Source organism: Brumimicrobium mesophilum, assembly GCF_003025005.1.
GTDB lineage: Bacteria > Bacteroidota > Bacteroidia > Flavobacteriales_D > Crocinitomicaceae > Brumimicrobium > Brumimicrobium mesophilum.
In genome coordinates this window covers 57,672-115,342 of record NZ_PVSS01000013.1, presented here as the reverse complement: position 1 = coordinate 115,342, position 57,671 = coordinate 57,672, and the positions used below count along the sequence as shown (strand labels likewise).

At 32.5% G+C, this 57,671-nt stretch carries 48 protein-coding genes (2 of these 48 cut by a window edge); 18 read left to right on the top strand and 30 right to left on the bottom strand.

Going from position 1 to position 57,671, the window contains the following annotated elements; all coding sequences use genetic code 11:
- From C6368_RS13695 to C6368_RS13680, 5 genes are all read left to right on the top strand, one after another.
- Window positions 1-1,562, top strand: the 3' portion of a protein-coding gene (locus C6368_RS13695) for a hypothetical protein (RefSeq protein ID WP_107039786.1). Its footprint begins 49 nt before the window's first position; 1,562 of the gene's 1,611 nt are visible here — the last part of the coding sequence; its start codon lies beyond the left edge, outside the window; it ends in the stop codon at window positions 1,560-1,562.
- Window positions 1,563-1,579: 17 nt separating this feature from the next.
- Window positions 1,580-2,983, top strand: coding sequence for a DUF5723 family protein (locus C6368_RS13690; RefSeq protein ID WP_107039785.1), 1,404 nt, complete (start codon window positions 1,580-1,582; stop codon window positions 2,981-2,983).
- Window positions 2,984-3,136: 153 nt separating this feature from the next.
- Complete coding sequence (locus tag C6368_RS13685) at window positions 3,137-6,346, top strand: pyruvate carboxylase (protein WP_394336217.1); 3,210 nt, start codon at window positions 3,137-3,139, stop codon at window positions 6,344-6,346.
- Window positions 6,294-6,620 carry a biotin/lipoyl-containing protein gene (locus tag C6368_RS17660; RefSeq protein ID WP_394336216.1) on the top strand — a complete coding sequence of 109 codons (327 nt, stop codon included), beginning with the start codon at window positions 6,294-6,296 and terminating at the stop codon, window positions 6,618-6,620. Before C6368_RS13685 ends, C6368_RS17660 begins: the two co-directional genes overlap by 53 nt.
- A gap of 129 nt (window positions 6,621-6,749) precedes the next feature.
- Complete coding sequence (locus tag C6368_RS13680) at window positions 6,750-7,409, top strand: uracil-DNA glycosylase family protein (RefSeq protein WP_107039784.1); 660 nt, start codon at window positions 6,750-6,752, stop codon at window positions 7,407-7,409.
- A 37-nt stretch (window positions 7,410-7,446) separates the two neighbouring features.
- On the opposite strand, the gene C6368_RS13675 is transcribed toward C6368_RS13680, so the two are convergent.
- From C6368_RS13675 to C6368_RS13655, 5 genes are all read right to left on the bottom strand, one after another.
- Complete coding sequence (locus C6368_RS13675) at window positions 7,447-8,244, bottom strand: M48 family metallopeptidase (RefSeq protein ID WP_107039783.1); 798 nt, start codon at window positions 8,242-8,244, stop codon at window positions 7,447-7,449.
- Entirely contained in the window at window positions 8,241-8,678 is a 438-nt protein-coding gene (locus C6368_RS13670; RefSeq protein WP_107039782.1) for a DUF4870 domain-containing protein, read from the bottom strand. The genes C6368_RS13675 and C6368_RS13670 overlap by 4 nt, the downstream gene beginning before the upstream one ends.
- On the bottom strand, window positions 8,675-9,088 hold the full coding sequence (locus C6368_RS13665; protein ID WP_107039781.1) for a DUF2752 domain-containing protein: 414 nt from the start codon (window positions 9,086-9,088) through the stop codon (window positions 8,675-8,677). Before C6368_RS13665 ends, C6368_RS13670 begins: the two co-directional genes overlap by 4 nt.
- Before the next feature lie 2 nt (window positions 9,089-9,090).
- The gene (locus C6368_RS13660) at window positions 9,091-9,426 is read right to left on the bottom strand and encodes a TM2 domain-containing protein (RefSeq protein ID WP_107039780.1); all 336 of its coding nucleotides are present in this window, start codon (window positions 9,424-9,426) and stop codon (window positions 9,091-9,093) included.
- A gap of 293 nt (window positions 9,427-9,719) precedes the next feature.
- Window positions 9,720-11,786, bottom strand: coding sequence for a M48 family metallopeptidase (locus C6368_RS13655; RefSeq protein ID WP_107039779.1), 2,067 nt, complete (start codon window positions 11,784-11,786; stop codon window positions 9,720-9,722).
- A 278-nt stretch (window positions 11,787-12,064) separates the two neighbouring features.
- Here C6368_RS13655 and C6368_RS17315 point away from each other — a divergent pair, with 278 nt between their 5' ends.
- Entirely contained in the window at window positions 12,065-12,391 is a 327-nt protein-coding gene (locus C6368_RS17315) for a biotin/lipoyl-containing protein (RefSeq protein ID WP_107039778.1), read from the top strand.
- Here C6368_RS17315 and C6368_RS13645 read toward each other — a convergent pair.
- From C6368_RS13645 to C6368_RS13625, 5 genes are all read right to left on the bottom strand, one after another.
- A complete protein-coding gene (locus tag C6368_RS13645; protein ID WP_107039777.1) occupies window positions 12,383-14,380 on the bottom strand; it encodes a carboxypeptidase-like regulatory domain-containing protein in 1,998 nt (665 codons plus the stop codon). The two genes, C6368_RS17315 and C6368_RS13645, sit on opposite strands and share 9 nt — an antisense overlap.
- 184 nt (window positions 14,381-14,564) lie before the next feature.
- A complete protein-coding gene (locus tag C6368_RS13640; RefSeq protein WP_262494882.1) occupies window positions 14,565-14,711 on the bottom strand; it encodes a rhomboid family intramembrane serine protease in 147 nt (48 codons plus the stop codon).
- A gap of 186 nt (window positions 14,712-14,897) precedes the next feature.
- Window positions 14,898-15,542: a hypothetical protein gene (locus tag C6368_RS13635; protein ID WP_107039775.1), complete on the bottom strand. Its 645-nt coding sequence runs from the start codon at window positions 15,540-15,542 to the stop codon at window positions 14,898-14,900.
- Entirely contained in the window at window positions 15,542-18,442 is a 2,901-nt protein-coding gene (locus tag C6368_RS13630; RefSeq protein ID WP_107039774.1) for a hypothetical protein, read from the bottom strand. Before C6368_RS13630 ends, C6368_RS13635 begins: the two co-directional genes overlap by 1 nt.
- Before the next feature lie 648 nt (window positions 18,443-19,090).
- The gene (locus C6368_RS13625) at window positions 19,091-19,687 is read right to left on the bottom strand and encodes a hypothetical protein (protein ID WP_107039773.1); all 597 of its coding nucleotides are present in this window, start codon (window positions 19,685-19,687) and stop codon (window positions 19,091-19,093) included.
- 278 nt (window positions 19,688-19,965) lie between these two features.
- Here C6368_RS13625 and C6368_RS13620 point away from each other — a divergent pair, with 278 nt between their 5' ends.
- The 4 genes from C6368_RS13620 (at window position 19,966) to C6368_RS13605 (ending at window position 23,379) form a co-directional block, all read left to right on the top strand.
- A complete protein-coding gene (locus C6368_RS13620; protein WP_107039772.1) occupies window positions 19,966-20,967 on the top strand; it encodes a bile acid:sodium symporter in 1,002 nt (333 codons plus the stop codon).
- Between the two features lie 271 nt (window positions 20,968-21,238).
- Window positions 21,239-22,072, top strand: a complete 834-nt coding sequence (locus C6368_RS13615; protein WP_159038600.1) for a hypothetical protein — start codon at window positions 21,239-21,241, stop codon at window positions 22,070-22,072.
- Window positions 22,073-22,174: 102 nt separating this feature from the next.
- The gene (locus C6368_RS13610) at window positions 22,175-22,792 is read left to right on the top strand and encodes a hypothetical protein (RefSeq protein WP_107039770.1); all 618 of its coding nucleotides are present in this window, start codon (window positions 22,175-22,177) and stop codon (window positions 22,790-22,792) included.
- A 65-nt stretch (window positions 22,793-22,857) separates the two neighbouring features.
- The gene (locus C6368_RS13605; RefSeq protein WP_107039769.1) at window positions 22,858-23,379 is read left to right on the top strand and encodes a hypothetical protein; all 522 of its coding nucleotides are present in this window, start codon (window positions 22,858-22,860) and stop codon (window positions 23,377-23,379) included.
- Between the two features lie 20 nt (window positions 23,380-23,399).
- Here the strand turns inward: C6368_RS13605 and C6368_RS13600 are convergent, their stop codons facing one another.
- Genes C6368_RS13600 through C6368_RS13590 form a run of 3 tightly spaced genes read right to left on the bottom strand, consistent with a single transcriptional unit; the run spans window position 23,400 to window position 28,869 of the window.
- Window positions 23,400-24,794 (bottom strand): hypothetical protein, encoded by a 1,395-nt coding sequence (locus C6368_RS13600; RefSeq protein WP_107039768.1) that lies wholly within the window; start codon window positions 24,792-24,794, stop codon window positions 23,400-23,402.
- Window positions 24,795-24,809: 15 nt separating this feature from the next.
- A complete protein-coding gene (locus tag C6368_RS13595) occupies window positions 24,810-26,036 on the bottom strand; it encodes a glycosyltransferase family 9 protein (RefSeq protein WP_107039767.1) in 1,227 nt (408 codons plus the stop codon).
- On the bottom strand, window positions 26,026-28,869 hold the full coding sequence (locus C6368_RS13590) for a cupredoxin domain-containing protein (protein WP_107039766.1): 2,844 nt from the start codon (window positions 28,867-28,869) through the stop codon (window positions 26,026-26,028). The genes C6368_RS13595 and C6368_RS13590 overlap by 11 nt, the downstream gene beginning before the upstream one ends.
- Before the next feature lie 263 nt (window positions 28,870-29,132).
- Here C6368_RS13590 and rsmI point away from each other — a divergent pair, with 263 nt between their 5' ends.
- The 3 genes from rsmI to C6368_RS13575 are packed head-to-tail and all read left to right on the top strand — an operon-like array spanning window position 29,133 to window position 31,923.
- Window positions 29,133-29,822 carry a 16S rRNA (cytidine(1402)-2'-O)-methyltransferase gene (rsmI, locus tag C6368_RS13585; RefSeq protein ID WP_107039765.1) on the top strand — a complete coding sequence of 230 codons (690 nt, stop codon included), beginning with the start codon at window positions 29,133-29,135 and terminating at the stop codon, window positions 29,820-29,822.
- Window positions 29,815-30,840 (top strand): quinone oxidoreductase family protein, encoded by a 1,026-nt coding sequence (locus tag C6368_RS13580; RefSeq protein ID WP_107039764.1) that lies wholly within the window; start codon window positions 29,815-29,817, stop codon window positions 30,838-30,840. Before rsmI ends, C6368_RS13580 begins: the two co-directional genes overlap by 8 nt.
- Before the next feature lie 9 nt (window positions 30,841-30,849).
- Window positions 30,850-31,923, top strand: coding sequence for a glycosyltransferase family 4 protein (locus tag C6368_RS13575; RefSeq protein WP_107039763.1), 1,074 nt, complete (start codon window positions 30,850-30,852; stop codon window positions 31,921-31,923).
- Between the two features lie 448 nt (window positions 31,924-32,371).
- On the opposite strand, the gene C6368_RS13565 is transcribed toward C6368_RS13575, so the two are convergent.
- The 4 genes from C6368_RS13565 to C6368_RS13550 all read right to left on the bottom strand — a co-directional run bounded on the left by C6368_RS13565 (window position 32,372) and on the right by C6368_RS13550 (window position 37,095).
- Window positions 32,372-33,403, bottom strand: a complete 1,032-nt coding sequence (locus tag C6368_RS13565; RefSeq protein WP_107039761.1) for a PAS domain-containing protein — start codon at window positions 33,401-33,403, stop codon at window positions 32,372-32,374.
- 156 nt (window positions 33,404-33,559) lie between these two features.
- Entirely contained in the window at window positions 33,560-35,110 is a 1,551-nt protein-coding gene (locus C6368_RS13560) for a nuclear transport factor 2 family protein (protein WP_107039760.1), read from the bottom strand.
- Window positions 35,111-35,567: 457 nt separating this feature from the next.
- A complete protein-coding gene (locus C6368_RS13555) occupies window positions 35,568-36,116 on the bottom strand; it encodes a hypothetical protein (protein ID WP_107039759.1) in 549 nt (182 codons plus the stop codon).
- A 106-nt stretch (window positions 36,117-36,222) separates the two neighbouring features.
- Window positions 36,223-37,095: a helix-turn-helix domain-containing protein gene (locus C6368_RS13550; RefSeq protein ID WP_107039758.1), complete on the bottom strand. Its 873-nt coding sequence runs from the start codon at window positions 37,093-37,095 to the stop codon at window positions 36,223-36,225.
- An 88-nt stretch (window positions 37,096-37,183) separates the two neighbouring features.
- On the opposite strand from C6368_RS13550, the gene C6368_RS13545 reads away from it, so the two are divergent.
- Window positions 37,184-37,549, top strand: a complete 366-nt coding sequence (locus tag C6368_RS13545; RefSeq protein WP_107039757.1) for a DUF983 domain-containing protein — start codon at window positions 37,184-37,186, stop codon at window positions 37,547-37,549.
- A gap of 85 nt (window positions 37,550-37,634) precedes the next feature.
- Here the strand turns inward: C6368_RS13545 and C6368_RS13540 are convergent, their stop codons facing one another.
- The 10 genes from C6368_RS13540 to C6368_RS13495 all read right to left on the bottom strand — a co-directional run bounded on the left by C6368_RS13540 (window position 37,635) and on the right by C6368_RS13495 (window position 47,086).
- Window positions 37,635-38,084, bottom strand: a complete 450-nt coding sequence (locus C6368_RS13540) for a hypothetical protein (protein ID WP_107039756.1) — start codon at window positions 38,082-38,084, stop codon at window positions 37,635-37,637.
- A 38-nt stretch (window positions 38,085-38,122) separates the two neighbouring features.
- On the bottom strand, window positions 38,123-38,551 hold the full coding sequence (locus C6368_RS13535) for a hypothetical protein (RefSeq protein WP_107039755.1): 429 nt from the start codon (window positions 38,549-38,551) through the stop codon (window positions 38,123-38,125).
- 46 nt (window positions 38,552-38,597) lie between these two features.
- Window positions 38,598-39,509 carry an ExbD/TolR family protein gene (locus tag C6368_RS13530; RefSeq protein WP_107039754.1) on the bottom strand — a complete coding sequence of 304 codons (912 nt, stop codon included), beginning with the start codon at window positions 39,507-39,509 and terminating at the stop codon, window positions 38,598-38,600.
- A 538-nt stretch (window positions 39,510-40,047) separates the two neighbouring features.
- Window positions 40,048-40,569, bottom strand: coding sequence for a hypothetical protein (locus C6368_RS13525; RefSeq protein ID WP_107039753.1), 522 nt, complete (start codon window positions 40,567-40,569; stop codon window positions 40,048-40,050).
- A 7-nt stretch (window positions 40,570-40,576) separates the two neighbouring features.
- Complete coding sequence (locus C6368_RS13520; protein ID WP_107039752.1) at window positions 40,577-41,857, bottom strand: AAA family ATPase; 1,281 nt, start codon at window positions 41,855-41,857, stop codon at window positions 40,577-40,579.
- 249 nt (window positions 41,858-42,106) lie between these two features.
- Window positions 42,107-43,159: a M42 family metallopeptidase gene (locus tag C6368_RS13515; protein ID WP_107039751.1), complete on the bottom strand. Its 1,053-nt coding sequence runs from the start codon at window positions 43,157-43,159 to the stop codon at window positions 42,107-42,109.
- A gap of 34 nt (window positions 43,160-43,193) precedes the next feature.
- On the bottom strand, window positions 43,194-44,303 hold the full coding sequence (pdxA, locus tag C6368_RS13510) for a 4-hydroxythreonine-4-phosphate dehydrogenase PdxA (RefSeq protein WP_107039798.1): 1,110 nt from the start codon (window positions 44,301-44,303) through the stop codon (window positions 43,194-43,196).
- 145 nt (window positions 44,304-44,448) lie between these two features.
- Window positions 44,449-44,742: a hypothetical protein gene (locus C6368_RS13505; protein WP_107039750.1), complete on the bottom strand. Its 294-nt coding sequence runs from the start codon at window positions 44,740-44,742 to the stop codon at window positions 44,449-44,451.
- Window positions 44,743-45,423: 681 nt separating this feature from the next.
- Window positions 45,424-46,545, bottom strand: coding sequence for a T9SS type B sorting domain-containing protein (locus tag C6368_RS13500; RefSeq protein ID WP_107039749.1), 1,122 nt, complete (start codon window positions 46,543-46,545; stop codon window positions 45,424-45,426).
- On the bottom strand, window positions 46,535-47,086 hold the full coding sequence (locus C6368_RS13495; protein WP_234369142.1) for an RNA polymerase sigma factor: 552 nt from the start codon (window positions 47,084-47,086) through the stop codon (window positions 46,535-46,537). The genes C6368_RS13500 and C6368_RS13495 overlap by 11 nt, the downstream gene beginning before the upstream one ends.
- 77 nt (window positions 47,087-47,163) lie before the next feature.
- On the opposite strand from C6368_RS13495, the gene C6368_RS13490 reads away from it, so the two are divergent.
- A complete protein-coding gene (locus tag C6368_RS13490) occupies window positions 47,164-48,375 on the top strand; it encodes a TlpA family protein disulfide reductase (RefSeq protein WP_107039748.1) in 1,212 nt (403 codons plus the stop codon).
- Window positions 48,376-48,381: 6 nt separating this feature from the next.
- Here the strand turns inward: C6368_RS13490 and C6368_RS13485 are convergent, their stop codons facing one another.
- The gene (locus C6368_RS13485) at window positions 48,382-49,023 is read right to left on the bottom strand and encodes an outer membrane beta-barrel protein (protein ID WP_107039747.1); all 642 of its coding nucleotides are present in this window, start codon (window positions 49,021-49,023) and stop codon (window positions 48,382-48,384) included.
- A gap of 202 nt (window positions 49,024-49,225) precedes the next feature.
- Window positions 49,226-49,978, bottom strand: coding sequence for a response regulator (locus C6368_RS13480; protein WP_107039746.1), 753 nt, complete (start codon window positions 49,976-49,978; stop codon window positions 49,226-49,228).
- Between the two features lie 712 nt (window positions 49,979-50,690).
- On the opposite strand from C6368_RS13480, the gene rpiB reads away from it, so the two are divergent.
- Complete coding sequence (gene rpiB, locus C6368_RS13475) at window positions 50,691-51,137, top strand: ribose 5-phosphate isomerase B (RefSeq protein ID WP_107039745.1); 447 nt, start codon at window positions 50,691-50,693, stop codon at window positions 51,135-51,137.
- A gap of 53 nt (window positions 51,138-51,190) precedes the next feature.
- Here the strand turns inward: rpiB and rnr are convergent, their stop codons facing one another.
- A complete protein-coding gene (gene rnr / locus C6368_RS13470) occupies window positions 51,191-53,314 on the bottom strand; it encodes a ribonuclease R (protein WP_107039744.1) in 2,124 nt (707 codons plus the stop codon).
- A 160-nt stretch (window positions 53,315-53,474) separates the two neighbouring features.
- On the opposite strand from rnr, the gene C6368_RS13465 reads away from it, so the two are divergent.
- Together C6368_RS13465 and C6368_RS13460 are read left to right on the top strand one after the other, a co-directional pair.
- Entirely contained in the window at window positions 53,475-53,981 is a 507-nt protein-coding gene (locus tag C6368_RS13465) for a ferritin (protein ID WP_107039743.1), read from the top strand.
- 32 nt (window positions 53,982-54,013) lie between these two features.
- Window positions 54,014-57,671 carry the 5' portion of an adenylate/guanylate cyclase domain-containing protein gene (locus C6368_RS13460; RefSeq protein WP_107039742.1) on the top strand. Its footprint extends 242 nt past the window's final position, so only the first 3,658 of its 3,900 coding nucleotides appear in the window; it begins with the start codon at window positions 54,014-54,016; its stop codon lies off the right edge, out of view.

The following is a 57,671-nucleotide window of genomic DNA, read 5'->3' as shown; positions in this document are numbered from 1 at the left end:
TACTGTTTTCAAGCTGTGAGAAGCTAGAATTTGATAAAATAGCTCAAGGTGCTTGGAATCCAAATTTTGCCGTTCCAATAGCCCATTCAAACTTCAGTGCAGCTGATATTCTTGCCCATACTGATAGTACAGATTTAGTTGTTGTTGATGCTAATACCGGAGCAATAGCGCTGGTTTATAAATCAGATATTTTTTCAATTGGTGCTAACTCTATCTTGCAATTACAGGACATGAGTGAAACTGCTGTATTAGATTTCTCTCAATTAAACGTCCCTGCTAGTCCTACATTTATCGGTTCTGTAACTTCAAACAATAATGAAGACATCACTTTTAATGCTGGAACTGCAGAATTACACCAAGTAGACTTCAAGTCTGGAATGATAAGTATAAACATATCAGCAAACATTTCGCATGATATTACATGTAAAATCACCTTTCCTGCGCTCAATTTTAATGGTAGTCCAATTTCAGAAACAATCTCTCTCACTTATTCTGGTTCGGTGCCCCATTCTGGAACAGCCACTTTTGATTTAACGAATGTTTTAGGAGATTTCACATTAGGAAGCGCTCCATTCAATGAAATAAGTGTTAATATGGAAACCACCATTACAGGTACTGGTGAGCCGATTACAGGGAATGAAGACATAACAATCGATTTTTCAATTACCAATTTAGACTTTAACAACGCAATTGGTTATTTTGGTCAAAATGACTTGGGAATTCCGGGAGATAGTGTTCTTTTAAAAATATTTGAAAACTCAAACAATGGTTATTTTGAAATTGTAAATCCAAAAATTAATTTCTATGCAGAAAATTCTTTTGGATTTCCGATTCGTGTAAATTTCGCTGATCTAAAAACAGTTGATGTTGAGAATGGTAATGAATACCCACTTACTGGTTTTCCAAGTTTTTTTGATATCACCCGTCCAGCTTCAATGGGGCAAAGTTCAATTTCAATGTTAGAACTAAACACAAGCAACACTGGAAATTTATCTAATATCATATCATCAGTTCCTAAGTATTTTGTTTACCAAGGTTCTGTATTATCAAACCCAAATGGAAGTACCACTCCATTGAATTTTATAACCGATCAAAGTCAATTAAATATTCGTACAGAAGTTGAAATGCCACTAGAAGGTTCAGCTTATGGTTTTGAATTTAAGGACACCCTAGAGTTTGAATTTGAGGAAGATCTTACACAATTGGAATCGGTAATGTTTAGATTAAATGTTGACAATGGATTCCCTGTTGATTTAAAGTCTCAAATTACGTTTTTGGACGAAAACTATGCTCCTCTTTTTACAGCATTTAATACTCCTGAATCGGTTGTTTTATCGGCATCTGTTGACAATACTGGAAAAGTAAATGAACGCGCTCAAAAAATTACCGACATAAACTTAAATGAGCAAGAAATTCAGCAAATGCAAAATGTTAAATACATTCTTTTCAATGCGGTTTCTCAAACATACAACGGCCTAAGTGGTCAACTAGTGAAATTTTATGATCATTATAACTTAGATTTCAGATTGGGAATTCAAGTTCAAGGAAAAATCGAGTTATAACACCTAAATCAATAACTATGAATACATTAAAAACTTCACAAAGTTCTTTTATTCTAACAATTCTACTCCTATTTTTGGGTGGAAATATGTATGCCCAAAGTAATTACAGTTATTATACTTTAGACAAGACAGCACAATCTCATTATTTGAATCCTGCATTTAAACCCTCTGCACGAGTTTATGTGAGTTTCCCCCTCTTGCCTTCTCAAAATTTTACTGCCTCTAATAGTGGCTTCACACTAAATGATATTTTGGTTGAACGTCCACAAGATGATTCATTGCAAATTTCTCCAGAGAATGCAATTGATAAAATGAAAGATAAAAACTTTTTAACTTTTGAAAGTAACAATGAGATTTTTGCTTTTGGTATTAGACTTAAGAAGAGTTATTTCAGTTTTGGGGTTACCAGCCGTATGAATGCAAATTTCATCTATAACAAAGACTTTTTCAAATTAGCAATAGAAGGAAATGGTAAAACTTTATTAGGTGAAAGGGCTAATTTTGATGGAACTGAAATCAATTTGAACTCCTACATTGAATATGCTGTTGGATTCAATAGAGAGATAAATGAAAAACTTGCTGTTGGAGCTAGAGTGAAACTACTTTCTGGAGTTGTAAATGTGAATACGCGTAAAACTGCTTTGGGCTTGCATACAAACGCAACTACTTTCGATTTAACCATCGATGGATCTGCCACATTAAATACATCTGGTATTAAACCACTATATGATACTTTGTCATCTGATAATTCCCTACCGATAGATAACGCATACAATTTCAAGAATTTCGGACTTGCATTTGACTTGGGGGCTGTTTATAAATTCTCAGATAAGTTTAAAGTATCAGCAAGTGTGATAGACTTAGGTTTTATAGACTGGAAAACCGATAATGCAACCTTCAATATTGACGATTTCAATTACAGATTTGAAGGAATTGATGTAAATAAGTATATCAATGATACAACGGATGCTTTATTCACAGAAATTGAAGATTCATTAACGGATATTTTCTCACAAGAAGAAAGTGATAGCGAATACAGAACAGGCTTAACAACCCGTTTTTATTTATCGGGAGCATATAATTTATCCAAAAGCTTTTCGGTTGGTGTAACACTTTATAATGAAATTTTAAAATCAAATTATAGAGCAACTGCAATTGTTTCAGGAACAGTTAAATTGCGCCATTGGCTGAGTGCAACTGTAAATTATGCTCAATATTCTAAATCTTTTGGTGACGTTGGAGCAGGATTATCATTGCGAGGAGGTCCGGTTCAGTTTTTTGTATCTTCGAATAATATTCTAGGATTCATTAATCCACAAAAATATACTAATTTTCATGCGAATCTAGGAATCAACTTCTTGTTTGGAAACCCAGATAAAGTTGATAAGAAAAAGAGAAAAGAGAAAGAACAGAAAATTTAAAAATTTGAGTCATTTTGTAGAATTTTCATTAGAAAATCTTATATAATTCTCCAAAAAAAGTGAAAAACAAGAACTAAAAGATATTGTCTGCTTTAAAATCACGATATTAAGCAAATCATTCATATTGATCGCTAAATATTAAATTTTTAAGAGATGAAAATTAAAAAAGTACTTGTTGCCAACCGTGGAGAAATTGCTATACGAATATTTCGATCTTGTACGGAAATCGGCCTAAGAACAGTAGGAATTTACACTTTTGAAGACCGTTATTCTTTACACAGATATAAAGCAGATGAAGCATACCAAATAGGAGAAGATGATGACCCTATAAAACCCTATCTTGATATTGACAAAATTATTCAAGTAGCGGTTGATAACAACATAGATGCAATTCATCCAGGTTATGGTTTCTTATCTGAAAATTCCGCCTTCGCTCAAGCTTGTAAAGACAACGGAATCATTTTTATTGGTCCTGATGTGTCTGTGCTAAAATCTTTGGGTGACAAAGTAATGGCAAAAAAAGTGGCCATTGACAATGGAATTCCAATAATAGAAAGCAATAAAAATGATTTAACTACGGTTGAAATCGCGATCGAAGAAGCCGAGAAAATTGGATATCCTGTAATGTTAAAAGCTGCTTCTGGTGGTGGTGGACGTGGAATGCGTGTGATTCAGAACAGGGAAGAATTGAAAAAAGCCTATCCGGATTCAAAACGTGAAGCTAAAACTGCTTTTGGTGATGATACCGTATTCATCGAAAAATATGTTCAAAACCCTAAACACATCGAAGTTCAAATTTTAGGAGATGAACACGGGAATTTAGTACACATGTTTGAGCGTGACTGTTCTGTACAAAGACGATATCAAAAAGTAATTGAAATTGCACCTTCCGTTCATTTGAATGAAGAAGTGAAGCAAAAACTTTATAAATATGCATTAGATATTGGGAAAGCAGTGAATTATAGTAATGCTGGAACAGTCGAATTTTTGGTTGATGAAGACCAAAGCATTTACTTTATTGAGGTGAATCCACGAATTCAAGTGGAGCATACAGTTACCGAAGTTGTAACTGGAATTGACATTGTAAAATCACAAATATTCATAGCAGGAGGTTATAAATTAACCGATGAACAGATTAAAATTTATGATCAGGAATCCATTAAAGTTAACGGTTTTGCTGTTCAATGTAGAATCACAACTGAAGATCCTAAAAACGATTTTAAACCAGATTACGGAACAATTACAACCTATAGAAGTGGTAGCGGATTTGGAATTCGTCTGGATGCAGGAAGTGTTTATCAAGGTGTAACAATTTCACCTTTCTTCGATTCAATGCTAACAAAAATTACGGCCAACAGTAGAACTTTAGATGGTGCTTGTCGTAAAATGAGAAGAGCACTGGCAGAATTTAGAGTGCGTGGTGTAAAAACCAACATGGCATTTTTAGATAATATTTTAAGCGATCCAACCTTCCGAGATGGAAAAGTCACGGTAAACTATATTGCGAATACACCAGAACTTTTCAAAATTAAGGAACCTAGGAATAGAGCAACAAAATTACTTAATTTCTTAGGTGATGTGATTGTAAATGGAAATCCAGATGTAAAACTCATCGATCCAAATAAGAAACTCATTAAACCAACTGTTCCCAAATTTGATGCTAACGCAACTTTCCCGAAAGGAACAAAAGATTTATTGACAGAATTGGGTCCGGAAGGTTTCTCAAAATGGTTGAGTAATGAAAAGAAAATTCACTACACTGACACCACAATGCGTGATGCTCACCAAAGTTTATTGGCGACCAGAATGCGTACTTACGATTTAGAAAAAGTAGCCAAAGGATTCGCAAGGAATCACCCAGAAGTTTTCAGTATGGAAGTTTGGGGTGGAGCAACATTCGATGTTTGTATGCGCTTCTTACATGAAAATCCATGGGAACGTTTACGTGTTTTGAGAGAAGCAATGCCGAATATTCTCTTCCAAATGTTATTGCGTGGTTCAAATGGCGTTGGGTACACAGCCTATCCTGATAATCTAATTGAGCGATTCGTTAAAGAAGCTTGGGAAAACGGAGTAGATATTTTCCGAATTTTCGATTCTCAAAACTGGATGAAATCTATTGGTCCAGCCATCGAACACGTGCGCAAAAACACTCAAGGTTTAGCCGAAGGAGCGATGTGTTACACAGGTGATATTCTGAATCCGAAAGAAACTAAATACAACTTAAAATACTATATAGATTTAGCCAAAGAAATTGAAGACGCTGGTGCACATATTTTGGCGATTAAAGACATGGCTGGTTTATTAAAGCCTTATGCTGCCACGGAGTTAATTACAGCGTTAAAATCCGAAATTAAAATTCCAATTCATTTACATACGCACGACACCTCATCCATTCAATCTGCAACTTACATCAAGGCCATTGAAGCTGGAGTTGACGTTGTAGATGTTGCTTTGGGTGGTTTAAGTGGATTGACTTCACAACCCAACTTTAACTCAGTGGCGGAAGCAATGCGTTTTCAACCACGAGAAAATAAATTGGACATTCCAAAATTGAATGAATACTCTACGTATTGGTCGGATGTTCGCGATTACTATTATCCTTTCGAATCTGGATTAAAATCTGGAACTGGTGAAGTGTTTACACATGAGATTCCAGGTGGTCAATATTCAAACTTAATTCCACAAGCAGAATCTTTGGGATTAAAGGATAGATTTACAGAAATAACGGATATGTACACGAAAGTGAATCATCTCTTTGGGAACATCATTAAAGTAACTCCAAGTTCCAAAGTTGTTGGAGATATGGCACAATATCTTGTAAGTAACAACTTAACGATTGAGGATTTCATGGAAAAAGGAGAGACTTTATCATTCCCAGAATCAGTAAAAAGCTTCTTTAAGGGAGATTTAGGTCAGCCTGTTGGAGGATTCCCAAAGGACATTCAGAAAATCATTTTACGTGATGAAAAACCATACACAGATCGTCCGAATGCTCACCTTGAACCAATTGATTTCGAGAAAGAATTTGCAGAATTCAAAGAACAGTTTGATACCGGAATGGACAGAGATTTAGAAATCACTGATTTCTTGTCTTACAAACTCTATCCGAAAGTATTTACGGATTTATATAACCACTATATCAAGTTTGGAAAAGTGATGCAAATTCCAACCAAAAACTTCTTTTACGGACTTAAACCTGGAGAAGAAATCATCATAGAATTAGACAAAGGAAAAACACTGTTGATTGAATTAATTTCAGTTACGGAAGCCAATTCTGACGGAGAAAAAACTGTATTCTTCAAAATTAATGGACAAACAAGAAGTACTGACATTAAGGACAATACCATTACGGTTNACTGACATTAAGGACAATACCATTACGGTTGAGAAAGTTGTTCATCAAAAAGTAGATAAAACCAATCCAAATGAAGTAGGTGCACCTCTTCAGGGTTCATTATCTTCTATCATGGTAAAAGAAGGAGATAAAGTAAGCAAAAACCAAGGTTTATTTGTGATTGAAGCCATGAAAATGGGAACAACGATTTGTGCCAACGTGGATGGAAAAATCAAGAAAATATACATCAAAGAAGGAACGATGGTGCATAGTGATGACTTGATTGTGGAAATGGAGTAGGACAGTATTGAGTGGAGAGTAGGGACGGTTTGCTTGAATTATGTGGGACGGTTTACAAACCGTCCGTACTTCTTCAAAAATTTGCAAACCGTCCCAACACAAACACTGCACCAACATCTTAACTATAAAATGTTCAAACATCAACATCCATATCCTCCATTTATTCCGCAAGGCGCCACCAAGTTAATTGTCGGTACGCTCCCTCCTCCTCGATTCACGACGGGAGAATTAAAGCCCGACGATGTTGATTTTTGTTATGGTAGTCGGGACGGTCAGTTGTGGCAAATCATAGATAAAATTTTTGATTTGAACCTTGTTTATGAAAACACGGGAAGAGCAATTCAACAACGCATGGATTTTTTTAACGATCATAAAATCGGAATTTGTGATATGGTTGAATGTGCTTTTAGAGATAAAATTGACGCTTCAGACATAGGAATTCAAAATGCTGAATTACGTCAAATGATTCCACTTTTAAGAGAGCAACAAAATGTGGATACCCTTCTATTTACCGGCGGAAACTCTAAAAATGGACCAGAATATTTCTTTAGAAAACACATTAAAGATTATCCAGAAATTCAACTCAAAAGACTAAATGAAACAGTTCCAAAAGTGCACACTTTTCAATTGGAAAATCGAGTGATTAAAACCGTTTCTTTGACCGCACCTTCAGGAGCAGCCAATAGAGCCGTTGGAAGCATGGAATTGTATAAAAAATTGAAAGCTGACAATCCAAAAATGACCACAATAGATTTTAGGGTGTTTCAGTACGGGAAGTTTTTGAAATAATCAACTCAAATCGCACTAATATTAAATTACAAGTAAATCATTCGTTCAATTCAATTTTCATTTTTTCCCAAGTACTGGAAGAAAGAACAGATTCATAATATATTGATTGGTTTTTGCTATGTTCTAGAACATATTCGGCTCTTTCCTTTGAGTCAGGGTGCGTGCTGATCCATGTTAAATATTCTGACGCTTCATGCTCATTGTCTGATAACTTATAGAGAAAATTGGCAAAGGGTTCTGGATTTAAGTTTGCGTTAATTAAATATTCAACAGCTTTTAAATCAGCATCTTTTTCTAAAGTTCTATCAAATGCAGATGAAGAAAGCATTCCTGCTGTTTCTTTTAGAATTACCGCCCCACTATTCCCCGTTGTCATTGATATTAAAGTTGAAAGTCCGACTTCTTTAATTAGTTTTTTCATCACATGATTTAACTCAATGTGCGCTATTTCGTGACAAATAACTCCAATCAATTCTTCTTGATTATCCGAATTAAGTATTAATCCGCTGTTAATTATTAAATGACCGTCTGGCAACGCAAAAGCATTGATTTCAGGATTATTAAACACATGAAACTTTATCGATTCTCTATCAATATTATTAGAACTACAGATATGATTTACGATTGTATCAATAGAATTCAATAAATGAATGTTTTGGATTTCTTCTTCTGAGTTTTCAAAAGTTTCTAAAAAGAATTCACCCAACTTTTCTTCTGTTTTGTTAGTTATCTTTTCAACTTTAAAGATCTTTACCCAGTCTATCTGATTTAAACCAAACCACGCTCCTAAAAATAGAAGAATTATAATTGACCCTTGTGCAAGAATTTTTTTCATGATTTATCTTTACAAATTAAATTAGTCAATGCTCCATAAAACCACCATTCAACATGAATTCCCTTCCTTGTTTGAATAGCAGAATAAATAGTTGTGATGAATTCAGTCAAATTAAAAACTATTACAACAAATAGATAAGCGATGTAATTATTCGAAATTACTTCTTCATTAAGAATAATGGTTATTGACCACCAAAAAGCAATACTGTTTATGAATAGCATTGAAAGTTGAGATAATAGTGCTTGAGTGCAATGCCAACGAACAAAATATGTTGACTTCCTATTTCCTAAGTAAAATATCAATGTCGCGATAAGATTTACTATTGGTAGTGGGAGACCAACAATAATAGCAATTAAAGACATCAGGTAGCTACTTGAGGCAGCTTCTGATTCATGTTCGCCAGGCACATAACTAAATTGTTTTATTTGTATCATAGTCCTTTTATGATGTTCCAAATCCAATTAATAATAACAAGTAAAATCAATGGAATTGCAACCTTTGGTCTTTTTAAATAAGTTTCTATTTTTTGATAAAAAACATATAAAGTTTTAGTTCCTCTAATTAAATCCGAAGCAACCCAAACTGGAGCAATAAGCATAATTACAGCAACCAAGTAGCCTATTGGATTAGCGTTCAATGCACCAATAAACTCACCCTTTGTTAATGAAACTACTGAACGAGTAGTTCCACATGATGGGCAAGGTATATTTGTTAAGTTTTTGATTACGCAAACACCAGTGGATTCTTTTTCCGAAATGGTTTTTGTGACACTAAAAACAAGCCAAATATACCCCGCAAAACAAGCCACAAGTATTATTGAATACAGCTTGTTTCTATTGATCATTCTTACAATACTTTATGTAGTTTTTGAATGTTTTTATCTCTTGTTGCATTCTGAATCATGAACCAATCAATAATTGTCCAAATTCCGAAACCACCACAAGTTAATAGTTTTCCAATTCCCATTCCCGTATCTCCAATCAGAAATCTATCTATTCCCAAACTACCTGCTAAAATTGAAATGATTAGTGAAGTTGTTGGATCTGTAAATTGAGTAGATGAAATTACAGCCCATTTTGAATCGTCAGCTGCTAGAAGTCCATCTCTAATTGTGTTCATTTGGTGACTTTCAAAGAATTTTCCATTTGACATGATAAACATGTCTACTTTTTGTGCATCCATTTATTTGATTTTAAAATTTAATATTGCCCTAGTCGTTAGGATTATTACATCTCTATATTATGAATAGAGTTAAGTTTCAATGTAGTTAAAAAGATAAATCTCTATGAGAGAAGTCAAAAATTTATCAGTCAAGCTTTGAGCACTAAAGATAACAATACTCTTCATTCATTCTTGAAAAAAGGACTGAATTTTAACCTCTTTCTAATTATGTGCTAAATTTTTTAATCACCTTAACGCGATGTTTTTTTATCAATTTTTCAATATTCACTCACCTATATCAATATCCAGCATTATTAACGTCCGTTAATGTGCACACCCTTTATCGTCTCTAATTGATAGTTCAATAACTTCTGCTTGTTCACAATGTAGCCTCTTGACAATAAAAAGGCATAATTATTAATTGCTGAAAAAAGGATGGCTAAATTCTCGTCAAAATAATTTTCAATTCCAATATAGTACCATTTTTTGGATAGGTATAATTCAAAATTTTCTCTTATCTCTTTAGTTATTTCATTCTGATAATCTTGACTTTCTAGTAATTCAATAATCCCGCTTTTTAAACGGTCTTCTAGGGGTTCAATATTTTTAAAATTGGCATTTATATTTTCAATTGGTATTGTATAATTAACAAACTGCAATTCGTTTGAGAGCTGCTTATATACCTCATATTTAACATCAAATTCTTTGTCATAGTTGAAAAATTGATTGTATAAGTTTTCTAATGAAGGTTGCAAATTAGCTTTTAACTCTTCACGTTGGAAATATTTGAAAATTTCAATATCATTTATTTTAATCTTTTCATTTAAAACTTCAAGCTCCTTTTCTAGTTGAAAAACTAAACTTTTACAGTCTTTTTTGGAATATTTAATTCCATCGTAATCAAAAGTTTTGATGTCAGCAGTTTTTTCAGAAATTTGTTTTACTGTTTCTATATCACTTTGTAATGATAAAGCTGTATAAACTAATTCCACTTTACTGTCTGAAAACAACTCTTCAAGTTTGACTTCCTCTAAGTTATGATCAACACCCTCAAGATCAAAATACAAAGGGTTTTTATTGTCATAGTAACCGTTATATATTTTTGGAAAGGTATTTTTTAAAAACTCTTCCTTAAAATTTGATACGAATAGCTCAAAAGGGATCACAGAACACTGTCCTGGATAAACTACATCCTTAAAAATTTTATGCGTAATTTCTTTTTGGGTTAGTTCATAATCAGAAAATAAAAGGTTGGCAGATTCAATATCTATACTTTTTGCAGATAACCCTGTTTTTTCTAGCATTGCAATTCGGTCTTCAGTACTTGGATGCGACGCCCATTGATCTTGTATAACCAATTTTGACTTATTAAATTTGTTCAATTCGTTCTCTGAAATTTGAGGTAAACCGCTTGTGATTTCAATATTACTTTCTTTGGCAAGAAAATTTGTTACAAATAAGTGATCTCTAAAAATATTTTCAGATTTTTGATTATCGGGAATTTTTCTTTCATAAAAAGCCATTACATTATTAAAAGAATGGTCCGATAAAGAAAGTCTGAGCAGCGAACTTTTTAATGGTTCAAAACCGGTAACATTAGCTGCTATTTCATCCGCGTGAAATTCCATTTCTCTAGACAATGCCATATAATTTTTATTTAAAACACTATAAATTTGTCTGAGAATCCATTTTATTCCTTCAATAATTTTTAATGAAACGATTACAAAAATGTAAAAATATCCACTTGCATTGGCCCAGTTTTTTATCAGGTTATCGTAAGAATCATTATCAAATAAAAGATTATAAATTACTTGATTCACATTGTAAACATAACTTCCAACCTTCATCGTTTTTTGCGAGAAATGTCCGAATTCATGACTTAAAATTGCTTTTAGTTCTGATTTTGAAACAGTATTCACCAAACCTAAACCAATTTGTAGGTTTTTTTTGATAGGAAAAAACATACTCCAAAGACTAGAATCATAAAATACTGATGCATTCACCTCAGGAGAAAGATAGACTTTTTTAGGGAATTTAGTACCAACTTCATTTACTAACTCATCAATAAGTTCAAAAAGTTTTGGTTCATCAACTTTCTTAATTTCAGTTAGATGCGAACGGTCTATTTTGTGAGATTTGAATATAAATTTCAATAAGAAGAACAATACAAGAATACCTAAACTTGCTAAACCTATTCCTAATATTATGGTAATAAAATTCGGTACAAGTACGATCAACATGAACCCTCCATAAACACACAATGTTGTTAATCCAATTGCAAGAATTAACATCAGTAAGTAGGTAAGGATAAAAAGGATTATGGATGAAATCGCTTTAGTGGACTGAGTTTTAAATTCAGGAGATATCTTTATGTCTTTCATTTGGTTCTTTTATAAATCAGATTGGACTTCATGCGATTTTCAAAAGTAGTATTTCGCACTAAATTATAAAACTATGAATTTTTCCTACATCCCACCAAATTATAACCAAAAATCAAATATATCCCTCATAAAATAGGTTTAAGAATTCAAATACACTTCAAATTACATCTGTTCAGTCTCCGCATCATTTTGCTATTCAATTGTTTTATATCGGAGTTGTTTTTGGACCTAGGAGTTGAAGTTGCGACCAAGCTACTTTTAGTTCATCTGTATTCTTCATATTCAATGGACAAACAAGAAGTACTGATACTAAAGATAATGCCATTGCGGTCGAGAAAGTTGTTCATCAAAAAGTAGATAAAAACAATCCAAATGAAGTAGGTGCACCTCTTCACGGTTCATTATCTTCCATTTTGGTAAAAGAAGGAGATAAAGTAAGCAAAAACCAAGGTTTATTCGTGATTGAAGTCATGAAAATGGGAACGACGATTTGTGTAAATGTGGATGGAAAAATCAAGAAAATCTACATCAAAGAAGGAACGGTGGTGTATAATGATGATTTGATTGTGGAAATGCAAACCGTCCCTACTGCTACCCTATTCTGAGCAGAGTTTCTTCTTTATCGAATCATCCAGTATTTCTCCATTTTCTTCGCTTTTGAAAAAATATTTGCATGCCATACCTTGTTGTTCAAGCTCCAAGTAACAAATTCCCATATTATAAAATAGCCATGGATGTTCGTCTCCTTCTTTTTCTACTTCACTTAAAACAATAAGTGCTTTTTGAAATTCACCAATCTTTAATAACGCGCTTCCATAGTTGTATTTTGAAACTAACTCATCTTTTACTTCAACCATATCATAATCAGATAATAATTCTTTATCTTCAATTAAAAGTGAATTGTCTATTGATAATTCATTTTTAATGTATTCAATGTACTTCATTAATTCAGTTTCATTCTGACCTCGGTTAGCATTTCTCACAAATTGATCTAAATCGATTTTTAGCTTGCCCATTGCTTCTTGATATAAAGAATCAACCTGATTATCTCTCCATTTATATTGATTTAGAGTGCCTTCCAACCTTCTCCTATGAACCTCAAAAATATCGAAATATAGATTGATAAAACAAATGGTATTCTTTCCTTTTTTGAGATAATAGAAGCTCTCATCAAGATTAATAATTGTTTTTAAGATGTACTGAGTTGAGGTCCCAAATTTATTCTGGTCTAAGAATATTTTCGCATCTAAATTATACATATCAGATAGTGTTCTAAAATTATGAAAACTTCTTAAACCCTCTTGACTCAAAGCGACATTAAAACCTCCATTTAATTCATCTAAAAACATTCTTTTAGACTCCCAAAATTTGACCTTATTTTGTAACGCATCGTTATTGTTTTTTAAGCTATCGAGATTAATTAACACTCCATTTTTCTGAAAGAAAATTTCATTTTCAATCGCTTTTTTACTCGGACAAATTACTTCGTTATTCTTCCAAAAAAGTTCATTAAAAGGTTGAAAAGTAATTTTTTCATAGTCTGATTTAGCAGTCGCATTATAAGTTCCAAAAGGTAGTTTAAACAAGGAGTGATTGTCGTAAAGAAGGAGTAAACAATGGGAGTTAATCTTTCTACTTTCATATTGATCTTTATAAATGAAATCATAGTTCATCTCGATATTGTCCAGTGCCCCTTTCGAAGATGTATAACTATAATTATAAGTAAGTTCAACATTAATAGAGTCTAGGCTATCTGTCGGATTAATTGGAACAAATGGGATTTTGACAATATTATCTGCGGCATATTCAATGCGATAAATCCGTTCTTCCCCTTTATTTATATAAAGATATGCTTCAAATAATTCTTCTTTTGACTCATGAGGTACTAAATGATATTTATGCAATCCGTTTTCAACTGAAATAAAATGAATACGATATTTTTTCCTCAATTTTCTTTTTGAAACCTGAAGAGGAGTCAGAGGAAGTTTATTCTGTTTTGAACTTAAGAGTTTATTTCGAAGCAAAATATTGGATGTTCCCAAACTCACGAAATATTGATTATTCCTAGCGTTTAATCCTATTCTTCCCGTCTTTAGTTGTAGATCAGATATACCATTTGCATTAACTTCTGCATTATAATATGCTTGAATCATTTCAATAGGCGTTTGATTATCATAACTTTCAATTGAAAGGAAGGCTTTAAATTGATCCTGCTCAATTTGTGACAGATTCTCACGTGCTGCAATCACCAAATCATACATTTCACCTTTCGAACCGATGATAGTTGCTTCGGGAAGATTTTGAATTTTCTGATAAAGGAAAAGTGTGTCGTGCGTTTTGAAATAATTGACACTAATCGTTTGTTTATTGTAAAAAACATGAGAAATGATCAATGAATCATTTTCTGAATGGCTTAACCTAAATGCTCCATCAACATTGGTCATCACGCCTGAATAAGTGTTCTTAATTCTTATTTTAGCGTACTCAACTGGTACTTTTTTTTCTCCATCTAAAATGACTCCTTGAGATGTGTTTTGAGCAAAGACAAGAAGAATATTAAACGAAAGTAATATCAATAATAGTGCTTTGGTCATAATAGAGTGTTTAATTATTCACATAATCAATTTCAATTTAACTCTTTATATGTATCAAAAGTCTAAAATTTAGTAATCTGTGGATTTTATTGAGCATAGTCGAGTTTCATATCTGCCGTTAAAGTGGTTTTTCGGTGAAATGGATTAAGATGCTAAAACAAACTATATCATTATGATCATATGTTTAGTTCTTTTTCGTTTGCTGTTTCAGAATTGGAGATAAAATTAATCCGGCAATAAAGCCACTTATTAATCCACCGATATGAGCTGCATTATCTATTCCTCCGGACAATCCCATGAGTAATTTAAACCCAACAAATATTGCTGTAATGATTAGAAAGGTATTTGTAATGGTAAGCGAATTTCATAAGTCGGCTTTCATTTTATAAATCTATGAATTTTTCCTACATCCAATCAAATTATTACCAAATATATCCCTTAAAATAGGCTTAAGTAAAAATATAATTCAAGTTACACCCGTTCAGTCGTCCCCATTATTTTGTTACATTCAAATGTGTTAAATCTGAGTTGTTTTTGGACCAAGAAGTTGAAGTTGTGACCATGCTTCTTTTAGTTCATCGCTAGTTGATATCGAAACATATTTATCCGTAATAATTAAAAATTCTTCAACTGTCTTCAATAGGCTTCCATTCTCTGCAAATACATTCGCAATAACGGCAACTAATTTCGTTAATCCGGCAACTTTCATTGCTTGATCAGACCCTAAAAATGATTGAGCGTAACCTTTTTCCACTAGTTGATGCCCAAAATCCAGCGATCGGCAAGATAAACTCACTACTAAACCAATAGGTTCAGCAGGTTTTTGCATGTGATGAATTCTTAAACCTCGATAACCCGACCATCCACGCTCATGTCCATGACCTAAATAAAAGGCTAAAGGAATTCGGTGTGTTGCTAAGCGCTGACTCAAATCCTGTCGACCAACAAGGTCTGCTGTCCATCTGGCTACACCATTTTCACCAAAAGCTTTTTCCAAACCTATTTGTAGCGTATTCGACCTGCGTAAATATGTTTCTTTCCACATCGCCAAAATCACTCTTTGAGGTTCTAAAGTAATCAAAGAATTACTTGGGTCGGTTAAGGCCTTTTCCTTAACCGCCGTTACTTGTTCACATTCGTGATATAACTTTATCCAATCCATTAGCTATGTACTAAATTATGAAATGGTCTCCAAGCTTCAACATCTAATGCTGGCGATTCCTCATATAGTCGCACATAGAAATGTTCGAGGATATCCGCCTGTTGTTCTCTGTTAAATTCTTCGAAAGCTTGAGCATTGGTAAATCCAGGATTATCTGTAAATACGGCTAATAAATCATCTTCACCTCCATCACCATTTGCTGAATTGTTATAACCATAATTGTAGCCATCACCCCATTCTTGTGCATGAACTGCTTCAGCCATATAAAATGGTCCCGTTTCTTGAAATTGCCATACATGACACAACTCATGAATCATAGTGGCATTGGTTATTTGTCCATCGTTTATATCGAAATTTACTAAACTATTTGTCACAAATGCTCGACTTGACTCCGATGAAGGGTCCAAATTCCAATCCTGAATTGCAAAAATAATATCATTGCTCAAGCTTTCTTGACTGAAATAAATTCGACTGTAATCAAAGGTATCTCCATATACCAATTGAGCAGTGGCAATTTCTTCATTAGTCATCGGACGGTAGCTTGCAAGTAGGTTGAGTAAAGTTCCAACCACTGTGCCGATAGCTCCAAATCCTACCTCGACTGCTGCGTCTAACATTTGACGAAGAGGACGTCCTAAGTCGCGAAGTGTTTCGGTTACGGCCGCCTCGTATTCACCAGAAGTTTCTACAATTACCGTTTGGTAAATATCCCTCAAACTCATTCCTGTTTCGTCTAAGGCTGTAAGTAAATTATCTAATGCATTTTCTGGATTACGCATCGTTGCTGCAAGTAAATCAGAGAAAGTATGACCAAGATCAATCAATTCTCTGAAACCTCGGATAGCGGCTTGTGCTGTTAGATTGCTTAAATCGATGACTAATTCTGTTAATTCATAACCCGTATCGAGTAAACCTTTCATAAAGTCTGCCATTCCCGGTAAAAAATCTTTTTCAAGGAATTTAAAAGCATACAAAACTGAATTTTCGAGTCGAACTGTTGCGCGACCAATTCTTTCAAACACGTCTTCCACACCAGATTGTGCCAAATCGATGGCTTCATTATAAAAGTCAGACAATCTTTCACCCATAGTTTCCCAACCATTGAGGATGGCTTCAAATGCTTCATCACTTTGTTCAACGGCCCATGCTACTGCTTCATTAATACTTTGTCCAGCGAATCGAGCAGCTTGTAAAGCATCTTCCCATAATTCAGAAAAACGATTTTCGGCTTGCGTCAATACCCAATCTAAGATTTGACCAAAACGTCCGGTACGACGAATAACGGCATTAACAACTCGTCTAAACATCCAATAAGTTCCGGAAACGGTGGTCGCCATAATTTCTGCAACAGCTAACCCAACGTCAATCATTGCCCCAATAAATGCCTCTGCAGCACGATAAGTTAGTCTTGCCACCTCTACAGCAAATCGAACCAAACCATCTGCAATTCTTTTTAATCCGTTTAAAAATCTTCTCAGGGTATCCAAACCAAGTGTAATAACGTCTTTGGTCAAGTTTATTACTGTATGACCGATGTCAATCAATGCTTTGGTTACATCAGCAATGAAAGCAACTGTTCTGCTCGCAATAGCCGTCATGAGGTCGATTACCATTTTTCCTGCGGAGAGAATTCCGCTAACCACATCTTTCACAATTTGTGCTCCACGATCAACCGCCCATGAGGCCAAATCAAGTAAGCTATGCCCTATTCTTGCCAATGACTCAGCAACTTGTTGAATTCCATTGGCCACTGAGTTAACTACTGAGTCGAACAGTTCACCTATATTATTTACAATACTACGACCGGCCCTAACAAGCGCATCGAAAAAGTTCTGAGGTTGAGTAATGGCTGTCACCAATAACTGTCCAATTGTGCGACCAGTGGCAATAATTGCCTCAACGGTTGCACGTAGAATTTCAGCTGTCATATTTACCACAGAGCGAACAATTTGAAGAACTGAACGTCCAACATCAAGCAATGCCTGAATCGTTCGTTGAGCAATATCTCCAACTTGATTCACAGCCCAGACTACTACATTAGCAACTGCCTGACCAGCGACCATAAGTGCATCAACAACCAAACGAAGTCCATCACCAACTAAAGTTGCAGCCTCAACTAAAATCTGTCCAACCGAGTATCCAATATCAATCATTGCACGAACAAATTTTCGCGTCAATTCAATACTGGCTTCTACCGCTGCAGTTATGATTTCCAAAAGTCCTTGACCTGCTTCAACAAGAGCACTGATAAGGTCACCGACTTCCGAAACTGTCCAACTAACAACTCCTTCAATAAACTCTCCGATCGCTCTACCGGCATTTACTACAGCGTCAACAACACTCGAAATTGCTTCACCAATTGAATCTATCGCGTCCCCCACTGTATCTCCTACCCATTCAAACGCATCTTCAGCAGCATTTCCGATAGCATTGATAACAACTCCAGCAGTATTATCATCTTTAACGCGATGTTTTTGCAAGACAGATCCAGCAGCAGATAACCATTTTATAATAGGTTTCATATCTCCGCCTGAGTCGAAATAATCGAGCATGAAAGGTCGAGCTTCGGAACGGGTCATTCCAGAAATTTGATGGATAAGAAAAATCTCTCCTCCTGTTCCTCCATCGTTCCGAATGGCGCGACAAACCATCGTTCGGTCTTCGCTGTTTCCTTGTTTAGCCCAACTGACCATGTCTCCTGCTTCGGAGATATAATTGTCGCGATCACTTACAGTTGCAAGTACTCCTCTGGCCAATCGATATGCCCGAGTTGGTGAAAGATTTTTTGCCAAATTCAACGCCTCACCGATTTGTGGGTTTTCTAAGGTTCTGTAATCAGCTCCTGCCGCCGAAATACTGCCGAAATTTATAGTATTGATATTTTCTTGAGAAATAGACATAATTGTATGTTTAAAAATTAATAAAGGATGTACTTAAAGTTCAAGTCAATTTTTTTGTTCTATTGATAAATTGAAGATTTCCTTTGAACTGAATTTATCGTCTCGAAAGAACCAAAATGTGATAGGACAAGTAATTAACTTTGTTGTAGGTTGAGCATGGTTTAATAAAAACCGGATTGTTTTACACCAATACATGATTATTTTGGGTCGTTTGTAAAACTCCAGAAAAATTAGGTTTACTCTACCTTTAGCATTTAATACATTAAATTGGCCTTCTATTAATGTATGATGGATGGTTCCAGAATATATAGCTCATTTTGGAACAAATTCAACTGAATTATTTTCTATTTCAGTTAACAGTTTAAAATTTTCATTTGATTATCTCTAAAGCTTATTTGACAATCATAATTTACCTGTGTCTGACAACGGATTTGGTTTCATATATAGTGTAAATTTAGGCCCATATAATTATAATTGAACTAGGGTTTTCCCCCATTTTAAATAAATCATTCTATTTTTCAGATTTAAGAAGCTATTCTAAAAAACACAAAAAGCCATCCTACAATTGAAGAATGGCATTTCTATTTTTAAATTTTAAAGGCAATTTTTATGTTTTACCCAGAAGTGATTATATATGGTTCCAATTTATCAAAACGTTGCGAAATAAATCACCATTAATGTACCTGGAAAAATAATAATCATTGATGTTATTCTTGCAAAATTAAACCAAGGTTTTTGTCGTTTATAAATGAAAGTAAATAGTGGAAGCAACATAATGATTTGAACGATAGGAAACCAATTAAAAACAGACCTCCTTCTATACTCTTCATGCCATCTTATCGGGGAATCTTTTTCTTGAATATCGTAACTTAACTTCTTCCCAACTCGAAAAATAGGTGAATAAGTCATTTCAATACTATTTTCAACACGGTCACTCCAGTTTTCATAATGAGGTGTAAACATATAACCTTCTACATCTAAAACTGCGTGCCATCTATACTCCCGGTTTCCATCAATTTTACAAGCTTCTTCTGCTATTTTTTTGTTAGGACCATCAAATAAAAAGTCCACTGTTGTAAACAAAGCCATAAGCGTACAAAAAACTACAACACCTTTGAATATCAGCCATTGTGTTCCTGAGGTAATTCGCTCGTAAAATTCTTTGTCTTCCTTCGCTTCCATTTCTTTTTTCAAAAGCATTTTTTCTTTTGCAATTCGGAAAGCTTCTTGTCTATCGTTATTCATAACAGTAAGTAGTTTTAAGAATTGCAATTATAGTGTTTTTTTGGGCAGAAATGGTTGAAACACATTAAACATACCTTGATTTATAAAAATTCAAACTTGAGTCTAAGAATGCCGGAATAATTAATTACAGTTATATAAACTGTTTTTGAATAAGGGCCAAAGGCGTTCTCTGCATAACCCTCCCAACACCACGGTTGTCCATCTAACTATGGCTTTTTTCTTCCCTCCTATTAAGAAATTCTCTGCAATCACCGCGGTTAATTTTTATCTTTGCAACCATGAAAATAGACAAATTCGTAATTGCCATCATCATAAGTATTGTTGTAGCGTATTTCTTTCCGCAAATGGGTGCTTCTGGAAGTGCTATTCCGTTAGATACCATCGCTAGTATTGGAATATCTCTCATTTTCTTTTTCTATGGATTAAAACTCTCCACAGAAGCTATAAAAAGTGGTTTAAAAAACTGGAAGCTTCATATCGTTGTTCAATCAACTACTTTCATTTTATTTCCATTGATTGTTGTTGTTTTCTATCCATTGGTGAAAGACACAAATCAAGAAATGTTATGGCTTTCCATACTCTTTTTGGCAGCTTTACCTTCTACCGTTTCTTCTTCTGTGGTGATGGTTTCATTGGCCAAAGGAAATATTCCAGCGGCTATTTTTAATGCCAGTATTTCGGGAATTATTGGAATTATTATTACTCCATTGTGGATGACTTCTTTCATTCAACAAACGGAAATCACATACGATTTCTCTGCTATTTATGCGCAATTAGGAATGGAAATTCTATTGCCTCTTATTTTAGGATTGTTACTGAGAAAATACCTTGGTGAATTTGCCCGAAAAAACAGCCGTGGACTAAGTCTATTCGACAAGAGTATAATTCTAATTATCATTTATAAAAGTTTCGTTCACTCGTTTGAAGAAAAGGTTTTTAGTAGCGTAAGTTTCTTCGATTTAATCCTCATGGCCGCACTTGTAATCACACTTTTCTTCTTGGTGTTTTTCATCACTGGATGGATAGGAAAACGATTACATTTCAACCGAGAAGACAGAATTACAGCTCAATTTTGCGGAACGAAAAAGTCACTTGTTCACGGAACAGTCTTTTCTGAAGCTTTGTTTGGTCAATCGAGTATAATGGGATTAATGTTGTTGCCACTGATGTTGTTTCATGCTTTTCAAATTTTGATTATTAGTGTGCTTGCTACTAGAATGGGTGAGAAAGAAACAGCAAGAGAGATTGAAGAGAGTAGATACTCAACACAACACGAATAAACATAAAAAACTGTTTAAGGATAATTACTTTTTCTAACAATAAAGGATAAAATTTATAGTTATAATTATCGCATCAATTTACAATTAAACCAAGTTTACTTTCGTTTTGTATAGACATAACTTTGAATAATTTATAACTACTATGAAAAGCTCCATTTTTAAATCCACTTTACGTTCAAACCTATCAAAAACTGCTCTTTTAGGACTGCTTTTATCCATTGGAACAAACCTAAATTCTCAAGTTGCGCTCTATTTGCGTCCAACCGCGAATATGAAGACAAACAAAAGCACTTTTGGAACAGGACATCAAATGAATTCTCATAATTCAATTACTAACGAACATTTTACGTTTGTAAACCGTTCTATGTTTTTGGATGGACATGTGGATTTAGGAATAAACGCAGGAATTCAAATAAAAGAAAAACATTTCATAGAATTAGGCTTTTCATCAGATCATTCTAGCATTGGTAGAAGCCTGTTAACCAATTCAATTTTCAACGATTATGAAACAGGAGAAAACTACACGAGTAATACTTATTCACACAATACAGTAAGTATTCATTATTGGAGAATATCTGCCGATTATCACAATAACTTCTGGAAAAACCAAAAAGGAACAATAGCTTTTCGAAGCATGTCAGGAATAGGTATTTTACTTAACCCTAGTGGTAATACTAATTATAGTGGAAATGGAAGTGCAAATGGACTGGGACTTTTGGGCAAGGATGACTTCGGATTTGGAATAAATAACGAAAGCTATGGAAACGATGAAATGCATCAAATAAAACCTGACGTTTTCTTGACGGATTATGTAAGTAAAATTGAAATTCATCGCGGTATTTCACCCTACGTTAAGTTTGGATTAGGAATTGATTTCAGCACAAAAGATGATTTCCATTTATTCTCATTTGATGTTTCTTATCTTCTAAGTGGCAGAATTGTTCAACAACAAGAAAGTCGAATTACTGTGATGGACAATGGTGTTGAAACAAATTACAGATACAGTCAATCCAGCATAGGTTCAGGATTGTACTTTACTTTGTCGCGCAAATTCCAAGTTTATCCTTGGCTTCCTTTGAAGAAAAATAAAAGAGAAAAAATTTAAAGGTTTAATAACTATTGATCCAACAGCAACTTTAGAAATAATGTTGCTGTTTTTGGTTACACCATTTTAATCAATACCTTTAGAATTATCAAAATTAATGCTATGAAACTGCAAAATATCATCTTGATTTTAATTCTAGCTTACAGTTTAACAGGCTGTTCTCCTATCATCTTGAAAATGTATGGTATGAACAATATAGCAGCTATTTCAAACGATGAGATTGCTGAAGTTGCAGAAAAATACAATGTTCCATTAGCTGATAATTACAAATTAGATACAGCTTATGTTTCCTATTTGTACACCTTCGACACATTGAAGTATAGTTTGCAGATTAAAAACCATTTGCAGCCTTCACAAGCTTTGTATTATGATAAAAATGGACATTTATCCTCTTTCCAAATCAATTGTTATTCTGGTGGTTTTCCGAATTTAAACTGGGATAGAAATGAAATAATGACCACTTTTCCACCTAAAGAACAAGCTCCTATTGACAGTATTTTGCCACTTGATAAACATTTAGAATTCGTTCAAAATCTTCCGCAATCAGAAAAAATCTCACTTGATGGATATGATTACATTGTATTGGTACACTGGAATAGATTTATGGGAAGACAAAGTAAAAACTTAATCAAAACTGTTCAAGAAAATGCAGAGCTGACAGAAAACCATAAGGTGAAAATTATTTATGTGAATACTGATGAAGTTTTTGCACTTTATTAGTAGAAAAATCTCTTTTATTCACTTTAATCTGTTACTTTTAAGAATTACAATTCAAACTCATTTAAATGAAAAATCTACGCTTATCTCTAACATTTATCTTAATTTCAATATTTTCTAATTCAATCTATTCTCAAGAATGGAAAACTCTAGATAAAGAGGGTTTTTCAATTGATTATCCTGAAAGTTGGGTGTTAAATGAAGCTGGAACGATGGGAACAATTTTCATTTTATTCAGTCCTTTAAGCGATGAAAAAGATGAATTTAGAGAGAATATAAATCTCGTTACTGAAGATATTTCAGCCTATGACATTGACATGGATCAATACATTGAAATTTCTACATCTCAATTAAAAAAGTATATCAATAACGGAAAAGTCATTGAAAGTGAAAGAATAGATAATGGTGATTTGACTTTTCACAAATTGATTTTTTCTGGAGAACAGGGCCAATTTGATTTAATCTTTGAGGTTTATACTTTCTTATTGGATGGGACTGCCTACGTTTTAACTTTCACTACAGAAAAAGATCAGTTCAAAGAATTTAAAGAAGTTGGTGAGCAAATTTTAGATAGTTTTTTATTGAACTAGGAATATTTCGAATAAAAAACCTACTCTTCCCCTATCACAATTCGTGTATATTCTGAATTATCCAATTTGAAAAACTTCGAATTTAAACGCGATAAATCATAAATTTCCCATCTTCTGAACATGTATTCTGATGGCTTCAATTTCTCATTGTTCTGCTCGAAATAATAATCATCATCAATGGCTATTGTCACACACTTATCAAAGTAAATTGAGCTATAAATGAGTGTTTCCAACGGATAAGACCAATTTGCATCATACATTAAATCATCTTGATTGATCACAAATTTAGTCCCCTCCTTTTCTTGTGTAAGCTCAATTATGCTTTTCAATTCATCCAATCGGTTTCTGAAATACTTACCGTCATCCCAAATATTTTGAAGCCTAAAAATGAATATCACCGAAATTAAAGCAAGCAAAACATATTTCGTCGTATTTCCACAAAGCAGTTTAAACGAATACACAAAAGTGAATCCGGCCAAGTACATGAGTGAGAAATTTACTTGTTCTTTGTAGCGTGATAAATCAAATCCATAAGACGAAACATTGACCATCATGATCAAAACGACGAGGAAAAATGTATAACTAAAAAAAAGTAAATATTTCTTTTTAAATAGCATCAGTCCACCGGTTAATAAAACCAATAATGCCCAATCCCAATAGTTGGTAAAAATATAGGACAACCATGCTTTTAAGTATTCAAAATTGTAAACGTTATGCTCTAAATTGATGAGAAAATCTGCAGATTTCCCTTTTTCATAATCACTAATTACAAATGGTTTTAACACAATAAACAGCAAGACCAAAAGAGCATAAGGTAAATATTTCTTTACCCTAAAATCTTTGTTTTCTAAGGCGTAAATCCAAAAAACATAAACCATTAAAATGATCGCATAAAAGTGTGCTGTGATAATGAAAAAAGCCAAAATCATTAAGACAATGTGTCTGTATTTATGTTGAGAATTTTTGAAAATTATATAGAACAAAACCAAAAGTCCCATCGCATAATAGAATTCAAACATGGGCACAAAAAAGCCTGAAGTAATCCCTAAAAGTTGAATTGAAAGAAGGAAAAGTCCGGAGTAAAGTTCTTTGTATACATATCTCGTAATGAGGTAAATTCCGTAATAAAATAAGATGTGTCCAAGGGAGGAAATCAGCACTATCGCGCCCAATTCTAAGCCAATGTTACTGCCCAACCAAGGCGAAATCTGAGAAAGAATGAGAATATAGCGATCGTGTTCAACCCAAAATGATTCATTGTTTACCACCCTGAAAAAGTAGTAACCTGCATCAGAAATCAATCGTTCCTCTCGGTAAAAAATAGCTAAAGCAGCCAATAGAAAAAAGAACAAATGTGAAACAAGATCTACAATCTTAATTTCTGTTTTTGTGTGTAATTTTAATAGTTTCAGCATGATTTATTTGGGCTATTACAAGGTTCTTCTTACTAACCCCAAAGTTTTCTGACCTTGATCACTGTAATAAATCGTCTTGTTTTTATTTTCTAAATCTGGAATAAATTTCTCATCCAAATGAATTTTCGCCTTTGAAAATACTTCGTCCACTGTAATTAATTTCATGCAAACATTGTCTCCATTGCAAGGCGAAATATTAAAATCATGCACACAAGGACTACAGAAAACTTTCTTGTAAATCACAGTTGTGTATTCGTTTCCTCCGTATTGATCTGGAGAACAAGGCCCGAACAAACAAACTGTTGGAGTCTTGCACGCAAACGCAATATGCATTGGTCCGGTGTCATTCGTAATGACTAAAGTTGCATTGTGAATCAAGGCAATTAATTCATCAATTGATGTTTTTCCAGCCACATTTTTCACCCTCGGATGATTGATTCCCTCAAGTGTTTTTTCACTGTAAGGACGTTCTCCTTTACTTCCAACAATTAAAATTTCCATGTCAGGATAATGTTCAACCAATTTCAAAACAAGTTGATTAAACTTATCTGCTCCCCATCTTCGTTCCAATCTTAAATCTGAGGCATTTGGATTGATGATAATGTATTTGCTTTTTGGAATTCGGTCATAAATTGGCGTATTCTTGTTTAAAGGATATAATTCGTTTTTTGTGTGATTTACTCCAAAAAGACGTGAAATCTGCAAATAAACCTCTGAAATCGGCACATTATTATTGAAAAACATCATGTGTGTGTAAATTCCCATATTGAAAGAACTCGATCTTAAATAAAAACCAATTCTGTTTTTCGAGAAAGTAAACAAGGTAAATAATGTACTGAAGTTCGAGTAAATTTCTAAATCAATATAAACATCCGGACGTTTTCTCATCAACTTAAACAGCGATGAAAAAGTAGTTGAAATCAGTTTAAATGCATTTTTATCATCCAAACAAACAACAGAATCGATGTGTTTAATTTTCTCTAAAACCGTTTTGTTGGCTTTCGTAGAAACAAAGGTAATTTCAGCATCTGGAAATTGTTTTCGCAAAGCTTCTAGCATTGGAGTGGCTTGAATAATACTTCCCATTCCTTTGAATTTACACACCACAATGTGCTTGAAATCTCTGTCAAGATTATGATCAATACTTAGAATTTTCCCGACAATTCGCACCAAAAAATTCATCAAAAACGCAATAGGTTTGATGAGATAATTGTCTAATGCCAATTGATGTTTAGTCTTCAAATCGTGTATCTTTATAAAGTGAAATGCTTCTTAGTCCTGACATTTGTTCATTCGCAAACTTGAATGAATCCACATTTCCATTGTGCCAATGTACGCTATTTGAAACACGAATCATATATTTATTTCCAAGTTTATTATTGATTTCAAACTTAAACAAGTCGAGCTTATTTCCCAAGGAATCTTCTAAGACAAACTCATTCACTGCCGTCTCAAATCCTTCTTCAAAATCAAATAGAATGTATGCATGAGGAGCTAAATTAGCTAAGTTTTTAATTGAAATTGAACCTTCATTTTCTAATTTAAATTCCTTTACTTTCTCTAAATCTTCGAAATTACTTCTTTCATAAAAGTCATGAATAAAGTGCGCCGTTTTTTTGTAATTGTATTCAACAGGGATATTTGAAACTGTATCCTTTACCTTAGCATCATCCTTTTTAATTTCAAAATCCTTCGCAATCCAAATCCGTTTATCGCTGAGAATAGCATACGGTTCATAGTTTTGATAAATGTATTCTGCCACCAAATAATAGCGCATACTGTTCGGGATTCCGTCTGTTATATCAAACCAACTCGCCGGATAAGACGAGAATATTACGACCGGAACATCCTTCGGATTCAAGGTATTCAACAAATGAATTTGAGAATAATCATCAATACTATTTTGAAGATTCTGACAGAAATATCCTGGGACTTTCTTTCCAGCATAATAGTACATCATCGGAGTATTTGAAAAGTCTAAGAAAGTTTCATCTTTCGTTAAATTATCATCTACAAAGTTTTTAAATTCCTTGAGTTTACTTTCATAAAAACCATGGTCCGGAATTGTACGACGTAAATCTGTTTTCGCTGCGATATCAACATTCAAAGAAATAAAAGCATTTTGCTTTATCGCTCGATCAAAAGTTCCATATTCCGGTTGATAAGGGAAAAACCTGAAAATGATAAATAGAGAAAAACAAGCCACATAAAAGAATGTCAATTTGTTTTTCGAAACATAATTTCTGGTTAAAAACACCAATAAAAGGGCTAAAGCGAGATAAAATGTAGTGATAATTGCTCCGTCATTGGTTTCTACATAACCGTGTCTCACAATTCCACGCTGTGCATTCGCTAAAGAAATTAAGAAGAAAAATAAGGAAGAATGTAAAATTAATTTATCTCCTTTTGTTGTAGAAAGAAGCATTTCTTTTTTCCAAAAAAGGTAAACAATATACAAAACTGAAAGCACAGAAATAAGTGGTAAAAAGAAATATGAAATGTAAAATTGATGCGGATAACTGTGTGCTATTTCTGAGTATCCGTGCGCTTGATTTCCGCTTACGTAGTGCAATGCATTTCTGAAATTATCCAAAATGTATTCTCCTCCTCGCAATAGAATCGCCAGTAAAAGTAAAGCGAAAACAAAAGAGAATGTAAGTGCAATTCCTTTCAATAAATGCTTCCAATTGATGGTAATTGATTGCGTAATTCCTAAGAATAAAAGATAGAAGAAAGTAGAAACCAAAGCCGCATAACCTGTATCAATTTTCCAAACGATGAGTAAGATAATTGAAGCAAATAAATAGAAATAAAGTTTCGTTTTGGATTCTTTTACAATGTACTGGATTATGAAAAACGGCAATAAACAAAAGACTAAATCATTTGAAAAAACTTCAGTTAAGAATGGGAAAACGAGTACAAATAAAAGAGAAAAAGCAGGCTTTTTAAACAGTTTATTCATTACGAAATAAGCCACTAAAAGAAAGAGTAATCGATTGAAAAAGAAGTAAATCTGAAAATCTAAATTATTGCTATATCCAAAAATAAGTGAATAAATTATGCCATAACATTGCTCCGAAAACATGTGTGAACTCATGAAATCCACAAAAGGTATTTCATTGAATTTAAAGATATTCATTATCGCATTTGCAGGATTTCCAAGTTCGAAAACTTCCGTATTTAATTGAACAATTGGGAAATAATAAACCAACAAACAAAAAGCAATGATTACGGAAGGAGCTAAATACTTTTTGAAAATAAGAGAAGCACTTTTAAGTTGTTTCTTTCTTAAGAAAGTCAAACTGTAAAACACAATTGAAACAACCACAAAAAGCAACAAAAACATCTTTCTGTAGCCTAAAAAATCATGTCCTTTTTGATATTGAAGAATCGTTAATTCAACAGATAAAAATGAAAGAATGGAAACAAAAACTATAGGAAAAATGAAGCTATTTATTTTACGTAATGAAATTTTAGAATAGCTTTTTAGCAAGAGAAAAACAGTTGATGAAACAACAACAGACAAAGTATAAATCAATAAGAATTGCTGAGTTCCTGTCAAATATAAAACCGCGAAATAAGTTAAGAATCCATACGCCAAAATTGAATTACTGAGCACTTCTGCTTTGAATATTTTAGTCAATTTAAAATCACTATTGGCTAAACCATAAATGACGATTTTATAAATCAACAAAAAGAAAACAAAGTGAATCAGCGCTTCCGTTTGAATTCCGATCACTTGAAGCATAAGAATTGATATTCCTGTGGCACTCAATAAAAGTAAAACGCTTTCTTGGTGTTTTTTGATTTTAATGCGCTGAAAAATAAATTGAAATAAGGTCAGGTTAACCAACAATAAAATCACCAGTCGAAAAATCAATCCATAGAATAAATCAATTCTACTTTGAATAGAAATTCCATCTGCCGTTGCTTGACTAATGATGAGTTTATTCATTTCTACCAACTCAAAATTGCTGTCGGCATAACCCCAATACAACAACAAAACGCTCACAAAAAGAGCACTTAAAACCGTATAGCTTTTTAGTTGTAATAAATATGAAAACGGGTTTTTCATCAAATCAATTTGTTATACATAATAATGTGTTACTGCTCAAAATTAAGCTTTCAAGTGAAAAGGAGCTTGATTCTTTGAAAAAATGACATGATATTCTAAAAATGAAAACTGATTCCCTTTAAATTCCTAATTAAAATCAGTCGCTAAAGTCCGTGCTCCATCATCACAAAAAACACGTTCACTTTTCTACATTTATTGTTTACCTTTATGCTTTTAAATTTCACACCTGCATATACGATTTGATCGTTTTAACAAGATAAATTATGAGTACATTATACGTTGTTCCCACTCCAATAGGAAATCTAGAAGACATCACTATACGCGCTATTCGTGTGTTAAAAGAAGCTGATTTTATTTTGGCTGAAGACACAAGAACAACAGGACAATTGTTAAAGCATTACGAAATTTCAAATCAATTAATTTCGCATCACATTCACAACGAACACAAAACGGTTGAGCGAATGATTGATCAAATTAAATCTGCAAAATCAGCGGCCATCGTTTCTGATGCTGGAACTCCTTCAATTTCTGATCCAGGTTTTTTATTGGTGCGAGCCTGTATCGAAAACGACATAAATGTAGTGTGTTTACCAGGTGCTTCTGCAATTATTCCTGCAATTGTAGGTTGCGGATTTCCGTGTGATAGTTTCATTTTTGAAGGTTTTCTTCCACATAAGAAAGGACGTCAAACAAAATGGAAAGCAATCGCTGAAGAACCAAGATCGGTTGTGTTATATGAATCACCTCATCGTTTGAAAAAGGCGTTGAAGGAAATGGTCGAATTCCTAGCACCAGACAGACAAATTTGTGTAGCGCGAGAAATTTCAAAAATGTTTGAGACTTTTCACCGAGGAACAGCACAAGAATTACTCGCTTACTTTGAAGAAACTCCTCCAAAAGGAGAAATCGTAATCGTAATCAGTGCAAAAGGAAAAGAGAATAAAAATGACTAAATTATCTATCCAACTCACCAAGTTTGGCGAACCAAAAGAGGCGTTTAATTTCACTGAATTGATTATTCCTGAACCTCAAAAGGACGAAGTTCAAATTTCCGTTGAGCGTTTCGGAATTAATTATGCCGATGTCATGGCGAGAGAAGGAAATTATAAAGAAGCTCCTCCTCTGCCGTGTGTTTTAGGTTATGAAGTTGTCGGTGAAGTCACGAAAGTTGGAAAAGATGCTCCACAAGATTTAATGGGAAAACGTGTTGTTGCTTTCACCCGATTTGGCGGATATAGTCAGTGCGTAAACACGAAACATTTTGCGGTTACTGAAATCGGTGATTATGATGGAAATAAAGCTTTATGTATCGCAACGCAATATGTTACGGCGTATTACATGAGCAATATAGCAACCAACGTACAAAAAGGAGATTGTGTACTTATTCACTCTGCCGCAGGTGGTGTTGGAACGGCTTTAATTCAAATTCTAAAGAAGAAAGGAGTTGAGATTATAGCTAAGACAGGAAGCGATTCGAAAATTCCATATTTAAAAAGCTTAGGTGCCGATCATATTGTAAACTACAATAAAAGTGATTACGCTGAGCAAGTGAAAACCATATTAAAAGATAAAATATTACACGTTTCTTTTAACCCGATTGGAGGTTCTACTTTCAAAAAAGATTGGAAATTATTAGGGTTAACCGGAACACTCATTCTATTTGGCGGTAGTGAAATGTCAGGTAAAAAATGGGGAATCTTTTCAAAATTAAACTTCATTCGAAAAATGGGATTTGTTATTCCTATTGGGTTAATGATGCAAGCCAAAAGTATTATTGGAATAAATATGTTGAAAGTTGGAGATTTTAAACCTTTAACTTTACAATACTGTTTAGAAGAAGTGATGTGCATGGCCATTGAAGGCGAATTGGAGCCACAAGTGGGTGCTGTTTATCCAGCGAAAAAAATTTGTGAGGCTCATGAGTTTTTAGCTTCCGGAAAATCAACAGGAAAGGTTGTCCTTGAATGGTAAATTAAACTTATGAAACCAAGAATCGTCATATTTGCTCCTTACCCAAAAGGAACTGCTCCTTCTCAACGTTTTCGTTTTGAACAGTATTTGCCTTTACTCGAAAAAGAAGGATACGAAATTGTTTATGAAAGCTTTTTAGACGCAAAGACATGGAAATTGCTTTACCTCGAAGGAAATTTCGTAAAAAAAGGATTGGGAATGTTGGGAAGTTTTTTCAAACGTGCAATTTCTATTCTTAAGTTAAAGAAAGCAGACATTCTATTTGTTCACCGAGAAATGTCGCATGTTGGTCCGCCAATTTTTGAGTGGTTTGTATCGAAAGTGCTTCGCAAGAAATATATTTACGATTTCGATGATGCCATTTGGTTACCCAATTACAGTGAAGTCAATGCAAAAGTACATTGGTTAAAAGGATATTGGAAAGTTAATTATTGCATGAAATGGGCAGATCAATTAACAGTTGGAAACGATTATTTAGCCCAATATGCCAGTTCATTTAATTCAAATATTACGGTAATTCCTACAACGATAGATTTAGAAAATCATCACAATTTAATTACAGATTACAATCATTCGCCCATTGTAATTGGCTGGACAGGAACACAAACCACCTTGCGTTATTTAGAAGATTTGGTTCCTATTTTAGCAGAATTAGAAAAAGAACATGACTTCATTTTTCGTGTAATTTCAAATGAAAAACCTCAGTTTAATCTCAAGTCTTTGGATTTCATTCCATGGAATAAAGCAACCGAAATTAAAGACCTTGCAACATTCCAAATTGGAGTTATGCCACTTGTAGAAGACCAATGGTCAAATGGTAAATGTGGTTTCAAAGCATTGCAATATATGGCGCTCGGAATTCCAACCATTTTATCTCCCGTGGGTGTCAATACCAAAATCGTAAAAGATGGCAAAAACGGCTATTTATGTAGTTCTCCTGAGGAATGGAAAACACGTTTAGTAGAGTTGTTGACCGATGTTGAAAAACGAAAATTAATTGGTCAGCAAGGACGAAAAACGATTGTTGAAGAATATTCTGTAAAAGCGAATTTCGGGAAGTATTTGGAGGTTTTGGGTGGGTGAAAGATAATTCAACCAAGATTAACATTCGTTACTTTTCATTTAATAATTGTCCTACAATATAAGTCAACAAGCCCAATTACTAACAATATTACCTTGTTTATGATACTTTATTTATAAGGTTTGAGCCAAATATAAACTTTACGATTAGAATTAGAAACCTAAGCTTTGCTGGTTTTCTCCTTATCCAACCAATAGATTTTTATCACGTAGTAAAATGGTAAGACAATAGCACTAACAATTAAAATTAGTTTTTGCTCTTGAAATTGACCGAAATATGCTGAAATCAAACCGATTGCGAGACAAACAATCCAAATGCGTAAAATTCCTTTAAGGAATTTTTTTTCCTTCATAAATTTAGTTCTTAGAGAAAATTCAAGTTATCCCTTCAATTTTGAAACTAACATTTTTCCTGCAATTTCACAAATTAGAAAATTAAAAAGGAGCTGTTTTAGATACTATCTTTAGTCAAATCTATTTGTAATTCTGCACACGCTCCTTTATTATCATATAACCTAATTGAACCATTCAACTGATCGATGAGGCCATCAATGATTGCAATTCCGAATGAATTTCCTTCTTGAATAGAAATCAAGCCATCGCCATAACCAACGCCATCGTCACAATAATTCAATTTAAGTATATTGTCTTCCTTTTCAATAGTAATAATGATATTCATTGCATCGTATGTTGGCTTCCCATGTTTCAATGAATTATTCACCAATTCAGTAATAATTAACCCAATTGGAATTAAAAAGTCAATATTTTGTTTAAAATCTATAGATTCAATATTAAGCTTAATATCACGTTTTTGAATTAGAGGTGTGATAATCTGCTTTATATAAGTATCGATATGAACTATATCTAAATCTTCAGTTTTATAAATGGCTTCATAAGCCATGGCAATCGAATTTATTGAGTCTTCAATTTCATGGGTTTCAACCTTACCGTTTTTATCTTTCAACCGCGATAAACTTAAAATCAACTGAAGATTGTTTTTAACACGATGGTGAACTTCCTGAAGTAAAATATCGCGTTCTTTAATTGCTTTTTTTAGCTGTAATTCTTGTTTCTTTTCTTCTGTAATATCAACATGACAACCAATCACACGAACAGGATTATCATCATCTCCCCATTCAACAACTTTACCATTACATCTAACCCAAACAGTACTCCCATTTTTATGATAATAACGTACAATAACGTTAAATGGAATTTTACCTTTTGATTTTATATGATTCTCCAAGGATTCATACATACTAGGTAGGTCTTCCTGAAATGCGATTTCTTGCCATGCATCAGGAGAATTTTCCATCTCAGATTCTGCATATCCAAACATTTCCTTAAATCGAGGACTAAGGTATTCCTCATTGGTCAACATATTCCAATCCCAAAATCCTGCTAAAGAACTTTCTAAAGCGCTTTCACTTAATAATTTAAGATTTTCTATTGAATTATATCTTTCCATTGATTGTGCGTACATTAACAATTTAGTTTTACAAAGATACTATAAATCAGATAGTTTCAGCTTTTAGTATTATAAATATTCATTCTAATAATTCTTAAATATAATCATATTTTCAAAATATCTAAACGCTATTTGTAAAATATGTAATTAACTGATTTTAAGCTCTTTTTATTAAAGTTGGTCTGCAATAACAGAAGGATCCCATTCTACTTGAGCTGACATTATTTTACCGGCTTCATTAATTTTAAATTCTTCTACTCCTTTATAAATGATTTCCTTCCCATTATAACTTGTGGCTTTGGTGTTCCAACTTACTTTTATAGACTCTTCTTCGAATTTCTTGCTTTCAATTTCCATACTAAACTCTGTGAAAAATCTAATTACTCCCTTGAAGAAAATCGCTAACTCCTTATGTCCAATGTAAGGACGACTTCCAATAGGATCTTCGATATAACCATCCTCAGAAAATAATCCAATCCAACCTTCTTGATCAAATCGGCTAATTGCATCAAAATAGTTATTCACTGTGGAATCTATTGTATCCACATTAGAAGTATGTTTTTCCGCATTTTCTGGTGTTGGACCTTCCTTTTCAAGCACTAAAATTCCCGCACTATTTCCATATTGATAGTTAGTTTTTAATGTTAAATCATATTTTGCTTGATCTATTTCTTTGAAAATAGGTTCAACAAATTTATCAACTAATGACACTAGGTCAAAACCAATAGAACCGAAAGATTGAGAACCAATTATATTTGAAGAAAGTATATAATGCTGAAAAAAGAAATTCTTTAATGAACGTTCAAGCTTTGAAAAATTATTTAAAACAGCTACAGAAACAGTGTTTTCCTCTGGTTTTTCTAGCACTTCAACAATACTTTTATTTTCATTTTCAAGGTGCTTCAAATACTTATCAAAGATTAATCTTGAAAAATAAAACAAACCAGGAGCCTGTTGAGATTGACCACCACTTGCACCCCTTAGGGCAACTCTTAATGGATGGTACTCAGCTAAAACCATATGTTCCAAAATTAAAATATGTTCAGACAAGTAGAGTAACACCTCGTATGAAACATTAAAATGATGTCCAATTTTTGGATGATCAAATCCAGAATCTTGAATTAATGAATGTATAGTTTGTAGTTCATTCACCCCTATTTTAAACCAACATTCAGAAATTTGATGGGTCACCATAAACAATGTGTCCTCTGAATTAAAATATTCTAATTCATTAATTCTAAGCATTTTTACAACATTAGGGTAATCCATATAAACCCTTACATCATAATTTTCTACTGTGATTTCTGATAAATTAAAATGCTTTCTTATGCCATTCATAGGACCATCAAGTCCCATTTCAACTTTTTTAGAAAGTTCGAAATAATTAGCGCTAATTCTATCTATAACTCCAGCGAATTCTTCACCTACTAGTTTTAGATTGTCAATATTATCTGAAAAACTGTTCTGAAATCCTTTTTCTCCTTTACTAAAATCTCCAGAACTTAATATTTTAAATTGTGATTCTATTCCTTTTAAAATATCAGTTATTTTATCAGCATTGTATATTTTATCTTTATTTAGCGTATTTCCCAATAAAAATGTTGAAAACTCTATTGATGCCATTCCGCACCTCAAAAAAACTTCTTTTCTATCAGTACTTTCTTCAAAAAAAGAATTCAATTTTTCAAAATGTATATATAAATTATACGGTATTTTTTTCATTACAATTAGCGATTAACAATGTACAGTAGCAATAATATTATAAATTTAAAAATATTTTTCGATCTAGTAACTATTTGAATGAAATACGGTTGAACTTAAAATTTTTTACGCTAAAATCATCCGATTAAAATGTTTAAAATTCTAGCATTAAAAGTTATTTATTAACCACATTTAATAAATTAATGGATCCAATTATTTTTTCAACTTTCATTTCTAAACTTAGCAAATCACCTTCATCAAAATCGCTATTGATTAACGAAGAAATTTGCATTTATTGCCCTTTTTCTTTACTAGAAATACAATTGATTTCTAGCGGAATTTTGTTTGCTTGATCTTTTAAGACTTGACTCATGTAATAATGTATTCTTTTTGTAGTAACTTATTAAACAAGTGGAAAAGCACCCGCTAAGCATTATGTTTAAAAGAACAAAATGTCTGGTATAAATTAGAGCAATTTCTACCTGTCTAGTCCCATTTTTATAAGAATTATGACAAGGAAAATAAAAAGTATTATACCTCCAATAAAACGTGAACTACATCCTGTTTTATCGCTTTCGGTGTCATATTGCTTATTATTTGCTTCGTTTTCTAGGTAATCTGGTGGAAACAATTCAACCCATTTTATTTCAGGTAGATTTTTATCATGAAAAACATAGATTTCACATATTTCCTCGTATTGCAAAGGCAGCGGTAACGAATTGTCTTTATTTAGTTCTCCTCCCAGGACTATTGAAAATTTTTCAGAATTGATAAAACTAAATGTGCATTGCGCGGGAATCTTCCATTCTTCATTCACATATATGACCTCAAAATCTTGAATTATTGAGTGGAGACATGATGACCATCTTTTTGTTGCATTAATTTCTTTGTAAGGTGTCAGCCGCTTAATTGGAATGTATTTTCCTGTCCCAATTTCATGTTGATCATTGTTCCTTCCAACCGATATGAAGGTGAAACCCATTGGAAAATTCAATCTCAATTCCCAAATCAAAATTGTCGAAGCCATCAAAATAAAATGGCTGTTGAGTATCATTTAATTCGAAGTAAGTCACTTTTATGATCTGCTGACCTACTACCTGTTGTTTTATATCTTCTTTCAAGTAATCAAGTATTTACTGTTGCATGTATTGCTGTACAAAATTGAGCGGAGTATTTCCTGTTTTCGATTTAAAAAAGCGAATGAAGTAAGAACTTTCACTAAATCCAAGTTCATCGCTAATTTCTGACACATTCAATTGCGAATGCATCAACATCCTTTTAGCTTCCAACAAAACCCTATCTTGAATCATGGCACCACTTGTTTTATTTAAGCAATTCTTTACGATTCTATTGAGGTGCTTTTCAGAAATATTTAATAATGAAGCATAGTCTTTCGGAAATTTCATGAATTTGAAATTTAATTCAATCAAATCTTCAAACTGTCTCACCTTTTTCAAATAAGTCAAACTTTCAATGTGGTAAATCGGGACGTAGCTTCTTCCAATTTCAATATAAATGAGATTAATCAACGAACGAATCTTCGACCACTTATGGTAACGTTCTTGCGTGTATTCTGCAACAAGATCACGCATAAATCCTACTATTAAAGGTACAACTTGTTGTTTTAAATAAACCACCGGTGGATTCTGAAGAGAGGAAAAGAATTCAAAATCTTTTATTCCTGTCGTTAAATGTCCTTCATCAAAAAATATAGAATTATGAAAAAAGATAAAACCCTCAATATCAGATGAAAACTTCCAAAAATGCATCTGACCCGGTTTGAGCATAAATACTGTTCCTGGAACAACATCGTAAGATTCAAAATCGATTTCATGTTTACCACTCCCATGTGTAATTAATACTGTTAAATAAAAATCATGTTTATGTGGAAACTCAGTAAAATGATGTGTTTTTACATGATCACTCAAGTAGTTTACATAGAAAACATCTCGACTATCAATAGTCTCGAAATTTTGTATGCTGTAAACAGGAAAACCTTCTTTCATAAAACAAATATAATAAATGTCTGAATAATGCTATTGTTGGCGTATATAATACGAACCAATAAAGATCTGTTCGTTGTAATTTTGTCGCATGAATAAAGTAAAGAAGGTCGTAAATTTTGTTGCTGCTGTTTATCGTGAAAAATGTCCAAACTGTGGAAAAGGTCATGTTTTTGAAGAAAAAACAGCAATTTTAAACATTCCAAAAATGAACGATCGCTGTTCAGCATGTGATTATCGTTTTGAGCGCGAACCCGGATATTTTATTGGCGCAATGTACCTTGGTTATGCTTTGTCTATTTTTCAAGGTCTTATCACCTATCTCCTTTATCATTTCTTCCTACCAGAAATAGCAATAGGATGGGTTATTTTACTCGTAATAGTTCCAATGTTGTTTTTGGTTAAAAAGAACTTTAAATGGTCAAGGATTTTATATATTCATATATTTCCTTGGTAAGAGTGAGGAAATAGAGTTTCATTTATGCTGCTTATTGAAAATTTGGTATCCTCCAAAAGGATGCATCATAAGTTATTGAGCTATGTCATTCAAAAGAATTAAGGTAGTATTCTATAACCCTTCTATTAAGTCTTACATAAATGTCATTTTCTGTATATGGTTTTCGAAATCTTCTGAGTCTCTTTAAATCACTTTCTATTTCATCTTTTATTTCTTCAGCAAATAAATCTGTCTGTTTACATAGATTCCACCGAATCCACTTTATTGATCTTACATATCCTCTATCCCAATTGATATTGGCATTTCTTTTCGCTTCATCTTCAAAATTTCGGATATAATACAGCATTTCAACGCAATCATTTGTAAATTTTACCTTTTTCCAATTTTCTTTTGGTAAAAGGCTATCATAAATTAATTGATATTCAGCCGACAAAGGTTCTACACAGGCTGTTTTTTCAAAGTTAAAATCAGAAGCTTGTGCAAAACTAAAGTTTGAAAGACAGATTAATGTCATTATGATGAGTAGATTTTTCATGATTGTAACTGTTGAGTGTAAAATACGTTTTTATGCTTTCATATAGTGTTGTAATTAATTTTTACCTCTCTATTTATTTTTATCTTAAAACCTTCCTCAAGAATTCCATCATCCTCGATTATGTATTTCTTTCCGTTTCTGTTAAGTACTGAATAAAACTGTATAGCATGCTTATCATTAAACTCAATAAAGGCAATCTTTGAATGAAGTTCACGCACAGAATCACAATCATATTTATTTGAAAGAAACTCTGCCAATTTATCTGCATAATTGAATCCCTTATTTTCTTCATCAATAAATAATTCAATGTGGCTTTTAAGAAACGATTGGTTTCCATAAAGTTCTATTGGTATTCCTTCTGAATTTGGTTCATCAAGAAAAGAAAACTCTTCGTTTTTGAATACTTCTTTCAAATCTAAAAGTAATTCTTGTTTTGTGATATTATATTCTAAGAATATCCAGTGCATCTTTAATTAATTTTAAAGTGAATACTTAACTTCGATCGAGCGTTAGCTAATGCTCTGTCATGTATTCTTTTATTCTTTTCGGGTAAGTCTGTTTAATCTCATTCTGTTTGTCTTCAGCTAATTCATTTAACGTTTGATTATATTTTGTAATGGCTAATTCATTTCTAAGTTCGTAATAAACCAAGGCAATTTGATTTTGTACTTTTAAGTAATAGTCATAGGAAGTTCCATTATCCGCTCGAAAGATAATTACGTGATTTGAGCCATTTGTCTTAATAAACTTACTTAGGATAGTTTTTAGTTCTTCTCGACTTATCTCGTTTTCATTCACAATAATTTGGTCCTTTTCTGTCAATGTCACAAATATTGATTCGTATGTCTCAATTTCTGCATCACTATTAGTTTTTAATTTTATGTTAAACCCTACTTCTGCATTGGCTGTATATGCAATTGTCAATAGCGCAACAGCTCTATAATACTGCCTATCAAAGTCAGAAGACTCCAGAACGCTGGTTATAGCTTTGGCAATAGTTGAAGGTGAAACTTCGTTTTGTGCTGCATTTTGTATCGCAAGCCTCATTTGGCTATATTTTGAATTTGCAAGGCTTGTTGAATCAAGCTGTTGGAGTTGTTCTAAACAATCAGTAGAATAAAATTCGTTGGGTGTCAATTTGTAAATGTTCTCAAATCTATCATAGTCCAAAGTTGCCGGAATATCGTTGAGTTCAATTATTTCATTGTAAAAATCAAAATATGATTGTCCTGATGAAGATTTAAGTGATTTGCTGGTAATTAGATACTTTTCGAGCTCGACAAGTTCCTGTTGAATATTGACTTTCTGCTCATTATAACTCTTTACCAAACAGCTAAAAAGGATTGATTCTATTTCAATGTCTATTTCCTGTCCCCAAGAACTGAAAGAAATAAATAAGGTCAATATCAAAGTAATCTGTTTCATTGAGTTTTTATGGTTTCACAACTTAAAAGCGTTTTATCTGTTGTTTTCTGCCACTAACCAAAGATAGAAAAATAAACTTGTGATTCAATCAAGAAGCTACTTGGTCGAAGTGTAGAAAATTATTGATAAGTAGAGTTTGACTAAGCATCGCTAAAGAAAACTAAAATATTCATTCTATTTCGATGGATATTTCATTGGATTCAGAACTGGTTAAATGAGGAAGTATAAAGTAATTGCACGTTCATAAACAAGACGTAAATCAGCAAGTTAATTTTTCAAATAATACAGTATTAAATCGTATTCCTCATAGGGAAATCCTGATCTCCCGATTAAAATACGGGACAGGCTGTCAACATGGTATTATTCATTTCTTGATTGTTTTTTAAAGGTATTCATGAGTACTACGTAGTTCAGCAGGCTCCATTGAGTTTATCGAAATGGTTCTATTGAGTTTGTCTAAATATTGGCCAACTTAGCGAAGCGATCTCACAACCGTAGGGCGTAATCGGCACGCCGAATACTTAGTTATCGTACCACGTTATTTTAGTAATTTAGATATGCGTTCACTTGTCATTTTGTTTAATTTACATAATGGTTTTAAACTCTTATCGACATACCTATCAGTTAATAAATTTTTGTTTTTTTCTGAAGTATAATAAGCTGGTATTGAAAAACTTTTAGGATAATATTTCTTATCTGTTACAAAAGGAATTGACCGTGTATCCTCTGAGCATATTAGTCTACACTTTGTGATTACAACAATTGCAGGTAAATGAGGGTCGTCAAAATCAGCATTGTCTCTCAAATCTTCTACTTTCTTTTGGTATTCGTCAATTTCATCTTGGCAACCTTCTAAAGCTTTACCAAAATCTTTAAGTAGTCTAATAATGGGTAGGTATTTTGAAGTTTTAGCCATTTCTTTTCGATATTGACTACCTCCATATATCATTAGTCCTTTGCCTAATAAAATCCATTCAAGTACTGGCTTGAAATCTGAGTGTTTTGCAGATGATTTTGAAAATACATTAGCAACACAGTTTGCGTCTATAATTATTGCCATACTTAAATTATAATTCTAATAATTTAAGTTCCTCATCAATAAAAAAGTCTCTGTAACTAGTCGGGACTTTTTCAGAATATGAGCCATCTTTGTTTATTTTAATGTTAGTAATTGTATTACCCTCAGAATTTCTTTCAAAAAACAAAACTTTTGTATTGAAAGCCACCTCTTTTTTTGATGTATGAAGTTTATACCTCAATCTGTTTATAGTAAAATCACTATGAGTTTCAATTATAAACTTATTTTGGTCGTTTTTCACAGCATTATATAAAAAACTACCAAATGCAGATTGTGCTTTTGGATGTAGGTGAACCTCTGGTTGTTGAATTGAAAAACAAGTTTTCTTTGTAGACAAAACCTCAATAATTAATGGTAATGACTGAGATACACCATAACCTACATTAGGAAGTTTAATTTCAATGTCTTTATATTTTACTATAATTTCAAATGGTGAGCTATTCTTTTTTCCTAATTCTCGTATTTCAATTTTATCAAATAAATTACTATTCTTACCAAAAGATTCTAAACTAGTAATTATTTTAGTTTTCTCTGTGCTTGTTCTGTTTCCTAAAATCTGACGAAGAATTGATGGTATATGTTCGCCTTCTGGTGAGAATTTGATTTTGTATGATTCATAAGTTCTTTTTGCTTTTGCTCTAATTGGCGCTAGCCATTTGTAATTTGAATAAAGCATTTCTCGTCCAAAAGAACCTCGAAAATTAAATTCATTATCATTTTTCCTGATTTCACTCTCAATGAGCCTTATTAAAATTGATATTGGAATTTGTTTCTGAGGAATATTAATTCTCTTATACTTTTGAGGGAATTTAAAGTCTAAAGCCCAATCTTCAAATTCTGTGATACCCGAATTTTTTACACGGTAAGTAATTTGTTTTTTTGTAAACTTAATTAATACATCCTGTGTCTCTATTTGTACTTTTGCTTGTGTAAGTATTGGAACAGATTTCTCTTCTGTAAATTCAAAAATGACCCTGAATGTTTTTTTATTTTGTTTCTTATCAACATCATCGAAATGTGGTTTTTCAATTCCGATTTGAAAAAATTTATCCTCTGCTCTTTTATTTATTATTTCCTCAAAATAACCTAATTCAACTTCATTGTTGTTAAACTCGTAGTTGTACCAGAATTCTGAACTAGATAAAAGATTAATAATTTTCAAGAAAGAAGTTTTTCCTGTGCTGTTTTCTCCAACTAGAAAATTAATATCCTCTAAATCAACAAATTGTTGTTTAAATCCTTTATAATTCTTTAAATATATTTTTTCCATTTAAGTTTTTTCTAATGTGGCACAACAATTGGCTATCGACCATAGTCTATAACCAACCTATATTTCTACCAAACATAATAAATTAATACCACACATCAAACTACTGTTTTTAATCCTATTTGTGTTCAATTGAGATAATAATCGTTTCTAATCATTCACTGCCAAACCTTTTACAATTCTAACATCAAAAAAAAGAGACTCACTAGGTGAATCTCTTTTCGTATAATTATTTCGTGATTTATCGTAATTCTACTTAAAACTCCAATCGAAAGTATCAATTTCCGAAACACAAGCAATCAACAAATCAATACTGCGTTGAATGTCTTCCTTGTGCGCCATTTCAATCACTTGGTGTAAATGCCTTGTTGGAATAGAAATAGCTCCTGCAATCGATCCTCCGGCTGTCATTCGCTGAATTCCCGCTGTATCTGTTCCTCCTGCAGTTAAAATCTCTGGTTGCCATTTTATATTGTGACCATTTGCCGTTTTTTTCATGTATTCTACCATGCGGTAATCGGCAATTGTAGAAGCATCCATAATTTTAATGGCGGTTCCTTCACCCAAAGAAGTAATTTTCTCGTGGGCTGAAGCTCCCGGTAAATCATAAGCGATTGTTGTGTCTAAACCAAATCCAAAATCTGGATTAATTTTTAATGCCGCTACATTTGCTCCCCGAATTCCAACTTCTTCTTGAACCGTAAAAACGCCGTAAATGTCATAAGGTACTTCTTTATCTTTTAAGTTTTTTAAAGTCTCAATTAAGATAAAAACCGCCAAACGATTGTCTAAAGATTTAGAATTGACGCAGTCTCCCATTTCTACAAAAGAACGCTCTCTTGTGATTGGATCACCAATTTGAATCAATTCTTCAACTTCTTCCTTTGAACGTCCTGTATCGATAAAAAAATCTGTTGTTTTAGGATTTTTATTACGCTCTTCCGGTGTCATCACATGAATTGGCTTTGCTGCCATCACTCCCATTACATCTTCTCTTCCGTGAATTAAAACACGTTGAGCTGTTAGTGTTTTTGGATCAAATCCACCCAAAGTATGAAAACGAATAAATCCTTTTTCATCGATGTGCGTTACAATGAAACCAATCTCATCCATGTGGGCACCAATCATTACTTTTTTATCAGATTTTCCGCGTTTTATGGCGTAAATATTTCCCATGTTGTCGAGTTCTACCTCATCAACAAGTGGACGAATTTCTTCTAAAATTAATGACCTGATTTTTTGCTCATAGCCTGGGGCACCTGGTGCTTGACAAATAGCTCCTAAAAGTTCAAGATTTAAACTCATTTTTTAATTTGTTTTGGGTTATTTTACGACTCTACTAGAAAAATTTCGATTTTCTCTCTTCTCTTACCGGACGACTTTTTAGCGGATTTTCATTCATTTCCTTCACAAATTTTCTTGTTCTGTAAATATCTACAGCTAAATAAATCGCACTGCGCATTGACTGTTCATGTGCTTCATCTTTTCCTGCTATGTCGAAAGCTGTTCCATGATCTGGTGAAGTTCTTACGATAGGTAATCCTGCTGTAAAATTAACTCCGTCATTAAATGCCAAAGATTTGAATCCTGTTAAACCCTGATCGTGATACATTGATAAAACGCCGTCAAAATTTGCATACTGGCGACTTCCAAAGAAACCATCAGCTGGATAAGGTCCAAAAGTTAAAATTCCTTCTTCCATTGCTTTTTGAATAGCTGGAGTAATTTGTTCAGATTCTTCTGTTCCCATTTCTCCTTTTTCACCGGCATGTGGGTTCAACCCTAATACTGCAATTCGTGGTCGAACGATACCAAAATCTTTCTTTAAACTTTTTTCTAATTCTTGAATTTTAGCCAATACTTTCTCTTGTGTAACTTCCTGAATCACTTGTTTCAGAGGAATATGACTTGTTACCAAAGCAACACGTAAATCACCTGAAACCATCATCATCAATGCATCATCTGCTCCTGATAAATCCGCTAAATATTCCGTGTGACCAGGAAATTTAAATCCAGCCATGTGAATTGTTTCTTTTGATATAGGCGCAGTAACCAACACATCAATTTTTCCAGCTGCTAAATCTTGCGTAGCTCTTTCTAAAGATTTAAAAGCATATTTTCCTCCTGTTTCGTTGGCCTTTCCTAATTGAATATCTACCACTTCATTCCAACAAGGAACAATACTTATTTTTCTGTCTTGTGCATTTGCAGCATCGGGTACTCTTTGATAATTAAATAAATCATCATTAATTGCTTTTTTATGAAATGACATTGTCTTTGTAGAACCATAAATAATTGGTGTACAATCCATTAAAATATCAGAATTCCTCAATGCTTTAATAATCACCTCTGGACCAATTCCATTGATATCACCAATTGAAATTCCAACACGGATAGGTTTTCTGTCTGTCTTTAAAATTAAAGTATCTTTTGATTTTTTGTTTTGCATTCTCTTTGTTTTTGTATCATCTTTTATTGAAAGATAGAACACCTATTTGAATAAAGGCGTACTTACAAAAATAACAATTGTTTAGAGAATATATTGTATAAATACCAATGAAGCGCGAACTTAAATATATTGAAGATTACTGTTTTTAATATCTGGCTTTTTTAGTACTCCAATGGTATTTTCTTTTGGAAAAATTTGAATAGCGAGAATAATCAGAATATTTATAGACGAGTCCGAAATGAACATGAGTGAAATTCGATGCACTTGCTAACAAATTAAAATTTCCAATTCCTCGCATTTGAATACCTACTCCTTGAGCAATAAAAAAATTAAAACCTAAGCCAATAATTCCACCTAATGTGCTTTGAGGTTTATTGGTTTCTCTTCCTGTATAACCTAATCCTGCAAGTAGAAATAAATCGAACCTTTGTTGTTCCATATGAGCACCTAAACTGTATTTTAAATGAGTATTGAATGAAAAAAAATGACCTTAAACTAGCGTATCTTTATCAATGGTTTTTCCTAATTTGTAGAAATTGTTGTGATCCTAAACCAGAATCAAAAACATTGTTCCAAAATAATCCAAGCATCCATTTATAGGATTTCGGTTGATTGAATTCATTTTTTTGAGAATTCGAAAATAAACTGATCAATAAAATAAGAAAAGTTGTGGTTAATTTCCTCATAGTAAATACACTAAGTATCTAAAATAGATTATTTTAGGATATCATCCTAATGATAATAAAGAAAAATACCTCTCCTAAATTTCTCTAGTAAAGCAAAATTCACCGAAGTCAAATAATAATAATTGCTTATCGGGAAGTGTAGCTTCAGTTTTATAAATTGTTGCAATTAGAAATTTGTAAAGAATCTTGCTAATTGACAGCTTAATCAAAATCACCAGCTTAATGGATTGTAAAAATTTAAGGGTAAAGCATCGGATAGGCATTAACAATCAGAATGTGCTTTATATTTTAATTGAATTAATATCCATTCTTAAGGAATTTTATTCAATTGGAATTCTTTTCGGTACAATTCCATGACAACTACAATTATGACATAATTCTCATTATAGCTAGATAGTACTTTAAATGAAAAAGTATAGAACAATTTTTACAACCTACCTCTGCAAATGCAATTGCTGATATTTATTTATCGTATTTCCAGCTTCATCTTCAGCAACTAAAATGTAATAGTAAATTCCTTCTTTTACTATTTGACCATTTTTATCAATTCCTGTCCAACGGAAATCAACATCATTTGTAGTGTAAATAATATTTTGTTGTTGATCAATAATTGTCAGTTGGAAGTTTTTAATGTTTTTACAAGTAACAAAAAACTCATCATTATTTCCATCTCCATTAGGTGTAAAAACGTTAGGTAAATCACCAATTTCTGCACTAATTTTAATTTCGATTTGAATATTTTTTACGACTTCTTCTTGATCTGTTGTAACTGTACAAGTCACATTATAAGTTCCTGCTTTAGTATAAAAATGTTCTGGATTATAGTTTCTATCTATCGTTCCATCATCAAAATTCCAAACCACATAAGCATTATTCGGAATTCCTTCTGTTTTGAATGAAACATATTGATTACTTTGTTTCATAACCATAGCTTGAACTTCTGATAATTCTGAAACAAATGCTTCTTTTTCTATAGTTGTTTCATTATTAACAGGTGTTGAATTAACAATTTTCTCAACTGGATTTGATTGTGATTTTTGAACGTTTTTTTCTGTAGTAAGCTCTGTATTTTTAGGTAACAATTCATTCGATGGTTGTTCTATAAATTGCTCCTCTTTTTTAACAGATTTAGAATTTGAAATTTCTTCTGTATTTTCTATTCCATATTCTTTTGGATCCTCGAGTTGAATATCATTGTCAACTGAAACATCAATTTCATTTGTATTTTCCTTTACTACTTCTTCTTTTAACTTTAAATCCTCTATTTTTTCTTTAGTAACTGAATCTTCTGTTTTTAAATCTGTTACTATTTTATCAGATTTTGGAGAATTTTCATCGTTGTTCACTACCAAAATAGTTCCCACCGTAATCGCAGCGACAACTGATATTCCAATAGCAATTTTACCAATTAAACCCAAAGACGAACCCACTCCAGCGGCAGTTCCTGCACTTCCTAGACCAGCTTGAATTCCATTCCATAAATTAGGATTTACCTTCGCTTGGTAGTTTCCCAGTTCTTTTTGGAACAATTCCTTTATTTCATCTTTATCGCTCAATGTTGTATTTTTTTAAAGTATCTCGAAGTACAGATTTGGCACGAGAATATTGTGACTTGGAAGTACTTTCAGAAATTTTTAATTCTTTAGCAATCTCCTTATGACTATATCCTTCAATCGCAAACATGTTGAAAACAACACGGTAACCATCTGGAAGCTGCTGAATAATTTTCATTAAAACTTCAGCTTCTAGTTTTCCTATTGCATCACTTTTCTGAACAATTTCAAAATTTGAATCGTCTAATTGTAAATTATTTTGACTTTTCTTATTCTTTCTAATTTGATCTAAAGCAGTGTTCACAATAATTCTCCTAATCCATCCTTCCAAAGAACCTTTATTTTCAAATCGATGAATATTTTTAAATACCTTGATAAACCCGTCTTGAAGTACATCTTCTGCGCGTGATTTATCTTTGATATAACGCATTGCAACCCCTAACATTAATGGGGAAAAACGATCAAACAACTCACGTTGCGCTTCACCGTTTCCAGAAATACAATTCTGTACAAGAGTTTCATCATCCATTTTCTCACTTCGCATTAAAGACCACAATATTACATAAAAGGTTGCATCAATAAAAAGATGCTCTTATTTTTGAGCAACAGAAATTATTAAAAATGAATTATAAACATGTTGTTGTACTTGCGTTATTTCTTTTTACTCATCTTTTCTCGAGCGCATCAGAAATTAAAGAAGGTTCATGGATAGGTAAATTACACCTTCCAGAAAATAATGAGTTACCCTTTAATTTTGAGGTAGATAACAATCAAGAAATAGTTATCAAAAATGGAAAAGAAAGGGTTGAAATGAATCCTTTAACATTTGAAAATGACAGTTTAAAAATCTACTTCTCTAGCTATCCAAACTATTTAATCTTTAAAATTGATTCTTTAAACGAAAATAAATTATCAGGATATTTTGTCAATCCTGATCGTAAAAACCATTCGAGAATAGCATTAACTGCAAAATTTCATGAATCTTTTGGTACAGTAGATTTAGGCGATGATTATCAAAATATTGATGGGAATTGGCAAATCGCTTTTAATTCAAATTCATCAAGTGAATATCCTGCAATAGGAAAATTTGAACAAAGTAACCACAGTATTTCAGGAACTTTTCTAACAGAAACTGGTGACTATCGTTTTTTAAGTGGTTCTATTATAAACAATGAACTAAAACTTTCAACCTTTGATGGAGCACATATTTTCATGTTTAATGCTACTTTACAAGATGATACCTTGAGAGGTGAATTTCTCTCTGGAAATCATTGGAAAACCAACTGGATAGGATTTAAAAATGAAGATTTTCAACTTAAAAATCCTGATTCGTTAACTTATATGGTGAAAGATGATTTTAAATTTAATTTTCAAACTTTAGAAGGAAAAGAATATGTTTATCCAAACAAAAAATTGCAAAACAAAGTAGTGATTGTACAAATTTTAGGGACTTGGTGCCCAAATTGTATGGATGAAACAGTGTTCTACAATGAATTATATGAAGAATACAATCATTTAGGTCTAGAAATAATTGGCGTTGCCTATGAAACACCTTTGTCTTTTGAAGAAAAAGTTCAAAGAATAAATCGTTTCACTAAAAACAAAGAAGTGAGTTATACCGTTTTAGTTGGTGGTCAAGCTTCCAAAGAGGCAACCTCGAAAGATTTCAATATGCTCAATAAAATCTCTTCATTTCCAACCTCAATATTCATCAATAAATATGATGAAGTGGTAAAAATTCACACAGGTTTTAATGGTCCAGGAACAGGAGAAATATACACAGAGTATAAAATGAAAACCAAAGAATTAATTGAAAAATTACTTCAAGAGTAAATACAATTACTCTCTGTTCTTTCCTTTGAAAATATAACTCACACCAAGTCTGAATGAATTGGCTGATAAATCTGCATTGATAGTGTGTGTATTCACTCCGCTACCGCCAGATACTTTATAATTTACAACTCCCATACTTGAATTTATCATCCATCTGTTATTAATAAAATAGGTTAATCCTGGCGAAACACCAATTGTTGCATTTGTAGAGTTTGTATTTAAATTACCATTTGAAAAATTATCCAAAACAAGACCTCCACCAATATATCCTTCAAGCGTGAAATAAAGCTTGTCAACAATTGGATAAAAGCGAGTTACTCCAAATCTTAAACTAAATGAATTCGTTCTACCTGCTATATTTTCAAAACTAGAAGATCCATAATAATTACTTGAATGACTATATCCTAAACCTCCTCTAATTAGGTATTTATCTGATATAAATTTGCCGAAACTAGGTGCAATTAAAAATCTTAAGCTTCTGCTTTGAACTCCTAAAATAGGTGTCGTATTTAAATTAAAACCTAAAGTTCCACCAAGAATATAATCTCCTTTGGTTGGTTGAGAAAATTCTGTTGGTTCTAAGGATTGAGCTTGTGAAGAAAACACTAAAAAGAAAGATAAAATAGTAGTTATAAATAAGGTTCTCATGATAAAAATTTAGATTAATAAAATTGTAATTGTTTACAACCTATTAAACTGTAAAAATGATAAGATATTACTCAAGAATAATATTTTAACTTAATTCAAAATAATTAAGCGAATTCAATAATTCACAAAAAAAAATTCTTCCATAAATCTTACGGAAGAATCAATATAACCCTATGAAATTTAGAATTTTAAGATTTACAAATCAAATCAAATTAATTCTTTTCACTAATTTATCCTTATACGATCCACCAATTGGAATTGTTTTTTTCTCGTTTTCTAATTGTAGATTAGGATATTCTATTGAAGCTATTTTATCAAGTCGAACAATAAAAGAGCGATGAACCCTGATAAATTCCTTATCGCCTAATTTTTTATCAATATCCTTCATAGTCGAATGAATTGTATATCTATCATCTATAGTATTAATTACAACATAATCTTTTAGTGCTTCTACATAAAAAATTTCTTCCGTATTTAATTTAACTAAACGAGAATTCGATTTAACAAAAATAAATTCGTTTGAACTTTTACTTTCAACTATAGAATAAAGTAGATCGCGCTCCTTTTCAACTTCTTTTTCCTTTTTATGCTTATATAAAGCCATTTCAATCGAAGTATGTAAATCAATTTCTTTAAATGGTTTTATGATATATCCAAAAGGTTCTGTAATTTTTGCTTTAGCAATCGTTGCTTCATCTGCATAAGCTGTTAAAAATATTACAGGAATACCATGTTCCCTTTTTATTATTTCAGCCGCCTCTATACCGTTCATTTCTCCTTTTAGCATGATATCCATCAAAACAATATCTGGCTGTTCACTATCGGCAAGTAACACCGCTTTTTCACCTGTTGCAGAGGCACCAGAAATAAGGTACCCTAATCTTTTTAGACTGTGTTGAATATCTTTTGAAACAATAGATTCGTCTTCGACAACTAAAACTTTTATTTTGGACATATTATTTTACTTTTTGCTAAGTGTGGTAAACTTACAAAATCTATTCGTTTAAGTTTCAAATCTAGTTATAAAATAGCTGTTTTTTTTTTAGGTTATAAAATTAAAAGTACTGTTTATCAATTATCTAACTGATATTTGAATCAATTTAAAAGAAGATAGTATATTTTTTTTGATTTTCAAAACTGAACTTTTTTTTCTTAAAGAGTATATAATTAATTTAAAGAAAATTTTTTAAAAAGCCTTTTACTATTATTATAGTACTGTTAATACGGTTCATTACTTTTTCTTTGTTTTCTTGTTTCCTAACTTGTAAACAATATTTCCACACTTGTACACATCTATTATTTTTTTAAATGCCTACTAAATAGCTATTTGTAGAGTTGTTAACATTACTGTTGATTTCTAAAAATTGTAAAAGTATTTTCTGAAAACTAAAAATATTGATTCATTTTGGGTGTTTATAATTATATGTAAAAAGTAATAACTTACTATTGTTTTTGTCAAATCTATTTTGGTTTAGAATAATTATTTTAATAAGCAAACGAAAGTTATTGAAAGTAGTTAACAATGAATTAATGTTATGTTAATATCTCTGTCAATAACTTCATTTTTTAAACCTAGTAGAATCAGGACTTAAAGAATTTTAAAAAAAGTCATTGTTAATAATTACACCCTATTGTTAATTACGTAATTTTGTAAAAAACTCTTGATTATGACAAACTCTAAAATTATTCCAATTGGCGCCGATCATGCTGGTGTTCAGCTAAAAGAAGCGATAAAAAAGCATTTCACAGAACTTGGTTACGAATTTAAGGATTATGGAACATATACTGAAGAAAGTATAGATTATCCAGACTTTGGCCATCCTGTTGCTAATCATGTCCAAGAAAATGAAGGTACTTTAGGAATTGTTATTTGTGGAAGTGGTAACGGTATTAATATGACTGTGAACAAACATCAAGGAATAAGAAGTGCTTTAACTTGGACTGAAGAATTGGCTGAATTAGCTAGACAACATAACGATGCTAATATTATAGCTCTTCCTGCAAGATTTGTTTCTGAAGAGTTAGCCATTAAAATGGTAGAGAAATTTCTAACCATGGATTTTGAAGGTGGAAGACATCAAAATAGGGTAAATAAGATTGCTTGTAGTGGATAGGAATGATTTGGGATGTGTAAGGACGATTTGCAAATCGTCCCTACATAACCTCCTTATTCAATCAATTCCAAATCCACCTGTTTTTTCAACATATCAACTCCAATAACCTTCACTTTCACTTGGTCTCCGAAATTGAAAACATCATCATTTCTTCTTCCTACGATTTGAAACTTATCATTATCAAAATGGTAGCTTCCATTAGGTAAAGACTGCATTGTAATCATACCTTCACAATGGTTTTCGTTTATTCTCACAAACATTCCAAAATCAGCTAATCCAGAAACAGTTCCTTCATATTCATTTCCTACTTTATCTTGTAAAAACTTCGCTTGGAAAAATTTATTTGATTCTCTTTCTGATTCTATCGCTTTTCTTTCTTGTGCAGAAATATGCTTGGAAATTTCGTTGAGCGTATTTCCGTAGTTTTTTTGTTTGTTGTCTAATTTATCTTGCAATAAACGGTGAACAACTAAATCTGCATATCTTCTAATTGGTGATGTAAAGTGTGTATAGTACTCAAAAGCTAAACCATAATGACCAATATTACTGGTTTGATAAACCGCTTTTGCCATCGAGCGAATTGCCATTGTTTGAATCAATCCGTATTCTGGTGTATCCTTTATTTTTTCAAGTAATCCATTGATTTTTTGAGCTACGTTATCCACATTTTCAAACTCTAAATCATAATCAAATTTTTCAATGAATACAGAGAAAGTTTTTAATTTTTCCAATGATGGTTTGTCGTGGCAACGATAAATAAATTGATTATTAGAACCTTTATCGCCCGGCAATTTACCTACAAATAATGCTACCCTTTTATTGGCCAAAAGCATAAATTCCTCAATCAGCTTATTGGCATCTTTAGAAACTTTTTTCACTACTCCATTTGGCATACCTTTATCGTCGAAAACAAAACTAACTTCTTCAGATTCTATAGATAGTGCTCCATGTTTCATTCTGTCTTTTCGAATGGTTTTGGCAATTTTGTCCATCGCTAAAATCACATCCTTTAAAGTATCACTTTTACCTTCTATAACTTCTTGTGCATCTTCGTAAGCAAAACGATAATCAGAATGAATTACTGTTTTTCCAAACCATTCATTCAATACTTTTCCTTGATCATCTAATTCAAAAATGGCTGAAAAAGCAAATTTATCTTCATTTGGTCGGAGAGAACACGCTAAATTGGACAACTGTTCAGGAAGCATTGGAATTACTCTATCTTCTAAATAAACAGAATTTCCACGTTTTAATGCTTCTTCGTCCATTGCTGTTCCAGGTTGCACATATTGACTTACATCAGCAATGTGAACACCAACTTCTACATTTCCATTTTCTAGAACTTCGTAGGATAATGCATCATCAAAATCTTTTGCATCAAAAGGGTCAATTGTAAAGGTTAGTTTATCACGTAAATCTTTACGTCTTTTAACTTCTTCTTGATCCAATTCTATTCCAACTCCTTCTGCTTCTTGAACAACCTCTTGAGGAAATTCTATTTCAAATTCATTTTTGAATAAAATAGAATACATTTCTGCATCATTATTTCCAGGCATTCCTATCACCTCAATAATTTCTCCGAAAGGACTATCTACTCCTTTTGGCCAAGAAGTCATTCTAGCAATTGCTTTTTGACCAGTTACAGCACCTTTTAGTTTTTCTAAAGGTATATATAGGTCTATATTAATTTTATTGTTATCCAGAATTAGAAAAGCAAACTTACTTTTAACATCAAGTGTACCAACGAATTTAGTGGCTTTTCGAGAGATTATTCTTGTAATTCTACCTTCTGTCTTTTTCTTTTTTTGGCGAATTATTTCTACCTCTACTTCATCTCCATGAAATGCCCTGTTTGTATTTTCTGGTGAAACATAAATATCCCCATCTCTATCAGGAATAATTATATATGCCGCTCCTCTGGATGTAGAATCAACAGTTCCTATAAATTGATTAGAGAAGTTGTCATTGAGTATAAAATATCCCTTTTGAAATTCGTTGAGAAAACTTTCACTTTTTAAATCATTCAATATGGTTAAAACAAGCTTTCGCATGTTTTTATCTGTAATTTGTAGAATTGCACTTATCTCTTTGGAATTGTATTTTTGATCTGGTTGTCTCTCGAATATCTTTCGTATGGCGGATTGTATACCTTTTTTTTTGATTTTGTGTTTTGACATCTAATGTATTTTACTTCAAATATAAATGAATTTCACGTTTAAAAACGGTCTTCCTTTATTATGTAAAAGTTAATAGTTTCTAAATATTTACTTATTGGCTAACATTTTTAGGTTTTATATACTAGCTTATATTTCGTATTTTTGTTTAAAACATAAGAAAATGAACAAAAAAATAGAAAAACTTCTAAACGATCAGATAGAAAAAGAGTATTCTTCAAGTCAACTCTATTTGTCAATGGCTTCTTGGTCAGAAAATCAAGGGTTTAATGGAACGGCATCGTTTTTATACGCACATAGTGATGAGGAACGTGAACATATGTTGAAGTTGGTAAAGTTTATCAACGAGCGTGGTGGAAAAGCGGTTATTCCAGCGATTTATAAACCGGATGTAAGTTTTGATTCAATTGAATTAATCTTTCAAGCGATTTTGGATCATGAAGTGAAAGTAACTGAAAGTATCAATAATATTGTTGATGCGTGTTTAAGCGAAAAGGATTACACAACACATAATTTTATTCAATGGTATGTTTCTGAGCAACTTGAAGAAGAAGCTTTGGCGCGCAACATCATGGATAAATTGAAATTAATAGGTAAAGATAAGGGAGGTTTGTATCTGTTTGATAGAGATATGGAAAGCGCTAACATTGCCGCAGGAAATCCAAACTAGGATTAACCTTTAAGTGTTTTTACACTGACTAAATGAATAACAAATTACTTTTTAAAAGTTTTTTGCTGTATGTGATTTTTTTGAGTCCTTATTTATCCCTTAAGGCTCAAGATCACATACAGTTTAAAAATTATACCATTAATGAGGGACTTTCCCAGAGTACCGTTTCTTGTATTATTCAAGATAAATTAGGTGCCCTTTGGTTAGGTACGCAAGATGGTATCAATAGATTTAATGGAAAGAGTTTTGAGGTTTTTTCAGCAGATAAAGGACATGATATTAACAATGAGTATATCAATACTAGTTTTACCGATCGTATTGGAAACATGTGGTTTGGTACCAATAACGGACTCACAAAATACAATCCAAAATCTGTAAATTTTTCCTCCTATCAATTAGAAACCAATCAAAGATTAGAAGTAACTTCAATAACAGAAGATGCAAATGGAAATATTTGGGTTGGAACGGCTTATGGAAAAATTTACAAGTTTGATCCGGAATTATTATACTTTAAACTTGTAAATGAAAACACTTTTAATTCTCGAATTATTGATATTCGCTATAAGAACAACACACTAATTTTTGTTAGTGAATTTGAAGGAGTTTTAGTAACAGATTCTAAATTTAAAAATAGAAAGTTAATTGATTCAAATGCTAAAAACCCTTCAGATTTTAAGATAAATGGTTTTATAGAATCACCCATACATGATGTTGTTATTGCAACAAATGAAGGAATTTTATATTTAGAGGATACAGATAACTCATTTTTACCTTTACAAACTCTTTTTTCTGCTCTGCCAAACGTGAATATTTTGGATGCCCTCTATCTTTCAAAAGATAAATTACTTGTTGCTTCAGAAAATTCGGGATTATTTCAGATTATAAAAGATAAAAATGACAGTATTAATGTCATCAATTATTCAGCTGATATTTTTCAAAAAGGAGCCATAGTTTCAAATAAATTAACCAGTTTATTTAAGGATAATCAAGGAGTTATATGGATAACTTCTCAACGGGGTTTAAGTAGTTTTAATCCAGAATCAGTTGGTTTTAAAGGAGTTGGAGTTTCTGTAGATCTAAATAAGGGCTTACCTTCTCAGAATATTTGGGGTTTTGCTGAATCTGAAAATCAAAAGTACTTATACATCGCAGCCGATCATGGTGTTTCTGCTTTTGATAGAACATCGCACACTTATTATCATTATTATAGGAGAATAAAAAACAATGAAAGTTCACTAACTTTTAATATCCAAGTGCTTAGCGAAAACAAACTTTTAGTTGGTTGTTCTGATGGTTTATTTCTACTCACTATTGATCAAAATAATCCAAAAGAATATGTTTTTGAAAAGCTAAAACATGGGGCAAATATTTCTCGAGATTTTGATATTACTTATACAATTCAAAAATATAAAAAGGAACATCAATTTTTAATAGGTACTCGTGCTGGAGTAATTCTTTTTGATTTAAAAGAACGTTCTTTTAAGTATTTATTTAATCAAGAAGATGTTCGCAATACTATTGGACCTGGTCCGTGTAGATTGGTCTTTAGAAAGGGTAACCATTTTTATGCTGCTCCATCTTCTGGAGGTATTTATTTAATTGAAGAAAAAAACAATCAGCTAATAGCCTCCTCAAAGCATGAATTTTCATCTTTAAATTCAATATCGAAGGATTATTTTACGGATATATTTCAAATAAATGAGACTGAATTTTGGTTGGGAACAATGGGTGATGGTTTGTTTAGATTTAGTAAATCAGAAAATAATATTACTCAATACAACAAGTCAAATGGTTTACCCAATAATGTTATTTATGGAATTGAAGCTACAGGAAAAGATCCAGAATATATTTGGCTTTCAACAAACAAAGGAATTATAGCTTTAAATACTAAAACAGAAAACTTTTTTACTTTTTCTGAAAAAGATGGTTTAATGAGCAATGAATTGAATTTCGGTGCTGGGTTTACCTCTAAGAATGGAGAAGTTTATTTTGGTGGTATTCAGGGTTTTAATTATGTTAAACCAGAAGAGGCTTTTCAAATTAATAAGAATATTCGTGTATATTTTTCTGGAATTGAACTTGAAAATAAAGCTTTATTTCCTGTGGAAAATGGAATTTTAACGCAGAGTATTGCTTTTACAGATCGTATCGTTATTCCGTATAATAAGCGAAGTTTAAAACTAAGGTTTTTTGCCAATGACTTGAGTAATCCTGAGCGTATCGAATATAAATACGTAATGACGGGCGATGACGAGGTGGAAGAAGAATTGGGCTCCTCCAATGAATTGCGTTTTACCAGTATTGCACCAGGAGTTTATCAGCTCTTCATTTATGCCCGAAATACCAATGGAAGTTGGTCAAAATACCCTGCAAGTATAACCATTGAGGTGGAAGGTCCATTTTGGCTTAAATGGTGGTTTATTGTAATTATTATAATTGTAGTAGGTCTATTTATTTTGTACAGAGTTAGGAAAAGTATTGATAAAGAACGCAGGCAGCAAGTAAGATTGGAAATGAGAATTGCTGAACGAACGCGGGAATTAAGGAAAATGAATGAGAAAATTGAACAGCAAAAGAAGCGTTTAGTTGTTCAAACTGAAGAACTAGAAAGGGAAAAAGACAAGTCTGAACGTTTGTTGAATAATATTTTACCAAAAGAAACTGCAAGTCAGTTGAAAAAAGATGGACGATCTGCTGCACGTGATTTCAGTAAGGTTTCAATTATGTTTACAGACTTTGTTGGCTTTTCTAAAATTGCTGAAGAGATGGATGCTAAGGATTTAGTTTCTATTTTAGATATGCATTTTAGAAAGTTTGACAGTATTATTGATAAGAACGATCTAGAGAAAATTAAAACGATTGGAGATGCATACATGTGCGCTGGAGGTGTTCCCATTCGGAATAAAACTAATCCAATCAATACTACGCTGGCAGCTGTTCAAATTAAGTTCTATATGTTGGATTTTAAAGCCCAACAAGAAAAGAAAGGAGAACCTTATTGGAAATTGCGCATAGGAATTAATACAGGGCCTGTTTCTGCAGGAGTAATTGGAACGAAGCGCTATGCTTATGACGTCTGGGGAAACACCGTAAATAGAGCGCAAAGAATGGAACAACTGTGCGAACCTGAAAAAATAGCTGTTTCTCAAGATACTTTTGATCAAATTGAACCTTATTTTGAATGCAATAGAATCGGTAAAGTAGCCACTAAAAGCGGAAACAAAATTTTAATGTATGAGGTGATTTCTATAAAACCTGAGCTTTCAATTGATGGATTAGGAGTTGAACCAAATAAATCATTTCAAAAGTTAGTGAATCTTCATCATTTCAGTAAGATTAATTATTATAAAGCTGAGCGCTTTATTTTATCCAAATTGAAAAGAGAATTAAGTCCTAAATTACATTATCATTCTTACAGTCATTCCAAAGATGTCACTAGACAGGCTGAAAGAATAGCAATTGGTGAAGGGATTACGGATGAAGATTTATTTTTGTTGAAATCTGCCGCGTCTTATCATGATGCGGGTTTTGTAGAACAATATGAAAGAAATGAACCAATTGGAGCAAGAATGGCAGCTGAAATTTTGCCCAAATTTGGATATACTGAAGCACATATTGAAAGAATTAAAGAATTAATTTTCGTTACTCAAGTACCACATAAACCAAAGAATAATTTGGAAGAAATCATTT

Coding starts and splice junctions, on each gene's coding strand:
- C6368_RS13690 (WP_107039785.1), top strand. CDS start 1,580: ATGAATACATTAAAAACTTCACAAAGTTCTTTTATTCTAACAATTCTA.
- C6368_RS13680 (WP_107039784.1), top strand. CDS start 6,750: ATGTTCAAACATCAACATCCATATCCTCCATTTATTCCGCAAGGCGCC.
- C6368_RS13675 (WP_107039783.1), bottom strand. CDS start 8,244: ATGAAAAAAATTCTTGCACAAGGGTCAATTATAATTCTTCTATTTTTA.
- C6368_RS13670 (WP_107039782.1), bottom strand. CDS start 8,678: ATGATACAAATAAAACAATTTAGTTATGTGCCTGGCGAACATGAATCA.
- C6368_RS13665 (WP_107039781.1), bottom strand. CDS start 9,088: ATGATCAATAGAAACAAGCTGTATTCAATAATACTTGTGGCTTGTTTT.
- C6368_RS13660 (WP_107039780.1), bottom strand. CDS start 9,426: ATGGATGCACAAAAAGTAGACATGTTTATCATGTCAAATGGAAAATTC.
- C6368_RS13655 (WP_107039779.1), bottom strand. CDS start 11,786: ATGAAAGACATAAAGATATCTCCTGAATTTAAAACTCAGTCCACTAAA.
- C6368_RS13645 (WP_107039777.1), bottom strand. CDS start 14,380: ATGACCAAAGCACTATTATTGATATTACTTTCGTTTAATATTCTTCTT.
- C6368_RS13635 (WP_107039775.1), bottom strand. CDS start 15,542: ATGGATTGGATAAAGTTATATCACGAATGTGAACAAGTAACGGCGGTT.
- C6368_RS13630 (WP_107039774.1), bottom strand. CDS start 18,442: ATGTCTATTTCTCAAGAAAATATCAATACTATAAATTTCGGCAGTATT.
- C6368_RS13625 (WP_107039773.1), bottom strand. CDS start 19,687: ATGAATAACGATAGACAAGAAGCTTTCCGAATTGCAAAAGAAAAAATG.
- C6368_RS13620 (WP_107039772.1), top strand. CDS start 19,966: ATGAAAATAGACAAATTCGTAATTGCCATCATCATAAGTATTGTTGTA.
- C6368_RS13615 (WP_159038600.1), top strand. CDS start 21,239: ATGAAGACAAACAAAAGCACTTTTGGAACAGGACATCAAATGAATTCT.
- C6368_RS13610 (WP_107039770.1), top strand. CDS start 22,175: ATGAAACTGCAAAATATCATCTTGATTTTAATTCTAGCTTACAGTTTA.
- C6368_RS13605 (WP_107039769.1), top strand. CDS start 22,858: ATGAAAAATCTACGCTTATCTCTAACATTTATCTTAATTTCAATATTT.
- C6368_RS13600 (WP_107039768.1), bottom strand. CDS start 24,794: ATGCTGAAACTATTAAAATTACACACAAAAACAGAAATTAAGATTGTA.
- C6368_RS13590 (WP_107039766.1), bottom strand. CDS start 28,869: ATGAAAAACCCGTTTTCATATTTATTACAACTAAAAAGCTATACGGTT.
- rsmI (WP_107039765.1), top strand. CDS start 29,133: ATGAGTACATTATACGTTGTTCCCACTCCAATAGGAAATCTAGAAGAC.
- C6368_RS13580 (WP_107039764.1), top strand. CDS start 29,815: ATGACTAAATTATCTATCCAACTCACCAAGTTTGGCGAACCAAAAGAG.
- C6368_RS13575 (WP_107039763.1), top strand. CDS start 30,850: ATGAAACCAAGAATCGTCATATTTGCTCCTTACCCAAAAGGAACTGCT.
- C6368_RS13565 (WP_107039761.1), bottom strand. CDS start 33,403: ATGTACGCACAATCAATGGAAAGATATAATTCAATAGAAAATCTTAAA.
- C6368_RS13560 (WP_107039760.1), bottom strand. CDS start 35,110: ATGAAAAAAATACCGTATAATTTATATATACATTTTGAAAAATTGAAT.
- C6368_RS13555 (WP_107039759.1), bottom strand. CDS start 36,116: ATGGCTTCGACAATTTTGATTTGGGAATTGAGATTGAATTTTCCAATG.
- C6368_RS13550 (WP_107039758.1), bottom strand. CDS start 37,095: ATGAAAGAAGGTTTTCCTGTTTACAGCATACAAAATTTCGAGACTATT.
- C6368_RS13545 (WP_107039757.1), top strand. CDS start 37,184: ATGAATAAAGTAAAGAAGGTCGTAAATTTTGTTGCTGCTGTTTATCGT.
- C6368_RS13540 (WP_107039756.1), bottom strand. CDS start 38,084: ATGAAAAATCTACTCATCATAATGACATTAATCTGTCTTTCAAACTTT.
- C6368_RS13535 (WP_107039755.1), bottom strand. CDS start 38,551: ATGCACTGGATATTCTTAGAATATAATATCACAAAACAAGAATTACTT.
- C6368_RS13530 (WP_107039754.1), bottom strand. CDS start 39,509: ATGAAACAGATTACTTTGATATTGACCTTATTTATTTCTTTCAGTTCT.
- C6368_RS13525 (WP_107039753.1), bottom strand. CDS start 40,569: ATGGCAATAATTATAGACGCAAACTGTGTTGCTAATGTATTTTCAAAA.
- C6368_RS13520 (WP_107039752.1), bottom strand. CDS start 41,857: ATGGAAAAAATATATTTAAAGAATTATAAAGGATTTAAACAACAATTT.
- C6368_RS13515 (WP_107039751.1), bottom strand. CDS start 43,159: ATGAGTTTAAATCTTGAACTTTTAGGAGCTATTTGTCAAGCACCAGGT.
- pdxA (WP_107039798.1), bottom strand. CDS start 44,303: ATGCAAAACAAAAAATCAAAAGATACTTTAATTTTAAAGACAGACAGA.
- C6368_RS13505 (WP_107039750.1), bottom strand. CDS start 44,742: ATGGAACAACAAAGGTTCGATTTATTTCTACTTGCAGGATTAGGTTAT.
- C6368_RS13495 (WP_234369142.1), bottom strand. CDS start 47,086: ATGCGAAGTGAGAAAATGGATGATGAAACTCTTGTACAGAATTGTATT.
- C6368_RS13490 (WP_107039748.1), top strand. CDS start 47,164: ATGAATTATAAACATGTTGTTGTACTTGCGTTATTTCTTTTTACTCAT.
- C6368_RS13485 (WP_107039747.1), bottom strand. CDS start 49,023: ATGAGAACCTTATTTATAACTACTATTTTATCTTTCTTTTTAGTGTTT.
- C6368_RS13480 (WP_107039746.1), bottom strand. CDS start 49,978: ATGTCCAAAATAAAAGTTTTAGTTGTCGAAGACGAATCTATTGTTTCA.
- rpiB (WP_107039745.1), top strand. CDS start 50,691: ATGACAAACTCTAAAATTATTCCAATTGGCGCCGATCATGCTGGTGTT.
- rnr (WP_107039744.1), bottom strand. CDS start 53,314: ATGTCAAAACACAAAATCAAAAAAAAAGGTATACAATCCGCCATACGA.
- C6368_RS13465 (WP_107039743.1), top strand. CDS start 53,475: ATGAACAAAAAAATAGAAAAACTTCTAAACGATCAGATAGAAAAAGAG.